Here is a 55,956-nt window from a genome sequence, read left to right as displayed (position 1 = left end):
AAATAACACGGTCAGGCGGGTCCAGCCCCGCCCGACCGTTCCGCAAATTTCCTTGAAAGGTTTCACATGACAAACGCTCTCATCCTGGGCGCCAGCGGTGCCATCGCGCGCCATGTCATCGGTTTTCTCGGCGGCAACGACCGCATCCGACCGACGCTGTACCTGCGCAAAGCCGCGAAGCTGTCGGACCTCGACACGTCAGGCATGACCGTCATCGAGGGCGACAAGCCATCTTTCATGTGACGGCGGCTAAGCCTGAGCAGGCGTGCTGCAACGAAGACGACCTGGCTGCAACACCAGCAGTGGAACCAGCCCCAATGCGGTCGTTCTTCTCTCGGGCCGACGGTGCAATCCCCCATCAGACCGGCTGCTCGCTGCTAGCGTATGACACCAGGCAAAGGCGCTGGCTTTCGTCACGCGACGCGACCGTCAGCGGGCAAAGCGCAATCCCATCAACATTCATGGCAGCTTTGCCCGGCAAATGCAGGTAAATCCGCGATCTGGCGCTGCAGGCAAAGGTCCGAAAATAGGGTTATTTCTGGCGGAAGAGGCGGGAGTCGAACCCACCAAAGACGCCGCGCGCCTTTCTCCGGATTTGAAATCCGGGCACCCCACCGGGGACGTTGCTCTTCCGCCGGCCACGCTATCGGCGGCGCCGGGCGGCGTCAACGCGCGCTCGCCCGGACCAGGTCCCGACAGCCTCGCGTAACGATCTTGCCAAATCGCAACTGAACGCGACGGGCGGCCGCCGCGTTATGGTCCCGCCACGCCACTTGCTGCGTGCCGCCACGGGCGGCACAGCCAGCCACCAGCCAGGGGACGCGACCCATGACCACCGACATGACAGACCAGCGATCCGCGCCCGGCGCAGATCCGGGCGACAGGGCGGCGCAGATGCGCAGCACGGTCCGCTTCACCGTCAATGGCGAGATGCGCGAGATCGAGATCGACAACCGCACCACGCTTCTGGATGCGCTGCGCGAGCATCTGCGCCTGACCGGCACCAAGAAGGGCTGCGATCACGGGCAATGCGGCGCCTGCACCGTCATAGTGAATGGCCGCCGGGTCAATTCCTGCCTGACGCTGGCGGTGATGCAGGACGGCCACGAGATCGAGACCATCGAGGGCATCGGTGCGCCCGACGCGCTCGACCCGATGCAGGCGGCTTTCGTCGAACATGACGGCTATCAATGCGGCTATTGCACGCCGGGCCAGATCTGCTCGGCCCGCGCCGTGCTGGACGAGATTGCCGCGGGCATCCCCAGCCATGTCACCGGCGATCTCTCGGCCAGAATCGAGATCACCGAGGACGAGATCCGCGAACGGATGAGCGGCAATATCTGCCGCTGCGGGGCCTACGCCAACATGATGACGGCCATTCTTCAGGTCTCGCGAGGTGCGCCATGAGAGAGTTCAGCTTTGAACGCGCCGGTGATGCCGGGCAGGCCGCGACACTCGCCGCAGGCGACACGGGTGCGAAATTCATCGCCGGCGGCACCAATCTGCTCGACCTGATGAAGCTGGAGATCGAGACGCCGTCGCGGCTGATCGACGTGACCGGCACCGGGCTCGACCGGATCGAGCAAACGGATGCGGGCGGGCTGCGGATCGGCGCGATGGTGCGCAACACCGACCTGGCCGCCGATGACCGGATCCGGCGCGATTACGGGGTGCTGACCCGCGCGCTTGTCGCCGGGGCATCCGGCCAGCTGCGCAACATGGCGACGAGCGGCGGCAATCTGCTGCAACGCACCCGCTGCCCGTATTTCTACGACACCAACATGGCCTGCAACAAGCGCAGCCCCGGCGCGGGATGTGCGGCGCTTGATTCGGGGGGCTTTACCCGGCCCTTGGGGGTGATCGGCATCTCGGATCACTGCATCGCCACCCATCCGTCGGACATGGCCGTCGCGATGCGCCTGCTCGATGCGCAGGTCGAGACGCTGGATGCGGCAGGTAACAGCCGCAGCATTCCGCTGGAGGAGTTCTACCTCCTGCCCGGCGACACGCCCGAGCGTGAGACGGTGCTGGAACCGGGCGAGATCATCACCGCCGTCACCCTGCCCGCGCCGATCGGCGGGCATCAGGCCTATCACAAGGTCCGCGACCGCGCCTCCTACGCCTTTGCGCTCGTCTCTGTCGCGCTCGTGCGGCAGGCCGATGGCAGCGGGCGGGTGGCGCTTGGCGGGGTCGCCCCCCAGCCCTGGCGGCGCGCAGCGGCGGATGCCGAACTGCCCAACGGGGCGGGGGCCGTCATGGCAAGGCTGCTCGACGGCGCGCGCCCGACCGCGCAGAACGCGTTCAAGATCACCCTGGCAGAGCGGACCCTTGCCGCGATGCTGGCCGAGGCAGAGGGGAACTGAGATGGATTTCAACGAACCCGCCGGCACCAACCCGGCCGACCGCGGCACGGTGCTGGGCAAATCAACCCCGCGCATCGACGGGCCGCTGAAAACCTCCGGCCACGCGCCCTATGCCTATGAGCGGCACGACGTGGCCGAGGATCAGCTTGCCGGCTATCCGGTGTTCTCCGCCATCGCGCGGGGCCGGATCACCAGGATCGACAGCGCCGCGGCCGAGGCCGCGCCGGGCGTGGTCGCGGTAATCCGCAGCACCGATATGGATGTGCTGGGCAAGCACGGCATGAATGTCGTGCCGCATTTCGGCGGCGACGAGATCCGGCATTACCACCAGGCCGTGGCGCTTGTCGTGGCGGAGAGCTTCGAGGCGGCGCGGGCGGCTTCCGGTCTGGTCCGGGTCGCCTATGACGCCGAGGGGCACGCCGATTACGACCTTTCCACGCATCGCGATACGGCCATGGCGCGCAAGGCCGAGCCGGATCAGGATGTCGGCGATTTCGCCGCGGCCTTTGCCGAGGCGCCGGTGACGCTGGACGAAACCTACACCACACCGTGCCAGACCCATGCGATGATGGAGCCCCATGCCAGCATCGCGCAGTGGGACGAGGAGGGCCGGCTGACCGTGTGGAGTTCGACCCAGATGGTCAACTGGCTGGTCGAGGGGCTGTGCAGCGCCTTCGATCTCGACCCCGATCAGGTCCGGGTGGACAGCCCGTTCATCGGCGGCGGCTTCGGCTCCAAGCTGTTCATGCGCGCCGACAGCGTGCTGGCAGCGCTCGGCGCGCGCGCGACCGGGCGTCCCGTCAAGGTCGCCCTGCCCCGCCCGGCCATCGCCAACAACACCACCCATCGCGCCCGCACCATCCAGCGCATCCGCATCGGGGCGGATCGCGACGGGCGCATCACCGCCATCGCCCATGACGGGCTGTCCCATACCCAGCCCGGCGGCGATGGCGAGAACAGCACCGCCCAGACCCCGTTCTTCTATGCCGGGGCGAACCGGCTGATCACGCCCCGGCTGGTGGATCTTCATCTGCCCGAGGCCCATGCGATGCGCGCGCCGGGCGAGGCGTCGGGCCTGATGGCGCTGGAAATCGCCATGGACGAGATGGCCGAGAAGCTGGGCATGGACCCGGTCGAATTCCGCATCCTCAACGACACCCAGGTCGATCCCGGCCAGCCGGACCGGCCCTTCTCCGACCGGAATTTCGTCACCTGCCTGCGCCAAGGCGCGGACCGCTTCGGCTGGGCGGACCGCAACACCACGCCGGGTGGCCGGCGAGAAGGGATGTGGCTGATCGGGCACGGCATGGCCGGGGCCTATCGCGGCGCGCTGACCATGAATTCGGGCGCGCTTGTGCGGCTGCGCCCCGACGGCACGGCGGTGGTCGAGACCGACATGACCGATATCGGCACCGGCTCCTACACGATCATCGCCCAGACCGCGGCCGAGATGCTGGGGCTTGGCGTCGATCAGGTCGAGGTCCGGCTGGGCGACAGCCGCTACCCGGTCTCCTCCGGCTCCGGCGGGCAGTTCGGCGCGCCGAGTTCCACCGCCGGGGTCTATGCCGCCTGCGTCAAGCTGCGCGAGGAGATCGCCAGGCGGCTCGGCAATGTCGATGCGGGCAGCCTGGACTTCGCCGATGGCCGAGTCACCGCCTCGGGCCGCAGCACATCGCTGGCCGAGATCGCCGCCGATGGCGAGATCACCGCCGAGGACAAGGTCGCTTTCGGGGAATTCCAGGACGATGTGCTGATGGCCACCTTCGCGGCGCATTTCGTCGAGCTGGCCGTCCATGCCGGCACCGGAGAGACGCGGGTGCGGCGGATGCTGGCGGTCTGCGATGCCGGGCGGATCCTGAACCCGCTTTCGGCCCGCAGCCAGGTGATCGGCGGCATGGTGATGGGTCTCGGTGCGGCGCTGATGGAGGAGCTGGCCATCGACACCGGGCGCGGCTTCTTCGCCAATCACGATCTCGCCGGATACGAGGTGCCGGTCCATGCCGACATCGCCAGCCAGGAGGTGGTGTTCCTCGACACGCTGGACCCGGCCTCGACCCCGCTCAAGGCCAAGGGGGTGGGCGAGCTGGGGCTCTGCGGCATCGCCGCCGCCGTCGCCAACGCCCATTACAACGCGACCGGGCTGCGCATCCGCGATTATCCGCTGACGCTGGACAAGGTGCTGGAGGAATTGCCCGCGATCTAGACGCATTGCGGGCACGGGGTTCTGGACCTCGCGCCCGCCCCTTCGGCGCCACCCCGTCACGAATGGGACCGGGCGGAGTGACCCGACGCCGACCCACCGCACCGCATTGACCTTCGCCGCCCGCAGCGCCAGCCTGCGGGTGGCAAGCCTGCCAACACCCGCCGCGCCCCCACACCGCGCCGGGCCAGCACAGGGAGTTGTCTGATGAGGATCACCCGAAACGCCGCCACCGCGTCGAAATCCGGCCCGGCCGAATATTTCACCGGCCGCGTGCGTCTCGACGCGCCGTTCTCGACCGAAGCGCCCGCGCGGCTCTCCGGCGCGACGGTGACATTCGAGCCGGGCGCGCGCACCGCCTGGCACACCCATCCGCTGGGTCAGACCCTGATCGTCACCGCCGGAGAGGGGCGCGCACAGCAGAAGGGCGGCGCCATCGAGACGATCCGCCCCGGCGACATCATCTGGTTTCCGCCCGGCGAAACGCATTGGCATGGTGCTGCGCCAGATTGCGCCATGACCCATATCGCCATTGCCGAGGCCGACGAAAATGGCGAGGTGGTGACATGGCTCGACCATGTCACCGATGCGGAATACGGCGCTGGCGACTGACACGCGCGGCGGGCGACACCGCGATCCGAGAGCCGCCCGCCGCGCCGCAATTCAGCTCAGCGCATCGGCAATCGCCTTGCCGCAGCTCTCCGTGTCGGCGGTTCCGCCCAGATCGCGGGTGCGCAGCGCAGGCTCGGCCAGCACCGTCTCGATGGCCGCGACGATATCGGCCGCCGCCTGCCCATGTCCCAGATGCTCCAGCATCATCGCGCCCGCCCAGATCTGCCCGACCGGGTTGGCGATGCCCTGCCCGGCAATATCCGGGGCCGAGCCATGCACCGGCTCGAACAGAGACGGGAACGCGCCCTCGGGGTTGATATTGCCCGATGGCGCGATGCCGATCGTGCCGGTGCAGGCCGGCCCCAGATCCGACAGGATATCCCCGAACAGGTTCGAGGCGACGACCACGTCGAACCGGTCCGGGTTCAGCACGAAATGCGCGGTCAGAATGTCGATGTGATACTTGTCCACCGCGATCTCGGGATAGGATGCCGCCATCTCCTCCACCCGCTCGTCCCAATAGGGCATGGTGATGGAAATCCCGTTCGACTTGGTGGCCGAGGTCAGCCGCTTGCGCGGCCGGGTCTGCGCCAGCTCGAACGCATAGCGCAGCACCCGGTCCACGCCGTGCCGGCTCATCACGGTTTCCTGCATCACGATCTCGCGCTCGGTGCCCTCATACATCTTGCCGCCGATGGAGGAATATTCGCCCTCGGTGTTCTCGCGCACGATCCACATGTCGATATCGCCCGGCGCCCGGCCGGAAAGCGGCGACGGCACGCCCGGCATCAGCCGCGCCGGGCGCAGGCTGATATACTGGTCGAACTGGCGGCGGAACTGCAACAGCGAGCCCCAGAGCGAGATGTGATCGGGCACCGTCTCCGGCCAGCCCACCGCGCCGAAGAAGATCGCGTCATGGCCCTCGATCTGCGCCTTCCAGTCATCGGGCATCATCTGGCCGTGTTTCGCGTAATAATCGCAGGAGGAGAAGTCGAACCCGTCGAAGCGCAGATCGAGCTGGTGACGCTTCGCCGCGGCCTCCAGCACGCGGATCCCCTCGGGCACGACCTCCTTGCCGATGCCGTCCCCGGCGATGACGGCGATCTTCATGTGGTTGCTGGCCATCTGCGCCCCCCTTCAATCGTTGCGGCCGCGAATGGCCTCGATCACCGCATCGGTGACCTGGCGCGTGCTCGCCTGCCCGCCCAGATCCGGCGTGTGCAGATCCGGGTTCGCCGTCACCGTCTCCACCGCCTGTATCAGCCGGTCCGACGCCGCCTGCTCGCCCAGATGCTCCAGCATCATCGCGGCGGTCCAGAAGGTCGCGACCGGATTGGCCACACCCTTGCCGGTGATGTCGAAGGCCGAGCCGTGGATCGGCTCGAACATGGACGGCGTGTCGCGCTCCGGGTTCAAATTCGCGGTCGGCGCCACCCCGATCGAGCCGGACAGCGCCGCGGCCAGATCCGACAGGATATCGGCATGCAGGTTCGTCGCCACGATCGTGTCGAGCGATTGCGGGTTCATCACCATCCGCACCGTCATCGCATCGACCAGCATCTTGTCCCAGGTCACGTCCGGGAATTCCTGCGCAACCTCCGCCGCGATCTCGTCCCACAGCACCATGCCGTGCCGCTGCGCGTTAGATTTCGTCACCACAGTCAGCAGCTTGCGCGGCCGCGACTGCGCCAGGCCGAAGGCGAAGCGCATGATCCGCTCGATCCCGGCGCGGGTGAAGATCGACACATCCGTCGCCACCTCCAGCGGCAGTCCGGGATGGGAGCGGCCGCCCTGCCCGGCATATTCGCCCTCGGAGTTTTCGCGCACGATCACCCAGTCCAGCTCGTCCCGGTCTACGCCGCGCAGCGGGCTCTGGATGCCGGGCAGCATCCGCGTCGGGCGGACATTGGCGTATTGATCCAGCGGCTGACAGATCGCCAGCCGCAGCCCCCACAGCGTCAGATGGTCGGGCACATCGGGGGCGCCCACCGCGCCGAACAGGATCGCATCGAAGCCGCGCAGCTGATCCGCCCCGTCCTCGGGCATGAAGGCGCCGGTTTCTTTGTAGCGCGCCGTGCTCCAGTCGAAATTCTCGACCTCGAAGGCGAAGCCGCCATCGCGCTCGGCCAGCACCTCCAGCGCCTCCAGGCAGGCATCGACGACTTCCACACCGATTCCGTCCCCGCCAATGGCGGCGATCCTGTGCAGTTTCTTGCTCATAGCTTTCTCCGTTTCAGAACAGCAGCCCCGCGGGCATCCGCAGCAGCAGCACATTGGCCATCAGCCACCAGAACCCCACGCAGATCATCACCCCGGCGGCGATCCAGATCAGCCAGGTGCGCAGCGGCGGCCGGTCGTAATCGGCGATCACCATGATCGCCACGAAAGCGGCCAGGCTGGTGACAAGAAACCCGATCTCGGGCAGCAGCATCACCCAGGCCAGCATCACCACACCCAGCGCCAGCCGCCGCCACGCGCCCTCATCGAAGCGCACGCTGCGGTCGAACCCGCCATCCGGCCGGCGCAGATTCATCGCGATCAGCAGCGCCGAGAAGGCGATCAGCGACACCGCGATGGTTTTCGGGAACACCGCGCCCAGGGGCGACATGGCATTGCCGCCCAGATAGACCACCACTCCCAGCAGGATGAACAGCCCGGCCAGCATCATGCCCGGATAATCCCGCATCTTCGTCTCGGGCGGAATATCGGTCCCGGCATCGGATTCGGGGTCAGGCGTCCGCGCAAGCTGCGCGCGCCGCTTCGCCTTCCAGTCGGCCCAGATCGGGAAGGCCACGGTCAGCAGCGCGGCACAGATGATGCCGATGCTGATCGGGCGGTTGAAGAACATCTCCGGCAACCGGCCCGACGACGACCCGATCAGCCATGTCTGCACGAAACCCTGCTCGGCAATCGCGCCCAGCACCAGCCCCAGCACGATGGGCGACGGCTGGAAGCCATAGCGGTTCAGGAACCACGCCATGATGCCCAGCCCGACCATGAGCTGCGCGTCCTCGGGGTTGGAATGGATGGCGAAGGATCCGATGATGGTCAGCAGCGCCACGGTCGGGGCCAGCACCGCCTTCGGCACCTTGATGATCGAGCCATAGGCATAGCGCCCGATCAGCAGACCCACCGGCAGCATCAGCAGCGTCGCGATCAGCAGCCCCCAGATGAACGTGTAAACGATATTGCCGTCGGTGGTGAACAGCGTCGGGCCGATCTTGATCCCCTGCACCAAGAGCGCGCCCAGAATAATCGCATCGGGCGGCGTGCCGGGAATGCCCAGCACCAGCGTCGGAATGAACCCGCCGCCCACCGTGGCGTTGTTCGCGGCCTCGGTGGCGATGATGCCGTCGGGATTGCCCTTGCCGAAGCTGTCGGGCGTGTCGGAACTGCGCCGCGCCTCGGAATAGGAGACCAGCCCGGCGATGGAACCGCCCGCGCCGGGCAGGATCCCGATCACCGTGCCGATGATCGAGGAGCGGATGACGTTGAATTTCCGCGCCAGCGACAGGCGCAGCCCCTCGGACAGGCGCAGCCCGCCGGTCTCAGACGGTTTCAGATGCGGATCTCGCGTGGCAACCAGATCGAGGATGACCGGCACGCAGTAAAGCCCGATGATGGCCGAGGTCAGGTCGATCCCGGCCAGAAAACGCTGCATCCCCATCGTGTAGCGCACATCGCCGCCGACCACGGCCACGCCGATCATCGACAAAAACAGCCCGATACACGCCCCGATCAGCCCCTTGACGGTGTTGCCCACCGACAGCGCCGCGATCAGCGTCAGCCCGAACATGGCCAGCCAGAAATACTCCGTCGGCCCGAAGGCCAAAGCCACCTTGGCCAGCGGCGGCGCCAGCAACAGCAGCGCCACCGCGCCGACGATCCCGCCCACGACCGAGGCGATGGTGGCCAGCGAAATCGCCAGCCCGCCATCGCCGCGCTTGGCCATCGGGAACCCGTCAAACGTGGTGGCGATGGCCGATGGCGTGCCGGGCGTGTTGACCAGAATGGCCGCGTAAGCGCCGCCATAGATCGCCCCGGTATAGATCGCGCCAAGCGCGATCAGCCCGGCGGCCGGGTCCATGGTGAAGGTGAAGGGGACAAGGACGGCCACCGCCATTGTCGCTGACAATCCGGGCAGCGCCCCGATCACCGTGCCCAGCACGACGCCGACAAGCGCCAGCAGCAGGTTGAACGGCGTCAGCGCGTCCATGAGATAGCCCAGGATCTCCATCTCCGCCCCCTTCGCGTTGCGTTACAGGATCGCGCTCACTCGATGATGCCGAGCGCCTGCGCACCGGCGGTGTATTCCTCCACCTTCCCGGCGACGAACTCGTCCATCTCGTCATAGCCGATATCGGCCAGCACGAAGCCGCCGGCCTCCATCTTCTCGATGAATGCGGGCTGGGCGTTGATCTCAGACACGATGTCGGAGATCCGCTGGCGCAGCTCCTCGGGCGTCGAATCGGGCACCGCCACGCCGCGATAGGCGCCGCCGACAATGTCGTAGCCCAACTCGGTGAAGGTCGGCACATCGGGGAAGGCCGGCATCCGCTCCTCGGCGGCCACGGCCAGCATCCGCAGCTCGTCGCCCTGCGCGATGCCCGAGGTGGCATAGTTGAACCCGCCCGTGGTCTGCCCGCCCAAAACCGCCGTGATCGACGGCCCGGTGCCCGAGAACGGAACATAGGTGGTCGTCACCCCGGCTTCCTGGTTGAACACGGTATTGGCCAGCTCGTTCGACGAGTTCGACCCCGACCCGGCCAGCGTCACCATGCCCGGATTTTCCTTGGCGTATTCGACAAGCTGTTCCAGCGTCTCGAACTCGCTGTCCTGGCGCACGAAGATCGCGTCGGGGGTATAGTGGAAATAATGCACCGGGGTCAGATCCTCGGTCGCGTAGCCCACCGACCCGGCCAGCGGTTGCAGCACCGTATGCGGCAGGTTGATGCCCATGACGGTATAGCCGTCGCCGGCGATGGAGTTGAGTTGCGACCAGGCCTGCGCGCCCCCCGCGCCGGGCTGATACTGGATCACCACCTGCTGGCCGGTGACGTTTTCCCATTCCGATTGCTGGAACCGGGCCGAGACATCGGATTCCCCGCCCGCGTTGAACGGGATGATATAGGTCATCGGCTTGGTCGGGAACTCCTCCACCGATTGCGCCGCCAGCGGCAGGGCGGCCATCAGACCGGCCGTGATCGTCACGAATGCAGCTTTCATGCTGTCCTCCTCCTCATTGGTTCGCCCGGCGCTCTCCCCGCGCCGGCAGGCGCCGGGCCCGCCCGGCCGCGCAGGGCGGCCGATCCGGCATCCTCCCCCCGGACCAAGCGCAGCCTGTTGGGGCTGCCGGCAAATGTCCATCGGCCCGGCGACAGATAATCGCAGGCTAGACTATTTCCGCGATCTCCGTAATTTCAGAACCGGAACATCATTATTGCGTTGCATTCATCAATGAGCGAAAGCGATCTCGACTTCTTCGTCCGCCTGGCCCGGCGCGGCAGCTTCGTGGACACCGCGCGCGACATCGGCGTCACCGCCTCCGCGGTCAGCCGCCGGCTGGCACGGCTGGAGGAACGGCTGGGCGTGCGCCTGCTCAACCGCACCACCCGCCGGGTCAGCCTGACCGGCGAGGGCGAGGCGTATTTCGACAAGGCGATCAGGCTTCTGGGCGAGATCGAGGAGCTGGAAGGCAGCCTGCGCGCCGGCCGCGAAAACCCCACCGGGCTGCTGCGGATCAACGCCACGTTCGGCTTCAGCCGCGGCTATATCGCCCCCACCGTCTCGGCATTCTGCGAAGCCCATCCCGGCGTTCAGGTGCAGCTCGTGGTCAGCGACGCGCCGCTCAACCTGATCGAGCAGGGATTCGATCTCAGCATCCGCTTCGGCAACCCGCCTTCCAGCAACATGATCCAGCGCCTGTTGCAGAGAAACCGCAGATTCATGTGCGCCGCGCCCGACTATCTGGACCGTCACGGCACCCCGCAATCGCTGGAGGAGCTGGCGCGGCATGACTGTATCGTGCTGCGCCAGGAACACGACATCTACGACATCTGGCGATTCGACGACCACCGCCAGATCGCCCCCTCGGCGCGGGTCAGCGGCCCGCTCAGCACCAATGACGGAGAGATCGCGCGCGAATGGATGCTGGGCGGGCGCGGCATCATGCTGCGCTCGGAATGGGACATCGCCCATCATGTCCGCGCGGGCCGTCTGCGCGTAGTGCTGCCGGGCCATTTCCAGACCGCGAACATCACCGCCATCTATCCCGAACGCCACCATCTCACTGCCAAGGTCCGGGTCTTCGTCGATCTCCTGGCAGACAGGCTCCGGGTGCAGAACGCGGCCCGTCCCCTCCAGCTCAGCGAGGCGGAGCTGTGCCCCTGATTGCGCCCCGCGCCCACGCAGATTAAGCATAGCCCAGAACCCGCGGCGATGGATCCGGCGCTGCCGGAAGACGGTCGCGACCTCCGCGACAGGCGCGCCGCCGTCGGAGGAGAGAGACGGAACCCCGTGAACTGACCCGCGGGCGCGCAGCCTATCGTCGCGCCAGATCCGCCGCGCCCCGCAGAAAGGACCGCACCCATGCGCATCATCGACATCCGCGAAGTGACCAAGCCCATCGCCTCGCCCATCCGCAACGCCTATATCGACTTCTCGAAAATGACCGCCAGCCTCGTCGCCGTCGTCACCGACCAGACCCGCGACGGGCGCCCGGTGATCGGCTACGGCTTCAACTCAAACGGCCGCTACGGCCAGGGCGGGCTGATCCGCGAACGCTTCCGCGACCGCATCCTTCAGGCCGATCCCGATAGCCTGCTGAACGAGGATGGCAGCAATCTCGACGCCCACAGGATCTGGGCGGCGATGATGCAGAATGAAAAACCCGGCGGGCATGGCGAACGCTCGGTCGCGGTCGGCACGATCGACATGGCGGTCTGGGACGCCATCGCGAAGATCGCGGATCAGCCGCTGTTCCGCCTGCTGGCCCAGCGGCAGGGGGTGGAGGCCGATCCCCGCGTCTTCGTCTACGCAGCGGGCGGGTATTACTATCCCGGCAAGGATGACGGGGCGCTGCGCCGCGAAATGCGCTCCTATCTCGACCGCGGCTATAACGTGGTGAAGATGAAGATCGGCGGCGCGCCACTGGAAGAGGATCAGCGCCGCATCGAGGCGGTGCTGGACGAGATCGGCACCGAGGCGCAACTGGCCGTCGATGCCAATGGCCGCTTCGATCTGGAAACCGCCATCGCCTATGCCAAGATGCTGCGCGGCTATCCGCTGTTCTGGTATGAGGAGATCGGCGATCCGCTGGATTACCAGTTGCAGGCCGCGATGGCCGAGTTCTATCCCGGCCCGATGGCGACGGGCGAAAACCTGTTCTCGCATCAGGACGCCCGCAACCTGCTGCGCTATGGCGGGATGCGCCCGAATCGCGACTGGCTGCAATTCGACTGCGCCCTGTCCTACGGGCTGGTCGAATATCTGCGCACGCTGGAGGTGCTGGACCAGCTCGGCTGGTCGCGCCGCCGCTGCATCCCGCATGGCGGCCACCAGATGTCGCTGAACATCGCCGCCGGTCTGGGTCTGGGCGGCAATGAAAGCTATCCCGACCTGTTCCAGCCCTATGGCGGCTTCCCCGACGGGGTGGAGGTGCAGGACGGCCATATCACCATGCCCGAACTGCCCGGCATCGGGTTCGAGGGGAAGTCCGACCTGATCTCGGTCATGCGCGAACTGGCGGCGTAAGCGCCGCACCCCGAACCGGATCACGCCCGCCAGCCGGGCGGAAAGGATCGGGGCACCCTGTCCCCGATCCGCCCTGCCCGTCATCGACGCGGCGCAGCGACCATCCGGTGTGGTCACCCGCCCCGGTCGTCGCCCGGATTTGCAAACTCGCGCCGCATCGCCGGGCTGCGCCGCGATTGTCGGCCGCGCCGGAGGCGGCGGCGGTGCACATTCGGTGTACGCGCTGTGTACGCGCGGTGTCCGCCCCGTGACGGGCCGTTTCGCCGCCTGTGGCAGATTTGCATCGCCCCGCCATCAGGCCACGCATAGCAATTGCTGACCCCCGCCACATCCGATAACCGACCAAAATAATCAGGTAACGCAGCCAACTATCCCCAGCTACGCAGCCCTCCATCACCACCCCATGAATGAGGTCTGACATGTTGATGACAAGACTGCTCCCCCTGGCCGGGGTCTCGACCCTGGCGCTGCTCGGCACCGGCTGGGCGCAAACCGCCGCGCCGATCGTGCTGAACACCATCACCCTGGTCGCGGACGGGGCCGAGAACATCGAATCCACCGGCGGCGCCGTGGTCACGGCGGAGGATGTGGAGATCCTGCAACCTGCCGATGTCTCGGAACTTTTCGCCCGCGAATCCGCCGTCACCGCCTCGGGCGGGGCCGGCCCGTCCAAGCGCATCCATGTCTTCGGGATCGAGCAGTCGAAGCTGGCCGTGACCGTGGACGGCGTGCCGCAGGGGCCGCAAAGCTGGCACCATACCGGCTCCAACGTGATCGACCCGGCCTTCATCCGCCGCGTCGAGGTCGAGGCCGGGGCCGCCGCCGCCGATGCCGGCTTCGCCGCCGCGGCGGGCGCGGTGCGCTATGAAACCCTCGGCGCGCGGGATCTGCTGGAGGACGGGCGCAGCACCGGCGGACGTGCGGCGCTGTCCTGGGGCAGCAATGGCCGCGGCGTCTCGGCCAGCCTGGCAGGCTATGGCGCGCAGGGCGGCTTCGACTGGTTCGCGATGATCCACGGCCAGGACGGCGACGATTACGAGGCCGGGAACGGGCTGACCATGGACGGCACCAGCCCCGCCGCGCAGGGTGCGCTCGTCAAGCTGGGCTTCGAGGCCGAGGGCGGCCGGATCGAACTGGCCTATGAGCGGTCGCAGGACGATGCCGACCGGGTCATCAAGATGAACATGGACCTGTATTCGACCGATCCCGCCCGCGCCGTGGACCGCAATACCTACCCGCTCGACATCGACAACGAGACGCTCAGCCTGACCTACACGGCGACCAATCCCACCGATCTCTGGGATCCCGAGGCCAAGCTCTATCTCGGCTCCACCGAGTATTGGCGGCCGAATTACTCGCTCGGCGATCTCGCAGGGGGCGATGGGCGGATCAACGGAGACATGGTGCTGGACCGCGATCAATTCGGCGGCGTCATCCAGAACCGCTTCACCGTCGCGCAGGGCAGCATCACCACCGGGATCGACTTCTCCGACAGCGACTATGCCATCGACAATTACGGCGATCATTCGACCGCGCAGCCGCGTATCCGCAATTTCTCGACGCTGCAAATCGGTGCCTTCGCGCAGGGCCGCTTCGAGTTCGCCAACGGCTTCGATTTGTCAACCGGGATGCGGCTCGACCGTCACCGCCTGACCGACTGGAACAGCCAGCGCTTCACCGACACCGGCGCGAGCGCCAACGCGACCCTGTCCTATCGCGTCAACGACATGTTCGAGGTCTTCGCCGGCGCCTCGCGCACCTGGCTGGGCTTCGACGTGGGCGAATACGGCCTGCTCCACGCCCGCGACGCGGCCTTCGCAACCGACCCCGATTACCAGCCCGCAACAGCCGAAAATTACAAGCTGGGCCTGAACGCCAGCGGGCTGAACTGGCGCGGCGGGATCACCTTCTTCGACACCAGGCTGGACGGTCTGGCGGAGTATGACACCCAGGCCGGGCTGTTGACGAATGCCGATGAGGGCCGCAGCAAGGGCGTGACGCTGAACGCCAGCTATGACTGGAACACCGGCCGGATCGGGGCGACCTACACCAAGGCCGATGTCACCATGGATGGCGATGTCGTCCTGCCCGGGGGCGGCAGCTTCATGCCGGTCGGCGATCTGGCGACGCTCTATGTCGATCAGGAATTGCCGCAATACAACCTCATGGTCGGGGCGACCGTGGAATGGGCCGGCACGCTGTCCGATGACGAGATGACGCAGGCGGGGTTTGCCGATCACGACAGCTACACGGTGGTGAACGCCTATGCCGAATGGACCCCGGCGCAGATGGAGGGCACCAAGCTGCGGCTCGGCGTCGATAACCTGTTCGACGAGACCTATTACGAGCGGTCCAGCTATGTGCAGCGCGTGCGCGGCTCGAGCCTGATCGAGCCGGCCTATGCGCCGGGCCGCACCGTGACGCTGGGTCTGTCGAAATCCTTCTGATCGGGCTGACAGGCGAAGACGGGCGCGCGGATTTTCCGCGCGCCTTTTTCATGAGCCGGGAGAGACAATCGATTGCAGGTGATGACGTCGCTCCGCCAAAGCATCTGTCGAGACACCGGTGAAGAACGAGAAGGGTTGTCTTAAGCGGTGAGCGTCCGACCGGGTGGGCGCGGAACGCGCCCGCCATGGGGCGGGCGGACGCGTGCCTGCCGCTGGCGCGACCGGCGGGCTGAGCGGCAGGCTGACAAGCCGAGTTATTGACAAGAGCCGCTATGCGTCAGCGCCGCCTCATTCGCCGGTCTGCACAAACGCGAACCCGTTCGGGCCAAGCGAGAGGTCGCGCCTCGCCAGTTCTGCCGCCTGATGCGGGCCGGTCAGCGCCTGCGCCTCGCCGGGCGGCAGGCGCGTCGTCACCGGCTCGGGCCCCAGGTTGAAGACGCAGATCAGACCCCCGCGCTGAAACATCAAGACCGGGTCCGGGCGGCGATAGAATTTCGCCACCTCCCGCCCGCGCAGCGCCGGCTGGGCCGCGCGGAACGCGAGAATCCGGCGATAGAAATGCAGCACCGACGAACTGCTCTCCTCCTGTGCCGAGACATTGCGCGCAAGCTGCGGCGGCTTGACCGGCAGCCAGGGCGTGGCTTCGGAGAACCCGCCCGATGTATTGCCGTTCCCGTCCCAGACCATCGGCGTGCGGCAGCCGTCGCGGCCCTTGTAATCGGGCCAGAAGCGGATGCCCGGCGGGTCGGTCAGCTCGTGGAATTCGAGCTCGGTCTCGGTCTGGCCCAGCTCCTCGCCCTGGTAGAGACAGACCGAGCCGGGGAAGGAGAGCAGCATCGCCGCGCAGAGCTTTGCGAGGGCGTCCTGATCGGCACCGTATTCCTCCCACCGCGTCAGATGCCGGATCACGTCATGGTTGGAGAAGGCCCAGCACGGCCAGCCATCGGGCGCATCGCGGAAGAACCGCTCGATCCGCGTGCGGAAATGACGCGGGCTGAACTCGGGGCCGAGCATGTCGAAGCTGTAAGCCTGATGCAGCCGCGTCTCGCCCGCGGTGTATTCGGCCATGATCTCGACGGCGCGGGTCGAATCGCCGACCTCGCCGACCATGGCGGCGCCGTATTCATCGGTGAGCGACCGCATCCTTGCCAGGAAGTCCAGATTCTCCGGCCGCGTCTTGGAGAATTTGTGAAGCTGCATCTCGTAGGGGTTCACCTGCGCCTCGCCCTTGCGGGCCGGGTTGTTGCGCAGCTTCGCGTCGTGGAAATAGAAATTCACCGTATCCAGCCGGAACCCGTCCACGCCGCGTTCCAGCCAGAACCGCATCGTCTCCAGCAGCCAGTCCTGAACCTCCGTGTTGTGAAAGTTGAAGTCCGGCTGCGATGTCAGAAAATTATGCAGGTAGTACTGCTTGCGATGCCCGTCCCATTCCCAGGCCGACCCGCCAAAGACCGACGACCAGTTGTTCGGCGGCGTCCCGTCGGGCCTGGCATCCGCCCAGACATACCAGTCGGATTTCGGGTTGTCGCGGCCCTTGCGGCTCTCGACGAAGAACGGATGCTGATCCGAGGAATGGCTGAGCACCTGGTCGATGATCACCTTCAGGCCCAATTCGTGCGCACGCGCGACAAGCGCGTCGAAATCCGCGAGCGACCCGAAAAGCGGGTCGATATCGGTATAGTCCGAAACATCGTAACCCATATCCGCCATGGGCGAGCGGAACACCGGCGACAGCCACACCGCATCAACGCCCAATCCGGCAACATGGTGAAGTCGTTGCGTGATCCCGGCCAGATCCCCGATTCCGTCGCCGTTGCTGTCCTGGAAGGATCGCGGATAAACCTGATAGGTCACCGAGCCGCGCCACCATTCATCCGTCATCATTCGCTCCTCACCTGCACATCAGACCATTGAACCCGCCGCGGACGCGGCCTAATGTTGCCGCTAACATCTGTGAGCCACGGAACGCAATGATGACAGTCGCGCCGCGAAGCACCAGCCCGAAAGATCTGGGTCGGTCGATCTCCGACCACCTGACCTATTCCATCGGCAAGGATGCGGCCCATGCCAGCGTGCAGGACTGGCGCATGGCGCTGTCGCTGGCGGTGCGCGACCGCATTGTGGAGCCGTGGTTCGCCTCGACCCGCGCGACCTATGGCGGTCGGCTGAAGCGGGTGCATTACCTGTCGATGGAGTTCCTGATCGGGCGGCTGCTAGAGGATTCGGTTGTCAATCTTGGTCTGGACAACGCCGCGCGCGAGGCGCTGCGTGGCTTCGGGGTCGATTATGACGAGGTGATCCACGACGAGCCGGAGGCCGCACTCGGCAATGGCGGGCTGGGTCGTCTGGCAGCGTGCTACATGGAATCCATGGCGACGGTGGGCTGCCCCGCCTATGGCTACGGCCTGCGCTACGAGCACGGGCTGTTCCGGCAGCGCTTCGACCACGGGCGGCAGGTCGAGACCGCCGAGAGCTGGCTGAAATCCCGCAACCCGTGGGAGTTCGAGCGCCCCGAAGCTGCCTACGAGATCGGCTTCGGCGGCTGGGTCGAGGGGGACGGGCCGAAGAAGATCTGGCATCCCGCCGAAAGCGTCATCGCCGCCGCTTATGACACCCCGATCATCGGCTGGCGGGGGCGTTGGGCCAACACGCTGCGCCTGTGGTCGGGCAAGCCGGTGCAGGAGTTCGATCTGGCCCGGTTCAATCGCGGCGAATATGTGGGTGCGGCGGCCGCCGAGTCGCTCGCCCGCACCATCACCCGCGTGCTCTACCCCGACGATTCGACCGAGGCCGGCAAGGAATTGCGGCTGAAGCAGGAATATTTCTTCACCGCCGCCTCGGTGCGAGACATCATGCGCCGCTTCGCGCAAGGCGGCGAGCCGGTCGCGCGACTGCCAGATCGCGTGGCGATCCAGATGAACGACACCCATCCCGCCATTTCCGGGGCCGAACTGGTGCGGGTGTTGATCGACGATTTCGGGCAGGATTTCGACGATGCGGCCGACATGGCGGTGCGGGTGTTGAACTACACCAATCACACGCTTCTGCCCGAGGCGCTCGAATCCTGGTCCGAGGGGTTGTTCCGCAAGGTCCTGCCCCGCCACATGGACCTGGTGGAGCGGATCGACGACCACCACAAGCGCCGCCACCCGTCGCGCCCGTGGGAATTGTCAGCGATCCATCACGGCCAGATCCAGATGGGCAATCTGGCCTTCATGCAATCCGGGCAGGTCAATGGCGTCTCGGCGCTGCATACCGACCTGATGAAGGACTCGGTCTTTCACGATCTGAACGCGCTGCATCCCGACCGGATCGTGAATGTCACCAACGGGGTCACGCCGCGCCGCTGGCTGTATTCGGCCAACCCGGCCTTGTCGGGTCTCATCACCGAGACGCTTGGCGGGACCGGCTGGGTCGATCACCTGGACCAGCTCGCCGGGCTGGAGCCGCATGTCTCGGATCCGGGCTGGCTGGACCGCTATGCGGCCGCCAAGCGGACCAGCAAGGTGGCGCTGTCGAACTGGCTGGGCAAGACGATGGGACTGACGCCTGATCCCGACGCGCTGTTCGACGTGCAGATCAAGCGCATCCACGAATATAAGCGCCAGCTTCTCAACATCCTGGAAACCATCGCCTTCTGGGATGCGATCCGGCAGAACCCGGAGGCCGCGTGGCAGCCGCGCGTCAAGATCTTCGGCGGCAAGGCCGCGCCGGGCTATGCGGTGGCCAAGGAGATCATCCATCTCATCAACGACGTGGCGCAGGTGGTGAACAGCGACCCGGCCATGAAGGGCCGGCTGATGGTGGTCTATCCGCCGAACTACAATGTCTCGATGGCGGTGCGGCTGATCCCGGCCGCCGATCTGTCCGAGCAGATTTCGACCGCCGGGAAAGAGGCGTCCGGCACCGGCAACATGAAGCTGTCGATGAACGGCGCGCTGACCATCGGCACGCTCGACGGCGCCAATGTCGAGATCCGCGAGCATGTGGGCCCTGAGAATTTCTTCCTGTTCGGGATGACGACGCAACAGGTCGAGGCCCGTCGCGCCCTGCCCGACCATGCCCGCAAGGCCATTGCCGGATCGCCCGAATTGTCCCGCGCGATCAGCCTGATCGCCACCGGCACATTCGGAGGCGATCCCGCGCGATACGGACGGCTGGTGGACATTCTGACCAACTGGGACAGCTATCTCGTCTGCTCGGACTTTGCGGATTACCTGTCGACTCAGCGCAGAATAGATGCCTCATTCGGGGACAGGGCGGAGTGGAATCGGATGGCTGCGCTGAACACGGCGCGGATGGGCTGGTTCTCCTCGGACCGCTCGGTGCGTGACTACATGGAACGAGTTTGGCAGATGGAGGGCAGTTATGAACCCGCCGCGAAAGACGCAGGACGCGCCACGGGATAACAGCGATGGCCTGCGCCGGGACGCGGAGCGGCAGCTCGGCCCGGACCGCGCGCGGGCGCTTGCCGAGGGGCGCGAGCCCGACCCGTTCGCCTGGCTGGGCCCGCATCCGCGCGGCGACGCCTGGCAGGTGCTGGCCATCGATCACGGCGCGGCGGAGATGTCGATCGCCACGCTCGACGGACGCTATCCGATGGCGCCGGTGGCGGGCGTGCCGGGGCTGTTTTCCGGCACCGTGCCCGACCCCGCTCCCTATCTGCTGCGCGGCCGGTCCGGCGGGCAGGAATGGGAATACGAGGATGCCTACCGCTTCGGCCCGGTGCTGGGCCAGATCGACGAATACCTGATCGGAGAGGGGACGCATCAGCAGCTCTGGCGCGCGCTCGGCGCGCATGTCATCACCCATCAGGGCGTCGGCGGCACGCATTTCGCGGTCTGGGCCCCGAATGCGCGGCGCGTCGCGGTGCTGGGCGATTTCAACGGCTGGGACGCGCGGCGCCACGGCATGCGGCGGCGCGGCTCCACCGGGGTGTGGGAGATCTTCATCCCGAATATCGGCGACGGCACCGCCTATAAATTCGCGTTGACCGGCGCGCATGGCGAGCCGGTCCCGCAAAAGGCCGATCCGGTCGGTTTCGGGGCCGAGCATCCGCCGGCCACGGCCTCGGTGGTGCGCGCGGTCGGGGCGCATGACTGGCGCGACGGCGACTGGATGGCGCGGCGCGCCGAGGCGCAATCGGTCAGCGCGCCCATCTCGATCTACGAGGTGCATCTGGGAAGCTGGAAGCGCGTCGTCGAGGACGGCAACCGCCCGCTCTCCTATCTGGAACTGGCGCGGGATCTGGTCGGCTACGCGGTGGAGATGGGCTTCACCCATCTGGAGCTTCTGCCGATCTCGGAATTCCCGTTCGACGGCTCCTGGGGCTATCAGCCGGTCGGGCTTTATGCGCCGACGATCCGGTTCGGCACCCCCGACGAGTTCCGCGAGTTGGTGGAGGCCGCGCATGCGGCGGGCATCGGCATCCTGCTTGACTGGGTGCCCGGACATTTCCCGGCCGATGCGCATGGCCTGGCGCGGTTCGACGGCACGGCGCTGTATGAACATGCCGATCCGCGCGAGGGGTTCCACCAGGACTGGAACACGCTGATCTATAATTACGGCCGCCGCGAGGTGGCGAATTTCCTGACTGCCAATGCGCTCTACTGGCTGGAGGAGTTTCACGCCGACGGGCTGCGCGTCGATGCGGTGGCCTCGATGCTCTATCGCGACTATTCGCGCAAGGACGGCGAATGGGTGCCGAATATCCTTGGCGGGCGCGAAAATCTTGAGGCGATCGAGTTCCTGCAAGGCGTCAATACCGTCGCCTATGGCACCGTTTCCGGGATCATGACGGTGGCCGAGGAATCGACCTCGTTCCCCGGCGTGTCGCGCCCGGTCGATGCGGGCGGGTTGGGCTTTGGCTACAAGTGGAACATGGGATGGATGAACGACACGCTGGAATATATCCGGCACGAGCCCGTTCATCGCAGCCATCATCACAACCAGCTCACCTTCGGGCTGGTCTATGCCTTCTCCGAGAATTTCATCCTGCCGATCAGCCATGACGAGGTGGTGCATGGCAAGGGCTCCATGCTCAGCAAGATGCCTGGCGATGACTGGCAGAAATTCGCCAATCTGCGGGCCTATTACGGCTTCATGTGGACCCATCCCGGCAAGAAGCTGCTGTTCATGGGCTGCGAATTCGCGCAGCGGCGGGAATGGAATCATGACGGCTCGCTGGACTGGCATCTGCTGGACGATCCGCGCCATCGCGGCATCCAGTCGCTGCTGCGCGATCTGAACCATCTCTACCGTGACCTGCCGGCGCTGCATCGCCGCGACGCGGAGGCCGAGGGGTTTGGCTGGATCGAAGGCGGCGCCGCGGCGGAATCGGTGCTGGCCTATGCCCGCTATGGCGCGCCGGGCGATGCGCCGGTGGTGGTGGTCTGCAACTTCACCCCGGTGCCGCGTCACGGCTGGCGCATCGGCATGCCGCGCGACGGGAAATGGGAGCAGAGGCTGAACAGCGATGCAGGCATCTATGGCGGATCGGGCATGGTGGCGCCCGCCATCGTCACCGCCGATGGCGACGAGTACCAGGGCTACGACCAGTCCGCGCTCGTCGATCTGCCGCCGCTGTCGGTGCTGATCTACGAGGCCGCGTAACGATTATCTCTGGGGAGGAGACCCATGACACTGTATCGACCCAATCGCCTGTCATCGCGGGCCATGGCCTATGTGCTGGCCGGGGGCCGCGGCTCGCGGCTGAAGGAGCTGACCGACCGGCGCGCGAAACCGGCGGTCTATTTCGGCGGCAAGTCGCGGATCATCGACTTCGCGCTGTCCAACGCGCTGAATTCCGGCATCCGCAAGATGGCGGTGGCCACGCAGTACAAGGCCCACAGCCTGATCCGCCACCTGAACCGGGGCTGGTCCTTCTTCCGCTCGGAGCGCAACGAATTCCTCGACATCCTGCCCGCCAGCCAGCAGATGGACGAGGAGAACTGGTATCGCGGCACCGCCGACGCGGTGACCCAGAACATCGCGATCATCGACAGCTATCAGGTCGACTACCTTCTCGTTCTGGCCGGCGATCACATCTACAAGATGGATTACGAGCTGATGCTGCAGCAGCATGTGGACAGCGGTGCGGATGTGACCGTTGGCTGCCTGACCGTGCCGCGCGACCAGGCCTCGGCCTTCGGGGTGATGGATGTCGATGCGGAGGGGCGGATCGTCTCCTTCCTCGAAAAGCCCAAGGATCCGCCGGGCATGCCGGATGACCCGAACTCCACCCTCGCCTCGATGGGGATCTATGTCTTTGACTGGAAGTTCCTGCGCGAGCTGTTGCTGAAAGACGCGGCGAACCCGAATTCCAGCCATGATTTCGGCCATGACCTGATCCCGGATCTGGTCAAGAACGCCAAGGCCGTCGCGCATCGCTTCACCGAAAGCTGCGTCCGCTCCGCCCCGGATGCGCCGGCCTATTGGCGCGATGTCGGCACGATCGACGCGTTCTGGCAGGCCAATATCGACCTGACCGATTTCTCGCCCGAGCTGGATCTTTATGACCGTGACTGGCCGATCTGGACCTATGGCGAGATCACCCCGCCCGCCAAGTTCATCCATGACGACGAGGATCGGCGGGGTCACGCGGTCAGCTCCATGGTGTCGGGCGGCTGCATCATCTCGGGATCCGAGGTGCGCAATTCGCTGCTGTTCACCGGGGTGAAGGCCAACAGCTATGCCTCGCTGAAATCGGTGGTGGCCATGCCCTATGTCGGCATCGGACGCCATGCGCGGCTGACCAATGTGGTGATCGACCGTGGCGCGCGGATCCCCGAAGGCCTGGTCGTGGGCGAGGATGCGGATGAGGATGCGCGGTGGTTCCGCCGCACGGAGAACGGCGTGACGCTGATCACCCAGGACATGCTGGACAGAAGAGACGCAGGCGCATGACGAAGAGACCGGGATCAGCGAAATCCGCGCCGCCGCGAAAGGCTGCCAAGGGCGGCAAGCCGCGCATGGCTGGGTCCGCGTCCTCACCCGAGGCGGCAGCCGGCCCGGGTCCCGCGGCAGGGCGTGGCGCCCGGACCGGCGGGCAGGTTCTGTCGGTGGCGTCCGAATGCGCGCCCCTGGTCAAGACCGGCGGGCTGGCCGATGTGGTCGGCGCGCTGCCCGGCGCGATGGCCCCGCTCGGCTGGCATCTGCGCACGCTGATCCCGGCCTATCGCGGGCTGAGCGCGCAGATGGATGGCGGGACGGAGCTGTGGTCGGACCCCGATCTCTATGGCGGACCGGCCCGCGTGCTGGGCGGCAAGATGGCCGGGCTGGACATGCTGCTGCTGGATGCGCCGCATCTGTTCGACCGGGACGGATCGCTCTACGCCGATGCCAGCGGCGCGGACTGGACCGACAATCCCGCCCGCTTCGCCGCGCTGAGCTGGGCGGCAGCAGAGATTGCGCGGCACGGGCTGGGCGATGGCTGGCGGCCCGACCTTCTGCATGCCCATGACTGGCAGGCCGGGTTCGCGCCGCTCTGGGTGCGCGGCGTGGTGCCGTCTGTCATCAGCATCCACAACATCGCCTTCCAGGGCATCGCCCCCGCCCGCCAGGTCGAGGCGCTGCGCCTGCCCCCGCAGGATTTTCACCCGGAAGGCTATGAATACTGGGGACAGATCAGCGCGCTGAAGGCCGGGCTGGTGGCGGCCGATGCGCTGAGCACGGTGTCGCCCAGCTATGCCGCCGAACTGACCACGCCGGAATTCGGCTTCGGGCTGGAGGGGGTGATCCGGGCGCGGCGCGAGGCGCTGACCGGCATTCTGAACGGGGTGGACGAGACGGTGTGGAACCCGGCCACCGATCCGCAGATCCCGGCGAATTTCACCGCCGATGACATGACGGGCAAGCAGGTCTCGGCCCGCGCGCTGCGCGAGGAGTTCGGGCTGGACGATCAGGGCGGCCCGCTCTTCATCGTGGTCAGCCGCCTGACCCGGCAGAAGGGGCTGGACCTGCTGCTCGAGGCGCTGCCTGGCCTGGTGGCGCGGGGCGGCCAGTTGGCGGTGCTGGGCAGCGGCGAGCCGGACCTGCAGGAGGGGTTCCTGCGCAGCGCCGCGCGCCATCCCGGCCGGGTCGGGGTGCGCATCGGCTATGACGAGGCGCTGTCGCACCGCATGTTCGCGGGCGGCGACGTGGTGCTGGTGCCGTCCCGCTTCGAGCCCTGCGGGCTGACCCAACTCTACGGGCTGGCATATGGCACCATCCCGCTAGTGGCGCGCACCGGCGGGCTGGCCGATACGGTGATCGACGCCAATGACGCCGCGATCCGCGCCGGCGTGGCGACGGGGGCGCAATTTGCGCCGGTCACCGCCGATGCGCTGTCCATGGCGCTGCGCCGTGTTTCCGCCCTTTACCATCAGCCCGCGATCTGGCAGCGGATGATGCGCCAGGCGATGGCCCATCCGGTCGGCTGGGACGCCTCGGCCCGCGACTACGCGGCGCTCTATGAAAAGCTGATGACACGCTGAAAGCCAGATGACTGACATGACCTACGCGATCTCGGCCGGCAGCGCCGACCGGCTCGGGGCGCATCCCGTGGGCGACGGGGTGAATTTCGCCGTGTTCTCCGCCCATGCCGAGCGCATCGAGATCTGCCTCTACGATGCGCAGGGGCAGCGCGAGATCCAGAAACTGGCCCTGCCCGACCGGCTGGGCGATATCTGGCACGGCTTCGTGCCCGGTCTGGGCGCGGGCGCGCTTTACGGTCTGCGCGCCTATGGCCCCTTCGCACCGCAGCAGGGGCACCGGTTCAACCCCGCCAAGCTGCTGATCGACCCTTATGCGCGGCGTCTCTCCGGCCCGCTGATCCAGCATGAGGCGCTGCTGGGATATGTTCCGGGGGCAGCCCAGGCCGATCTGTCGCCGGATCACCGCGATTCCGCCCCGTTCATGCCGAAATGCATGGTCTACGCCGACCCTGCCCCCCTGCCCCGCGCGCGGCGCGTCCCGCGCGACCGGGTGGTGATCTACGAGGCCCATCCCAAGGGGCTGACCGCCGCCCATCCGGGCGTGCCCGAGGCGCAGCGCGGCCGCTTCGCCGGACTGGCCAGCGATGCGGTGATCGAGCATCTGCACCGGCTGGGCATCACGACGCTGGAACTGCTGCCGGTGCAGGCCCATGCCGACGAGGCCTTCCTGACCCGCAAGGGGCTGTCGAATTACTGGGGCTACAACACGCTGGCCTTCTTCGCGCCCGAGGCGGGCTATACCGCGCAGGGCGATCCGGCGGAGTTCCGCGACATGGTCACGCGGCTGCATGCGGCGGGGATCGAGGTGGTGCTGGACGTGGTCTACAACCACACCGCCGAGGGCAACGAGCTGGGCCCGACCCTGTCCTTCCGCGGTCTGGACAATGCCAGCTACTACCGGCTGATGCCCGACAATCCGCGCTTCTACGTCAACGACACCGGCACCGGCAACACGGTGAACTGCGCCCATCCGATGGTCATCCGCATGATCCTCGATTCGCTGCGCTACTGGGTCGAGATCATGGGGGTGGACGGGTTCCGCTTCGACCTGGCCCCGGTGCTGGGCCGCGAGCCGGAGGGGTTCGCCCCCGATGGCCGGTTCCTGTCGGCGCTGCGTCAGGATCCGGTGCTGGCCAATGTGCGGCTTATTGCGGAACCGTGGGATGTCGGCCCCGGCGGATACCAGCTCGGTGCCTTTCCCCCGCCCTTCCTGGAATGGAATGACCGCTTCCGCGACACCGCCCGCGGCTTCTGGCGGCGCGATGGCGGGATCGCGGAGTTGGCCGAGCGGATCACCGGCTCCGCCCCCAGCTTCGACCGGGGCGGGCGTGCGCCGCAGGCGACGGTGAATTTCATCACCGCCCATGACGGGTTCACCCTGGCCGATCTGACCAGCTACGACCACAAGCACAACCTGCCCAATCACGAGGGCAATAATGACGGGCATAACGACAACCGCTCGGACAATCTGGGCCATGAAGGCCCGACCGATGATCCGTCCATCAACGCCGCCCGCGCGCAGCGGCGCCGCAACCTGCTGGCGACGCTGTTTCTGTCGCAGGGCACGCCGATGTTGTTGGCCGGCGACGAGATCGCCAACAGTCAGCACGGCAACAACAACGCCTATTGCCAGGACAACCCGACCGGCTGGATCGACTGGGACGATCCCGATCGGGCCCTGGCCGATTTCACCGCGCGGCTGATCGCGCTGCGCCACGCCCATCCGGTGCTGCGCCAGCGGCGCTTCCTGCACTCGGCCGAGATCCCCGGCGGCGGGCGCGATCTGGTGTGGCGGCTGCCGGGCGGGGAGGAGCCGTCGCCCGCCGACTGGCAGAACCCGGGGCTGCGCACGCTGGCGCTCGAACTGCGCCTGGCGGCCGATCTTCCGGATCGCGACGCGCATGCAGACGACACCGCCTTGATCGCCGTGAACGGCAGCGATGCGCCGGTCGAGATCTTGCTGCCCGAATTGCGCGGACGCGGCTGGTTGCGGTGCCTCGACACCGCCGATCCGCTGACGCAGGATCGGTCCGAACCGGGTGCCAGCGTGCTGGTCCATGCCGATTCCATTGCCTTGTTCATGCCAGAGGGAGACCCCGCATGAGTGTTAACACCGTCACCACCACCCCGATCGAGGGCCAGAAGCCTGGCACATCCGGCCTGCGCAAGAAGACCCGCGACTTCATGCAGGAGCATTTCCTGGAAAACTTCGTCCAGTCGATCATCGACGCCATCGGCGGGGTCGAGGGCAAGACGCTGGTGCTGGGCGGGGATGGCCGGTTCTTCAACGACCGCGCGGCGCAGGTCATCCTGCGCATCTGCGCGGCGAACGGGGCGGCCAAGGTGATCGTGGGGCAGAATGCGCTGCTGTCGACCCCGGCTGCGTCCAACCTGATCCGCAAGCGCGGCGCGGATGGCGGGTTCATCATGTCGGCCAGCCATAATCCCGGCGGCGAGGACGAGGATTTCGGCCTGAAATTCAACGGCGCCAATGGCGGCCCGGCCCCGGAATCCGTGACCGACAGGATCTTTGCCCGCACCAGGGAGATCACCGAATACCGCATCTTCGTGGCTCAGGACGCCGATCTTTCCGCGCCGGGCAGCGCCCAGATGGGCGGAATGGAGATCGAGATCGTCGATCCGGTCGCAGACTATGCCGAGCTGATGGACCAGATCTTCGATTTCGCCGCGATCCGCGATCTTCTGGGCGCGGGCTTTACCCTGCGTTTCGACGCCATGCATGCGGTGACCGGCCCCTATGCGACCGAGATCCTTGAAAACCGGCTCGGCGCCGCACCGGGCAGCGTCGTCAATGCCACCCCCCTGCCCGATTTCGGCGGCGGCCATCCCGATCCGAACCCGGTCTGGGCCGATGATCTGATGGCCGTGATGATGGGCGCGGAGGCCCCGGATTTCGGCGCCGCCTCGGACGGCGATGGCGACCGCAACATGATCGTCGGGCGCGGCATCTACGTCACGCCCTCCGACAGTCTGGCGGTGCTGGCGGCGAATGCGCATCATGCGCCGGGCTACGCGGCCGGCCTGTCGGGGGTGGCACGCTCCATGCCGACCTCGCGCGCCGCCGATCTGGTGGCGGAGAAGGCCGGGATCGACTGCTACGAGACGCCCACCGGCTGGAAGTTCTTCGGCAATCTGCTGGATGCGGGCCGGGTGACGCTGTGCGGCGAGGAATCGGCCGGCACCGGCTCGGACCATGTGCGCGAGAAGGACGGGCTGTGGGCGGTGCTGCTCTGGCTGAACATCCTGGCCGCGCGCCGGCAATCCGTCGCGGAGATCATGCGCGATCACTGGGCGGAATACGGGCGCAACTACTATTCCCGCCATGATTACGAGGCGGTGCCTGCCGATCGGGCGAATGCGCTGATCGACCGGCTGCGCGGCATTCTGGACGGTCTGCCGGGCCAGGATTTCGCCGGGATGCAGGTCGAGGCCGCCAATGATTTCGCCTATCACGACCCGATCGACGACTCCGTCTCCGAGCGTCAGGGCATCCGGATCATCTTCACCGATGGCTCGCGCATCGTCATGCGCCTGTCCGGCACCGGCACCGAGGGCGCGACGCTGCGGGTCTATCTGGAACGTTATCAGCCTGCCGATGGCAATCTGTCGCTCCCGGTGGAGGAGGCGCTCGCCCCGGTCATCGCCGCAGCCGAGGACATCGCGCAGATCCGCGACCACACCGGCCGCGACCGGCCCGACGTCACGACCTGAGGGTCAGGCGGCGCGTCTACCGACGGCGCGTCCCGCCCATCGTCAACAATCGTGTCCTGTTACGGGGGCGGAGGGCCGCGTCCGCGGCGTGCACCCATCCGGCCGACAACGTGTCAGCCCGGCGATATGAGCGACCCTGCCACCGCACCCTTCCCTGCCGCGGCGTTTCATGGCACAGGCGCGACTGTCATGCCGCGACAGGAGGGCCAGGTGACCCCGGAGATGCTGAACACGCTTGGCGCCTATATCTGGGCGCTGGATTACGGATCGGTGCTTGTCTTCGCGCTGACCGGTGCGCTCGTGGCCAGCCGGGCGCAGCTCGACATTATCGGGTTCATCTTCATGGCCTCGCTGACCGCGGTGGGCGGCGGCACGCTGCGTGATCTGGTGCTTGGGCGCGATCCGGTCTTCTGGGTGGCGCAGCCGGAACTGATCGGGATCGCGACTGCCGCCGCGGTGCTGGTGTTCTGGACCGCGCATCTGCTGGAGAGCCGGTATCGCTGGCTGCTCTGGCTGGACGCGATCGCGCTTGCGGTGGCGGTGCCGGCGGGGGTGGGCGTGGCGCTCGTGGGCGGCTACGGGCCGGTGATCGTGGTCATCGCGGGGGTCATCACCGGCACGATGGGCGGGCTGATGCGCGACGTGGTCGGCAACGAGGTGCCGCTGATCCTGAAGGGCAGCGAACTCTACCTGACCTGCGCCTTTGGCGGGGCGGTGGTGGCGCTGATGCTGGCCTGGCTGGGGCTGCCGCGGCCGGTGGCGCTGAGCGGCGGCGGGCTGAGCGTGTTCCTGCTGCGCGCGGGCACGCTGATCTGGGGATGGTCGCTGCCGGTCTACAAGCCGAGGCCGCCGCGGATGCGGGGGTGATCCGAGTCCGATCACAGGGCATCGTTCGGCCGCCGGGTGGACGCAGCGGCATTTGAGCAATGCGCTTTATCCCTCATCCCCGTTGAACGGCCGTCCGGCGCGGACCGGCGAAGAAGCGTCCGCCCGAGGGGGCGGCCGGACGCTGCCCGGCGGGGCTGCGCCCCTTGATTCCGGGCGGGGATAGAGCGGTGATGTTGGCGCGAGCAGAGATCGCGGCCCGCAGATTAGCAGCCCGCCGCCGACCCGTAACCGCTCGGGTCGTGGCGCGGCCGCCGTTACTCCGCCGCTTTCGCGTCCTGCGCGTGCGCCTCGGGGTCGTGATCGACCTCGGCCGCGATCTCCTTCGTCCAGGCCGACACCGCCGGCACGCGCAAGCGGTCGATGCGGTGCTGGTATTTCTTCGCCACATCCACCACTTCGGACAACAACCCCTCCTCCAGCGTGATCGGGTTCAGCCCCAAGGCCAGAAACTGGTCGTTCTTCACGATGAGATCGTTTTCAGCCGCCTCCTTGCGCGGGTTGGGCAGGTTCATCACCTTCGCCCCCGACAGCCGCGCCACCATCGCCGCCAGATCGCGGACCCGGTGGGTCTCGGTCATCTGGTTGAAGATCTTCACCCGCTCGCCCGCCGCGGGCGCATCGGCCAAGGCCAGCTCGATGCAGCGCACGCAATCCTGAATATGGATGAAAGCCCGCGTCTGACCGCCCGTGCCATGCACCGTCAGCGGATAGCCGATCGCCGCCTGAATGAGAAACCGGTTCAGCACCGTGCCGTAATCGCCGTCATAATCGAACCGGTTGATGAGCTGCTCATGGCGCCGTGTCTGATCGGTATGCGTCCCCCAGACGATGCCCTGATGCAGATCAGTGATGCGCAGCCCGTCATTCTGGGCGAAGAACTGGAACATGATCTGATCGAGGCTCTTGGTCATGTGATAGACCGAGCCGGGCCGCGTCGGATACAGCACCTGCTGCTGTTTCTTGCCGGTGGGGGTGTCGATCTCGATATCCAGATAGCCCTCGGGGATCGGCGCACCGACCGAGGAATAGCCGTACACCCCCATCGTGCCCAGATGGACCAGATGCGCGTCGATCCCGGTCTCGACCATCGCCGCCAGCAGGTTATGGGTGGCGTTGACGTTGTTGTCGACGGTGTAGACCTTGTGGCGGTCGGTCTTCATCGAATAGGGCGCGGCGCGCTGTTCGGCGAAATGGATGATGGCGTCGGGCCTGTGCTCGGCCAGCCATGTCTTCAGCCGCTCGAATTCCTTGGCCAGATCGAGCAGGTGGAACTGGATCTGGTTCCCCGTCTCCTGCTTCCAGATCCGGCAGCGTTCCTGGATCGAATCCATCGGGGTCAGGGACTGCACGCCCAGCTCCGTGTCGATCCATCTGCGCGACAGGTTATCGAGGATATGCACCTCGTGGCCGAGATTGGACAGATGAAGCGAGGTCGGCCAGCCGACAAATCCGTCGCCGCCAAGAACCGCAATGCGCATGAGAAGCCTTTCCTTACTGCAATCCCCGGCCATCCGGGCCGGGTCAGGCGCCGCCTGGCCCTGATGAGTAGTCGCCGCTTATCATTGCTGCAAGACAGTTCTGTGACGCTGTAATGACGGGCGGGAAACCGCCCTCCGATCAGAGACTTGCCGAACCGGCACGGCTTGGCGATAATCGGAGGGGAGATCTGATTCCGGCCAGCGGGGCTGCCATGTCCTTCCCGAACCAGTCCTTTTTCGACGATCCGCAAAGCGTTCAGCGCGCCCAGGGGATCGATCTGCGCGCCAGCACCGCCATCACCGACGCGCAGGGCCGTGTCCTGTTCCGCGCGCAGACCGGCGGCATGATCTCGCCGCAGCGCCGGGAAATTGCCGCTGGAACCAAGCTCTTCCGTTTCGGAAAGCAGGCGGCGGGCATTGCCGGTGTGGCGGCAGGGTCATGGTGGATCGAGCGGCAGGCGCTCGATCAGATCATCCGCTTCGGCGAGGTCTGGGGGCTGTCTGTCGGCATGGCCCTGCGCACGCTCTGCCTCGTGCCGCCGGAGTGGAGCGATACAAGCCTGCTGATCCGTGTCGCCACCACCCGAAATCTGCTGGCCTGGTCCGGCCTCGCCAATTCGGTCGTCATCCCTGCCGGTGATGGCGGCCCGGATGTCAGGATGCCGCATCAGAACGACCTTGCCGCAAGGCGGGTGACGCAGCTTTTCATTCCCGGCATGACGAAAGCGGGCTCGGTCCAGAACTGGCTGCGGCTGGAGCAATCCTATCCGCTCGACAAGCAGGCCAGCCGCCAGGGCTTCCTGTATCTTTAGCGCGCTCGGCCCACCCATTGTCACGTCACGTTGCGCGTGCTGACGCCGCGCCGGATGGGGTGATGTCACCCCTTCATCAACAGCACATGCACAAAGCCCGGCCCATGCGCGCCGCGGACGAAGAACCCCTCGATATCCGTGGTGCCGGAGGAGCCGGTGATCATCACCGCGTTGCGGGGCGCGGCCACGCTGTGCGTTGCGTAATCTTCCAGATGCGGCAGCACCGCGCTTTCGCGGACCACGACCAGCCAGTGACGCGGCAGCAGGGCGTGCAGCACAGGCTGGGTGGGCGATGAGTGGATCACCACCGAGCCGGTCTCTCCGATCGCCCAATCCGCGACGCTGATCGCGGCGGCCTCGTCCGGGGCGCAGTCCTTGCGGGTCTCGATCCCCGCGCCGGAGAGGTCGGCCAAAAGCGGATCGCCCGTCACCGCCACGACCGGCGGCAGTCCTTGTTCCTGAAGATACTGCGCCACCGCCTGCGGCAAGGCCGATCTGCCCGCCACATGCGACAGCGTGACGCCGAGCGCGGGCATGGCGCATTTCTCGATGAAGGCAGAGACCGGGTCCGGGCCGGTCAGCTTCGGGCGCACCGAGCCGGGCGCTGCCAGCAGCGCCGCGGCCTCGGCCCGGATCTCCGTTTCCGACCGGCGCGGCAGCGCGCCGGCCGGGCCGCTTGTCAGCCCGCGTTCGATGGCCGCGAAAATATCGTCGCGCGCGCTCATTCCCGGCCCCGGCGCTGCGCGCTGCGATACTGCGCCATGAAGCTGCGCGCGGCGGGTGTCGGCAGATCGCGCGAGCCGGTCCAGCCCCCCGCCAGCGGCATGCGGCGGATCCAGCCGCCCCGACCGAACAGGCGCATCACCGGCAGCGCCAGCCACGTGCCGATATGATAGAGCCAGGGCCGCCGCGCCGCAAAACCCCACAGCCCCAACCCGAACCGCATCGCCCCGGCCTGCTGCTGGCTGTCCCAACTGCGCACGCGCCACGCCTTGAGCATGGTTTTCAGCGGGATCTTCACCGGGCAGACCTCTTCGCAGCGGCCGTTCATGGTGCAGGCGAAGGGCAGATCCTTGCTGGGCGCCAGCCCGTCCAGCACCGGCGTCAGCACCGCACCCATCGGGCCGGGATAGGTGCCGCCATAGGCGTGCCCGCCGATCTGACGATAGACCACGCAGTGATTCATGCAGGCCCCGCAGCGCACGCAGCGCAGCATCTCGCGGAACTCGTCGCCCAGCATCCGCGTCCGGCCATTATCGACCAGCACTACATGCATGACCTCCGGCCCATCCGCATCGCCGGCCCGTTTCGGCCCGCAATGGAAGGTAGTGTATTGGGTGACCTCGCCCCCGGTGGCCGAGCGCACCAGCACCCGCAGCAGCGCCATCGCATGCGCGGTAGAGGGCACCAGCTTCTCGATCCCCGCGGTCACGATATGGACGCGCGGCGGGGTGGTGGACAATTCGGCATTGCCCTCATTGGTGACGGTGCAGGTCGCGCCGGTCTCGGCCACCAGGAAATTCGCCCCCGAGATGCCGATATCGGCCGCCAGGAATTTCTCGCGCAGCACCCTCCGGGCCGAGGCCACCATCGCCTCGGGATCCTCGGCGTTGGGCGGCGGGCTGTGGCCGTCGCGGAACAGATCGGCCACGTCCTCGCGCGTGCGGTGCATGGCGGGCCAGATGATATGGCTGGGACGTTCGCCGGCAAGCTGGATGATATGCTCGGCCAGATCGGTCTCCACCCGCTCGATCCCGGCCTCCTCGAGCGCGTGGGGCAGGCCGATCTCCTCGCCCAGCATGGATTTGGAGCGGGTGACGATCCTGGCACCCTCGTCACGGCAGATGCGCGTCACGATCCCGGCGGCTTCGGCGGCGTTGCGCGCCCAGTGGATCTGCGCCCCGGCGGCCGTGGCATTGCGCTCGAACTCGGCCAGGTAGTGGTCGAGATGCGCGATGACGTGATCCTTGATCGCGGCGGCGCGGCTGCGCGCGGCCTCAAATTCGGGAAACGCAGCCACGGCGGCGGCGCGTTTGCTCTGGCCGGTGCCGGTGGTGCGATCGATGGCGACCTTCAGATGCGCGTCGGACAGCGCGGCACTTGCGCGAGCCTTGAAATCCGGCCCGGTCTGCGGCGCGCCCATCAGCCTTCCTCCCCGATGGCGGGGCCGTCCGCCATGCCCGCCAGCACCTCGGCAGTGTGGAAACAGCGGGTCGCCGCGCCTTCGCGGTTCAGGCGCCCCGCCATGTTCATCAGGCAGCCCAGATCGCCGGCCAGGAGCAGATCCGCACCGGTGTCGCGAATATTGCGGGTCTTTTCGGACAGGATCGCGGTGGAGATCTCGGGATATTTCACGCAGAACGTCCCGCCGAAGCCGCAGCAGATATTGGCACCCTCCAGCGGGCGCATCTCCAGCCCCGCCACACCGGCCAGCAACTCGCGGGGCTGGCGCTCCACCCCCAATTCGCGCAGGCCGGAGCAACTGTCGTGATAGGTGGCCGACGCCTCCAGCCGCACCCCATCGGGCTGCCAGCCCAGCACGTCGCGCAGAAAGCCAATGATGTCATATGATCTGGAGGCAAGATCTTCCGCGCGCCGCCGCCAGCCTGCATCATCCATCAGCGACGGGTAGGAGCGGATCTGCCCGACGCAGGATCCCGACGGCGCGACGAGATAGTCGAACCCCTCGAACACCTCGATGACCTGCCGCGCGAGGGCGGCCGCACCGCGCCGGTCGCCGCTGTTGCCGCCGGGCTGACCGCAGCAAGTCTGGGCGCGCGGCACCTCGACCGTGCAGCCCGCCGATTCCAGCAATCGCAGCGTTGCGAAGCCGATCTGCGGGCGCATCGCATCGACGAGACAGGTGACGAATAATCCGACTTGGGGAGAGGCTGGCATCTGGCGTCCTCAGCTTGATCCGCACAGCCTGCCGGATTTCGCGCCCGCGTTCAACCGGCAGATATTACCCATTCTCTTCATATATATAGAGGAGACTTCTCACCTGAAGCAAAGCGGCGCAGCACCGCCGGATAGAGTGCATGTTCGCGGATCAGCACCCGCGCGGCAAGGCTGTCCGCGTCATCGCCCGGCCGCACCGGCACCCGCGCCTGCCCGAGGATCGGCCCGGCATCCAGATCGGCGGTGACTTCATGCACCGTCGCCCCGGCCTCGGCATCGCCCGCCGCGATCGCGCGGGCATGGGTGTGCAGGCCGGGATATTTCGGCAGAAGCGACGGGTGGATGTTCAGCATCCGACCGGCATAGCGGCGGACAAACTCCGGCGTCAGGATGCGCATGAACCCGGCAAGCGCCACGATGTCCGGCTCGGCCGCGTCGAGATGGCGGGCCAGTTCCGCCTCGAACGCGGCGCGGTCGCGGCCGAAGGGGCGATGATCGACGGCAAAGCTGGCGACACCCATGGCGCGGGCCTTCTCCAGCCCGCCCGCATCGGGATCATTCGCGCCGACGATCACCGGGCGCGCCGGATGGTCGCCGGTCATCGATTCGACCAGCCGGACCATGTTCGATCCGCCCCCGGAAATCAGGATGGCGACGCGGATCACGTCAGCGCGCCGCGATACTGCACCCCCTGCCCCGGCGCGACATGGCCCATCCGCGTGACCGTCTCGCCCGCATCGCGCAGCACGGCGGACAGGGCATCGGCCCGGTCCGCCGCCACCACCAGCACCATGCCGATGCCGCAATTGAAGGTCTTGAGCATCTCGGCCTCGGAAATCCCGCCCGCATTGGCCAGCCAGGCGAAGACCGGCGGAAGCGGCCACGCGGCCAGGTCGATCTCGGCCCCCAGCCCGTCGGGCAGGATGCGCGGCAGATTCTCGGTCAGCCCGCCGCCGGTGATATGGGCGAGCCCATGCACCCCGCCCGCGCGGATCGCAGCCAGGGCCGGCTGGACATACAGCCGCGTCGGCGTCAGCAGCGCCTGCCCCAGCGTGGCGTCGGAGAATGGCGCGGCATCGGCCCAGCCCAGCCCGGCCGCTTCGGCCACCCGGCGCACCAGCGAAAACCCGTTGGAATGCACCCCGTCCGAGGCGAGCCCGAGCAGCACGTCACCTGCCGCCACGCCTTGCGGCAGCTCCGCGCCCCGCTCCATCGCGCCGACGGCGAACCCTGCCAGGTCGAAATCCCCGTCGTGATACATGCCCGGCATCTCGGCCGTCTCGCCGCCGATCAGCGCGGCGCCGGAGCGCGCGCAGCCCTCCGCGATCCCCGTCACCACCCGCGCGGCCTCGTCCACGGAGAGCTTTCCGGTCGCGAAGTAATCCAGGAAGAACAGCGGCTCCGCCCCCTGGCAGACCAGGTCATTGACGCACATCGCGACGAGGTCGATGCCCAGACCGTCGAGTTCGCCGGTATCGATCCCGATGCGCAGCTTGGTGCCCACCCCATCGGTCGCGGCCACCAGCACCGGATCGGCATATCCCGCCGCCTTCAGATCGAACAGCGCCCCGAACCCGCCCAGCCCGGCCATCACGCCCGGCCGCGCCGTCGCCGCCGCCGCCGGCTTGATGCGGTCGACCAGGGCATTGCCCGCGTCGATATCGACGCCCGCATCGGCATAGGACAGACCGCGTTCGCGCTCGGACATCGGATTTCCTTTCGTCAATTCTGCCCGTGCGATACAGCAGGCGCTGCGCACGGGCAATACGGGCGATGCGGTCCGTGAGGTCCAAACCCCGCGCTTGACCGTGCCGCCGCGTCTGACTAGTCAGATGGGGATCACTGGCTGGGCCTGTAGCTCAATGGTCAGAGCAGGGCGCTCATAACGCCTTGGTTGGGGGTTCAAGTCCCTCCGGGCCTACCAATCCGACCGGCCGTGCCGGGCCTTACTCCTCATCGAAGATCCCGATCTTCTCCGGCGCGCTCAGATCACGATAGAGCTGCTGCGCCTGCGTCGCAGGTCCGCGCGTCTCGGACAGACCCAGCACCTCGATCCGCCGCCGCGTCCGGCCCTGGCGCAGTTCGATGATCTGGCCCGGCCGCACGGCGCGGGCGGGCTTGACCCGGTCGCCGTCGATGCGCACCTTGCCGCCCTCGATCATCTGCTGGGCGAGCGCGCGGGTCTTGTAGAACCGCGCTGCCCACAGGAACTTGTCCAGCCTGAGAGACTCCATCCGCCAGCGTTGACCGATCCGTGCGCGTGTTTCAACCGGATTGACTTCCCGGACCGCAGGCGCTCGAAGGAGCGCGATGACCGATCTTGCCGCCATCGACGCTTATCTGGCCGGGCTGTTGTCCTTCCTGTCGCCCTGTGTCCTGCCAGTGCTGCCCTTCTTTTTGTGCCTGCTGGCCGGGCGCGGCCTGCCGGGCTGGCAGGGGGCGGGGTTCGGCGCGGGGTTCGGCGCGGTGTTCCTGCTGTCCTGCCTGGGAGCCACGCGGATCGGGCAGATCTTTATCGCATGGCACGCGGAGCTTCGCCTGCTGGCCGGTGCCGTGCTGATCGTGGCGGCATTTCGGGTGCTGTCGTCAGGCCGCGCGGCCGGACGGTCTGGCATCATCCGGGCGGTGCTGCTGGGTCTGGCCTTCGGCTTTGGCTGGACCGCCTGCGTGGGGCCTAGCCTGTCGGCGCTGATCGCCCTGGCGCGGAGCGAGGCGCTGACCGGCACCGCGCTGCTTTCGCTTTACGCGGCCGGGATGGTCACGCCCTTCGTGGTCATGGCGAGTTTGACCGCCGCCCTGCCCCGCCCGGCCGGGCTGCTGCGCAAGGGATCGGCGCTCGGGTTGGCGATATTCGCGCTGCTCATCGCCACCGACCGGGTCAACCGGATCGCGCAATTCCTGCTGGAGCGCGCCGACTGGAGCGCGACGCTGATCTGACCCCCTTAGCCGGGGTCCCGCAGCGCGCCGGCGATTCCGCTGAGATCGTAACCCGCCTGACGCGCCGCCAGAAGGATCTCGTCGCGACCCTTGCGGCCCGATTGCGACAGCGCCCAGGCGGTCGCGCTGCGCGTGCCGCTGCGGCAATAGGCCAGCACCGGCGTCGGCAACTGCTCCATCGCCGCGCCGAATTCCGCGACGAGCGCGGCATTCATCTGACCGGGCGTGACCGGCAGCGTCACGAATGTCAGACCGGCCTCTTCCGCGGCGGCGGCGATCTGCGCGTGGTCCGGCTGGCCCGCCTCCTCGCCATCGGGGCGGTTGCAGATGATGCTGCGATAGCCCTGCGCGGCCAGCTCCGCGACATCGCCCGGCTCGATCTGCGGCGAGACCGAAATGCGGTCGTCGATCTTTCTGATATCCATCATCGGCAATCTCTCCTCATAGCTCGTTCAGCGGCACCTTGAGAAAGCGTTTGCCCGTTTCATCGGCGGGTGGCAACTCGCCTGCCCGCATATTCACCTGCAGCGACGGCAGGATCAGACGGGGCATGGCAAGGCTGGCGTCGCGTTCGGTGCGGAATTTCACGAAATCCTCGCGCGAGGTGCCGCCGCCGACATGGATGTTATGCGCCTTTTCCGCGCCCACGGTGGTCTCCCAGCGGATCTCGCGCCCATTCGGGCCGTAATCATGGCACATGAACAGTCGCATCTCCTCCGGCATGTCCAGCAGTTTCTGGATGCTGTCATACAGCTCACCCGCATCGCCGCCCGGAAAATCGGCGCGGGCCGACCCGCCATCGGGCATGAACAGCGTATCGCCCACAAAGGCCGCGTCCCCGATCACATGGGTCATGCAGGCCGGTGTGTGGCCGGGGGTGTGGATGGCGAAACACTCCATCCCGCCGATCCGGTAGCGGTCGCCATCGTCGAACAGCCGGTCGAACTGGCTGCCGTCGCGCTGAAACTCGGTGCCTTCGTTGAAGATCTTGCCGAAGGTCTCCTGCACCAGGGTGATGTTGCGCCCGATGCCCAGCCTGCCGCCCAGCTTGGACTGGATATAGGGCGCGGCAGAGAGGTGATCGGCATGGACATGGGTCTCGATCAGCCATTCGAGATCCAGCCCGTTCTCGCGGATGAAGCCGATCATCCGGTCGGCATGGTCATAGGCGATGCGGCCCGCGGCGTAGTCGATATCCATCACCGAATCGATCACCGCGCAGGCATCGCTGCCGGGATCACGGACGACATAGGAAATCGTGTTGCTGGCCTCGTCGAAAAACGGCTCGACCTCGGGGGTCACGGCCATGTTGACGCGATAGGACATGTGTTGCCTCCGATCTGGCTGCTGCCGGGGCCGTCGCATATCGGCGCAGACGCGGCCGGGACGGACTTCCCGCCTTACGCGGAAATTCTAGAACGCCGTGGCGGCGCTTCCAAGACGGATCGGAACATATTTTCGAGAGACGGCGCCGGGCGGCGCTCAGCGCACGGCCTTCACGCCCTCAAGGATCAGCGTGGTGGCGATGTCGGCGTAATCCTCGCGCGTGATCGGCCCGCCATCGCGGAACCACATATAGACCCAGTTCATCATCCCGAAGAGCGACATGGTCACCGGCATCAGAAGCGGGCGGTCCGCCTGAAGCTGCGGATTGATGCGGCCGATCACGGCAGAGAAGCGGCGCACGATGCGCCGTTCGATCTCGGCCAGGCTCTGCTGCTGCGCCTCGGACAGGGCGCGTTTCGCGTTGAGTTGCACGACATGTTCGTTATCCGCGCCGCGATAGATGTCCAGCACCGCGCCGACCAGACGGCGCAGCCGGTCCCGGTCATCCGCCTGCGGGTCATCGGCGGCGGCCACCGCGTCGTCGATTTCCAGCAGATGGGTCTCGATGATCGCAAAGATCAGCGCGTCCTTGCCGGGGTAGTAGTGATAGAGCAGCGCCTTGGACACGCCCGCCTTGTCGGCGATCTGCGCCATGGAGGCCTTGTCCATGCCGAGATCGGCAATCACCGCAGCCGCGCTGCGCAGCAGGTCCTGCTGCTTCTCGGCAAAATCGCTGGCGCGGGTCCGGGCCATTGGTCTTCCTGTCTTGCGGCGCGCGGATGGTCCGCGCCGCCGGCTGGCTTACCCTTCCGGCCCGGCCTTGTCACGCGACCGGGCGGGAAAACTTACCGCTCCTTCGGGCGGTTATCGACCACGCGCCTGGCCTTGCCCTCGGACCGGGCGACGCCGTCGGGGTCGTGGATGGTGATGGTCGAGCTGACCCCCACCACCGACTTGATGCGATGGGCCAGGTCCTTCGCCGCAGCATCCCGGCTGGCGGGATCGGCGGCATCGGGCAGGCATTCGCAATGCACCGTCATGCTGTCCATCCGGTTCGCGCCGGTCTGCAGCTCGATCTGGAAATGCGGGGCGAGCGAGGCGATCTTCAGGATCTGCTCCTCGATCTGGGTCGGGAACACGTTGACCCCGCGCAGGATGATCATGTCGTCGCTGCGCCCGGTGATCTTTTCCATCCGGCGCACGCTGCGCGCCGTGCCGGGCAGAAGCCGGGTCAGGTCGCGGGTGCGATAGCGCACCATCGGCAGCCCCTCCTTCGTCAGCGTGGTAAAGACCAGTTCACCCATCTCGCCATCGGGCAGCACCTCGCCCGTCTCGGGGTCGATGATCTCGGGCAGGAAATGATCTTCCCAGATATGCAGCCCGTCCTTGGTCTCCACGCATTCATTGGCCACGCCCGGCCCCATGATCTCGCTGAGGCCGTAAATATCCACCGCGTGCATGTCGAAGACCTGCTCGATCTCCTGGCGCATCTGGTTGGTCCAGGGCTCGGCCCCGAAGATCCCGACCTGAAGCGAGTTCTCGCGCGGGTCCATGCCCCGCCTGCGGAACTCGTCCAGGATCGACAGCATGTAGGACGGCGTGACCATGATGATGCGGGGCTTGAAATCCTCGATCAGCGTCACCTGCCGCTCGGTCATCCCGCCGGAGATCGGGACCACCGTGCAGCCCAGCCGTTCGGCCCCGTAATGCGCGCCCAGCCCGCCGGTGAACAGCCCGTAGCCGTAAGAGACATGGCAGATATCGCCGGGCCGCCCGCCCGAGGCGCGGATCGAGCGCGCGATCAGATCGGCCCAGTTGTCGATGTCGCGGCGTGTGTAGCCCACCACCGTCGGCTTGCCCGTGGTCCCGGACGAGGCATGGATGCGCACCAGCTCCTCGCGCGGGATGGCGAACATGCCGAACGGATATGTGTCGCGCAGATCCTGCTTGGTGGTGAAGGGAAATTTCGCCAGATCCGACAGCTCCCGCAGGTCGTCGGGATGCACCCCGGCCGCATCGAACCGCGCCTTGTAGAAGGGCGCGTTGTCATAGGCGTGGCGCAGCGACCATTTCAGCCGGTCGAGCTGGATCGCCGCGATATCGTCGCGCGAGGCGGTCTCGACGGGATCGAGCGTGGTAGGGTCCGGGGTCAGGTCTTCCATGGCACTTGTTCCTCACTGGCTCAATCGGGCACGTAGCTGCCCCGGACCGTCCGGGACATGCCGCGGAACAGGGCGATGCGCGTGCCGTGCTGATTTGTGACTTCGACATCATAGACGCCGCTGCGTCCCGCGCGGGAGACCTCGCGCGCATCGGCGGTCAGGTGATCGCCCAGCCTGGCCGGGGCGAGATAGGTGATCGAGGCCTGCTGGCCGACGGTGACGGCGTTGTAGCTGTTGCAGGCGAATGCGAAGGCGCTGTCTGCCAGGGTGAAGATGTAGCCGCCATGCCCGTTGTCATGGCCGTTGGTCATGGTTCGCGTCACCTCCATGCGCAGCCGCGCCGCGCCGGGCGCGATATGCTCGATGACCATGCCGAGATGCTGGCTGGCGCGGTCCGCGGCCCACATCGCATCGGCCGAAGCCTCGGCCAGTTCCTGCGGGGTCATGTCGGCGGCGCGTCTCATGCGCCGCGAAACGCTGCCGGGTGCTGTGCCGGATCGGCGGTGACGGGCTGGGCGCGCCGCCTGTCGCGCGGGGCGTTCAGGCACAGCCGCAGCACGTTGCGGTCCGGATCACTCAGACCGATTGCCTGATCGCGCATGCCGCCATCTCCTCCCCCGCCAATCGCCACATGCATCCTCCCCGATGCCAAAAAAGATGTTGCATAGACCGAACGGTCAGTCAATTATATTCGGGAGGAAGGGAGGGGCAGGACTTGGCGAATCTTTCGCGCCCGGCCGATGCTGCGACATGAACCGAAAACGCAGCGCCGACCATTGCCAGTCTGGCCGCATTCCCCCGACTCGCAAAGGACAAAATTCGCCGGGACAACCGGCGAGGTTCAGCAACTGGGAGGAACGCTGAATGACCATCCGCACCCTGATGAGCACCGCCGCCGCCCTGACCGCTCTGGCAGGCCCGGCGCTTGCCGACATCAATATCGGCGCCTCGATCTCGGAAACCGGCCCGGCCGCCTTCCTGGGCGATCCCGAAGCCAAGACCCTGCGCATGGAGGTCGAGAAGATCAATGCCGAGGGCGGCATCATTGGCGAGCCGATCAACCTCATCATGTATGACGATGGCGGCGACCCGAACAAGGCCCGCACTTTCGCCACACGGCTGGTCGAGGATGACGAGGTCGTCGCGGTGATCGGCGGCACCACCACCGGCACCACAATGGCGATGGTCCCGGTCTACGAGGATGCCGAGATCCCCTTCATCAGCCTGGCCGGCGCGGTCGAGATCATCGAGCCGGTCAAGGAGTTCGTCTTCAAGACCCCGCATACCGACCGCATGGCCTGCGAGAAGATCTTCGAGGACATGGCCGCGCGCGGCTTCAGCCGGATCGGCATGATCTCCGGCTCGGACGGGTTCGGCAAATCCATGCAGGCGCAATGCAAGGACGTGGCCGAGGCGTCGGGGGTGGAGATCGTGGCCGACGAGGTCTACGGGCCGCAGGACGCCGACATGACGCCGCAGCTGACCAATATCAAGGGGTCCGGGGCCGAGGCGATCCTGAACTCCGGCATGGGCCAGGGTCCGGCGGTGGTGACGCGCAACCACACGCAACTGGCCATCGACGCGCCCCTTTACCAGTCGCACGGCGTCGCGTCCAAGCAGTTCATCGAACTGGCCGGCAGCGAAGCCGCGGAGGGGGTCCGCCTGCCCGCCGCCGCGCTGCTGGTGGCCGATCAGCTTGCCGAGGACGATCCGCAAAAGCCGGTCGTGGTCGGCTATCGCGACGGCTACGAGAGCGAGACCGGCGAGGATGTGTCCACCTTCGGCGGGCACGCCTATGATGCGCTCTATATCCTGAAAGCCGCCATCGAAAGCGCGGGCAGCACAGAGCCTGCGGCGATCCGCGATGCGATCGAGGCGACATCCGGGTTTGTGGGCACGGCGGGCGAGGTCAATTTCTCCGGCGACGACCATCTCGGCCTGACGCTGGATGCGTTCGAGATGCTGGAAATCAAGGACGGCAACTGGACCATCGTCGAATAATCGGCGTGACCGGGCGGGGCGCGGTCACGCGCCCGCCCGAGCTGCGGAGGCGTCATGCCGGAACTGCTGCAATTCCTGTTCTCGGGGCTGACGGTGGGCGCGGTCTACGCGCTTGTCGCGCTCGGCTTCACCATCATCTACAACGCCTCGGACGTGGTGAATTTCGCCCAGGGCGAATTCGTCATGCTGGGCGGAATGATCACGGTCTTTGCCCATGCGGCCGGGCTGCCGCTTCTGCTCGCGGCGGGGATTGCCATTGCGGCGACGGCGGTGATCGGGGTGGCGCTGAACAAGCTGGCGATCGAACCCGCGCGCGGCGCGCCGGTCGTGTCGCTGATCATCATCACCATCGGGGCCTCGATCTTCCTGCGCGGCGTCGCCTCGCTGGTCTTCGACAAGCAGATCCACCGCTTCCCCGCCTTTTCGGGCGACGCGCCGTTCCGCATCGGCGGCGCCACCATCCTGCCGCAATCGCTCTGGGTGATCGCGGGCGGGGTGGCGGTGTTCATCGCGCTGTGGCTGTTCTTCACCCGCACGCTGACCGGCAAGGCGGTGCTGGCCACCTCGAACAACCGGCTGGCCGCACAGCTCGTGGGCATCAACACCAACTGGGTGATGACGCTGTCCTTCGCGCTGTCCGCCGCGATCGGCGCGCTTGCAGGCGTGCTGGCGACGCCCATCACCAACACCTCATATGATGTGGGGATCGCCCTTGCGCTGAAAGGGTTTGCCGCTGCCATGCTGGGCGGGATGGGCAATCCCAAGGGTGCGCTTGTCGGCGGCATCCTGCTGGGCATTCTCGAGGCGCTGACCGCCGGGTATCTCTCCTCGCAATACAAGGACGCCGCCGCCTTTATCGTCATTCTGCTGGTGCTGTTTATCATGCCGCAGGGCCTGTTCGGTGCCCGGCAGACGGAGCGGGTCTGATGCGGCTGTCCCCGCGGGCCACGACGCTTCTGGTTCTGGCGGTGCTGATCGCGCTGTCGCCGCTGATGTTCCCGTCGAATTTTTACTACCGGGTCGGCTCACTGATCTTCATGAACGGGCTGGCGGTGACCGGCATGGTGATCCTGATCGGCTATGCCGGGCAGATCAGCCTGGGCCATGCCGGATTTTCCGGCATCGGCGCCTATAGCTGCGCGATCATGCCGGTTCAATGGGGGATCCATCCGCTGCTCGCGCCGCTTCTTGGCGCGGCGATCTCGGCCCTGCTGGCCTGGCTGGTCGGCCGCCCGATCCTGCGGCTCAAGGGCTATTACCTGGCCGTGGCGACGCTGGGGTTCGGCATTCTCGTCTATATGGTGCTGATGAATGAGGCAGCACTGACCGGCGGGCCGGACGGGATCACCGTGGCCGATAGCGGCCTGCCCGACCTGGCCGAGGCGGCCGGGCTGGATCTGTCCAATTCGCAATTCTGGTACTGGATGTCGGGGCTGGTGCTGCTGGCGGGGGCGTGGCTGGCACTGAACCTGTATGACAGCCCCACCGGCCGGGCGCTCCGCGCGCTGCACGGATCCGAGGTCGCGGCCCGCACCGTAGGGGTGGACGTGGCGCGCTACAAGCTGCAGGCCTTCGTCATCTCGGCGGTCTATGCCTCGGTCGCGGGCTCGCTGCTGGCATTGCAGAACAAGTTCATCACCCCGGATGTGGCGGGCTACATGCACTCCATCGAACTGGTAACGATGACGGTCTTGGGCGGCGCGCATTCGGTGCTGGGTGCCGTGTTCGGCGCGGCCATACTGACCATGCTGCCGCAGGTGCTGACGGTGTTTGCCGAATACGAGCATCTGCTGCTCGGCCTCATCATGATGCTGGTGATGATCTTCCTGCGCGACGGGCTGCTGCCCTCGCTGATGCGGCTGATCCGGGGGAAGAGCGAATGAGCGATCTTCTGCGGGTCGAGAATCTGGGCATATCCTTCGGCGGTCTCAGGGCGGTCAACCAGGTCGGATTCAGCGTCAAGCCGGGCGAGATCCTGTCGGTGATCGGGCCGAACGGGGCGGGCAAGACGACGCTGTTCAACATGATCTCGGGCATCTACATGCCGGGCGACGGGCGGGTGGTGCTGAACGGCGATGACGTGACCGGAATGCGCCCCGACCTGCTGGCGCGGCGCGGCCTGTCCCGGACCTTCCAGAACCTTCAGATCTTCCAGAACATGACCGTGCTGGACAATGCCATTGCCGGATATCACCTGACCGAATCGGGCAGCCTGCTGGCCGACCTGTTCCGCCTGCCCGGCGCCCGCGCCCGCGTCCGCGCGGCCCGCGAGGGGGCGATGGCGCTTCTGGCGCGGGTCGGGCTGGACCGGGCCGCAGAGACCGAGGCCGGGAGCCTGTCCTACGGCAAGCTGAAGCGGCTGGAAATCGCCCGCGCGCTTGCGCTCGATCCCAAGGTGCTCTTGCTCGACGAGCCGGCGGCGGGCTGCAACGCGGTCGAGACCGAGGAGATCGACCAGATGATCGCGGAGGTGGCGCGAAGCGGCGTGGCGATCCTGCTGGTCGAGCATGACATGAAGATGGTGATGCGGATCTCCAGCCATATCGTGGTGCTGGATCACGGCGAGAAGATCGCCGAGGGCGATCCCGCGACGGTCAGCCGCGATCCGCAGGTGATCTCGGCCTATCTGGGCACCGAGGCGGCGGAGGCGGCGGATGCTTGAGGTCAGCGGGCTCACATCGCGCTATGGCCGGATCGAGGTGCTGCACGGCATCGACCTGGCGGTTCGGTCGGGCGAGATCGTCACCGTGGTCGGCGCCAATGGCGCGGGCAAGACGACGCTGCTGCGCTGCATCTCCGGCACCCAGCCGGTCGCGGGGGGCGAAATCCGGTTCCGTGGCGACGACATCACCGCATTGCCCGCCTATCGCAGGATCGGGCGCGGCATCACCCAGTCCCCGGAGGGGCGCCAGATCTTCACCAACCTGTCGGTGGAGGAGAATCTGCGGCTGGGGGCGTTCGTCCATGGCGATGCGCGGGTGGACCGCGATCTGGAGGACGCGTTCCAGATGTTCCCGATCCTGCGCGAGAAGCGCAATCTGAACGCCGGCGGGCTGTCGGGCGGGCAGCAGCAGATGCTGGCGATCGCGCGGGCGCTGATGGGCCGGCCGAGCTGTCTGCTGCTCGACGAGCCCTCGATGGGCCTGGCCCCGATCCTGGTCCAGCAGATCTTCGACGTGATCTCGACGCTGAAATCGCGCGATGTCACGGTGCTGCTGATCGAACAGAATGCCTTCGGGGCGCTGAAGATCGCGGATCGCGGCTATGTCATGGAGACCGGCCGGATCACCATGGACGGCGCGGCAGACGAGTTGATCGCAGATCCGCGCATCCGCGAAGCCTATCTGGGCATCTGATCCGCCCGCGCGGCCTCGGACGTATCGCCCCCTGCCCCGATATCGCCCGGCGCGACAGAAACGGTCTTGATGATCGCATGCGCCGCGACACCGGCGCGCAACTCCAGGAGCGCCGCCGACCGCTTTGTCAGCCGCGCCAGCAGCCGCCCCGCCGGGGTCTCCAGCGTCACCATCGCGCCGGGCCCCTGCCCTTCGGCCACGGTCAGCACCCGGCCCGGCAGGATGTTCAGCGCCGACAGCCCCTCGGGCCGGTGGCGCGACAGGATCACCTCATGGGCCGCGACCCGGATCCGCATCGCCCGACCCGGCGCGGCGGCGATCCGCGGCAGGAACAGCGGATGGCCGCCTGCATCCAGTTCTGTCAGCCCGTCGGCATGGTGGCGCGCGACCCGCGCGGTCAGGATCGCCCCGGCCTCGCGCGCGCCCAGGGGCAGGATCGCCGGGTCGCTGAACAGATCCGCCGCCTGCCCCTGCGCGCTCACCCGCCCGGCCTCTATCGCGATCACCGTCGTCGCCAGCCGCGCGACCTCGGCGGCGGAATGGCTGACATAGAGCATCGGCACCGACAGCTCGTCGCGCAGCCGCTCGAAATAGGGCAGGATCTCCGCCTTGCGCGCCGCATCGAGCGAGGCCAGCGGCTCATCGGCCAGGATCAGCCGCGGCGCCGACAGCACCGCGCGCCCGATCGCCACGCGCTGCCGCTCGCCCCCCGACAAGGCGGCCGGGCGCCGGTCGAGCAGATGCCCGATGCCCAGCATCTCGATCACCCGGTCCCGCGGCTCGCGCAGGGCGTGGCGCGGCGCGAACCATGCCCCGTAGGCCAGGTTGCGGCGCACGGTCAGATGCGGAAACAGCCGCGCCTCCTGAAAGATATATCCAAGCCGCCTGCGATGCGGCGGCAGGAACGCGCCTTGCGCAGAATCGAACAGCACCCGCCCGTCGGCCGTGATCCGCCCCGCATCCGGCCGCAGCAACCCCGCCACGGCATTGATGATGCTGGTCTTGCCCGAGCCGGACCGGCCGAACAGCGCGGTGATGCCCGGCGGCGCGGTGAAATCGACATCCAGCGCGAACCCGGCAAAGCGATGGGACAGCGCGACCTCAAGCATGGCTGCCCCCGACCCGTGCCGCGACCGCACGGCCCAGCCATTCCGACAGAAGCAGCGCGCTCATCGCGATCACCACCGAGACGATCACCAGCCGCATCGCGGGCTCGGTCCCGCCCGGCACCTGCAAAAAGGCATAGATCGCCATCGGCACGGTCCGGGTCTCTCCGGGAATGTTCGACACGAAGGTAATGGTCGCGCCGAACTCTCCCATCGCCTTGGCAAAACCCAGGATCGCGCCCGCCACGATCCCCGGCAGAGCCATGGGCAGGGTCACCGTCACGAACACCCAGGGCGGCGAGGCCCCCAGCGTCGCCCCCGCCTGATCCAGCCGCGCATCCACCGCCTCGATCGACAGCCGGATCGCCCGGACCATCAGCGGGAACGCCATCACGGCGGCCGCAAGCGCAGCACCTGTCCAGCGAAAGGCGAACACGATGCCCAGATCCTCCAGGAACCCGCCCACCGGACCGCGCGTGCCGAAGGCGATCAGCAGAAGATAGCCGGTCACGACCGGCGGCAGGATCAGCGGCAGATGCACGAGCCCGTTCAGAAGCTGCCGCCCCGGAAAGCGCCAGCGGGCGAGCGCATGCGCGGCAAGGATCCCCGGCGGCAGGCTGGCCAGCGTCGCCCAGAAGGACACTTTCAGCGACAGCGCGACGGCCTGCCATTCCTCCGGTCCCAGCCACCCGGTCACGGCGCTCACTCCACCAGCACGGTGAAGCCCTGCGCCTCGAACGCCGCGCGGGCCTGCTGGCCGCGCAAATAGGCCATGAAATCGGTTTCAGCGGGCAGGTCGCGCCCGGCCAGATCCGCCACCGGATAGACGATCGGGGGGTGGCTGTCCTCGGGAAACTGCCAGATCACCGAGACCTTGCCCTCTGCCACCGCGTCGGTGGCATAGGTGATCCCGAACCCCGCCTCTCCCGACGCGACAAGGGCGAGCGCCGCGCGCACATTGTCGGTCTGCACCACCTGTCCGGAAACCGCGTCCCACAGACCCAGCGTCTCGAGCGCGGCCTTGCCATAGATCCCTGCCGGCACCGCATCGACAAGCGCCATCGACAGGCGCTGCGATCCGATCCGCGCGGCCAGATCGGCATCCGCGCCGCTCTCCATCCGGGCCGCGTCGGGCCCATGCGCAATCAGCACCAGCCGGTTGGACAGCAGGTCCAGGCGGCTGCCCGGCTCGATCAGCCCCTCCGCCTGGAGCGCGTCCATCCAGCCCGGATTAGCCGAGATGAAGATATCGGCGGGCGCGCCCTGCTGGATCTGCCGGGCGAGCGCGGAAGACCCGGCGAGCGACACCGTCAGATCATGGCCGGTCTCGGCCTCGAACCCGGCCTCGATCTCGGTCATGGCGTTGGCGAGGCTGGCGGCGGCAAAGACCGTGATCTCCTCCGCCCCGGCCGCGCCGCCCGCCAGGGATACGACGCCAAGCGCCGCCAGCATCGCGGAGCTTCGGATGGTCCTGCCGGGCTGTCGGGTCATCTGCGGGTTCAAGCCATTTCGATATGTTTAACCGGGAATAACGCAAGGATCGCCGCCGAGATCAAGCGTTATTTTCCGTCGGGCATATCGCGCATCAGTCCGATCAGCGCCGCCAGATGCGGCGCCCCCGCCTGCCGCGCCCGGTCCTCGATGGCGCGGTATTCGCTCAGCACGGTCTGTCCGGTCTCGGTCAGCCGCGCCCCGCCGCCCTTGGCTCCGCCCCGCGCGGTTTCCACCACCGGCGCCAAGAACATGGCGTTCATAGCCTCGACCAACTGCCAGGCGCGCTTGTAGCTCATGCCCATGCCGCGACCCGCCGCGGCGATGGAGCCGGTCTCGGCAATCCGCGCCAGCAATTCGGCCTTGCCGGGGCCGATCACGCCCCGCGCGCCGAAGCTGATGCGGATGCGATAGGCGGGGTCTGTCTCGGGCGGCGTCATGGCGCAATACTGGACGCGTTCGCGGCCCTGTCGCAAGCGGGGTCTTCGTGCCGGATCGCCGCCGTCCAGACGGACCGGCCCGCGGCCGCAAGCGCGGTGAACAGAATTGGCCGCGCTGCCCCCACTCGGAACTGCCTGTCCGCTCTATGCGATGCTCTCGGAATTATTTCCTTATGAAATCGCCGGATGTTGCAATTTGGGGAACAATCATACCATTTGCGGGCAACACGGATTTCTTCAGGAGTGCACCATGACCGCACGATTCCCCGCCCCCTTCGCCCGCCGCAGCCTCGGCGCGCTTGCCATCGCGCTCGCCGGGTTCACCGGCTCCGCGCAGGCGCAGGAGCGCGACATGCTCAACGTCTCCTACGACATCGCGCGCGAACTTTATGCCGCGCTCAACCCGGTCTTCATCGAGAACTGGGCCGAGGAGACCGGCGAGACGCTGACCATCGAACAAAGCCATGCCGGGTCGTCCAAACAGGCCCGCGCCATCCTGCAGGGCCTGAAAGCCGATCTGGTGACGTTCAATCAGGTGCTCGACGTGCAGGTGCTGGCCGATAACGGTTTCGTGGACGAGGACTGGCAGCAGGACCTGCCGAACAACGCCTCGCCCTATTACTCCCTGCCCGCCTTCCTCGTGCGCGGCGGCAACCCGAAGGACATCCAGGGCTGGGACGACCTGATCCGCGAGGATGTCTCGATCGTGTTCCCGAACCCGAAAACCAGCGGCAATGCGCGCTACACCTATCTGGCCGCCTATGCCTATGCGCTCGACAAATTCGAGGGCGATGACGCGGCAGCGCAGGACTTCGTCGGCAAGATGCTGGGCAATGTCGCGGTGTTCGACACGGGCGGGCGCGGGGCCACCACCAGCTTTGTCGAGCGCGGCATCGGTGACGTGCTGATCACCTTCGAAGCCGAGGTCGAAAATATCCGCGCGGCCGAGGATGAAGGTGCCTATGAGCGCGTCGTCCCCTCCGTCTCGCTGCTGGCGGAATTCCCGATGGCGCTTGTCCGCAAGGTGGCCGAGGAGCGCGGCACCACCGATGTGGCCGAGGCCTATCTGAACTTTCTCTACTCGACCGAGGCGCAGGAGATCATCGCGTCCTTCAACAACCGCGTCCATGACCCGGAGGTGGTCGAGGCGACCGCCGATCAGTTCCCCGAGGTGCGCCTGATCACGGTGGAGGACGTGTTTGGAAGCTGGGCCGAGGCGCAGGAGACGCATTTCGCCGATGGCGGCACGCTTGACCAGGTGTTCCGGAACTGATTTCAGGACATCGCATATCGCCTCCCGCGCGGAACCCGTGCGGGAGGCTTCGGTTTTTCCCGGCGGGACGATACTGGACGCAACCATGACTGCACTGGCACGACCACAGCCGCGCATCCTGCCGGGGTTTTCCCTGTCCATGGGGATAACCCTGCTGTTTCTGTGCCTGATCGTTCTGCTGCCGCTGAGCGGGCTTCTGTGGCAGTTGGGACAGCTCGGCCCCGGCGACTATCTCCGGGTGATGAGTTCGGAGCGGGTGCTGGCGGCGCTGCGCGTGACGATCACCGCCGCGGCGGCCGCGACGGCGATCAACGGGGTGTTCGGCCTGATCCTGGCCTGGGTGCTGACCCGCTATCGCTTCCCCGGCCGCGGGCTGATGGATGCGCTTGTCGATCTGCCCTTCGCGCTGCCCACCGCCGTGGCCGGGATCGCGCTCGTGGCGCTCTATGACCGCTCCGGCTGGGTCGGGCAGTTGCTGGAGCCGTTGGGCATTCAGATCGCCTATACATGGTGGGGGATCGTGATCGCGATGGCCTTCACCTCCATCCCCTTCGCCGTGCGCGCCATCCAGCCCGCCATTGAGGAGCTGGACCGTGACGAGGAACAGGCCGCGCTGACTTTGGGCGCGACGGGCCGGCAGATGTTCTTCCGCGTCCTGCTGCGTCCGCTGCTGCCGTCGATCCTGACCGGGATCGGGCTGTCTTTCGTCCGCTCGCTGGGGGAATTCGGCGCGGTGATCTTCATCGCCGGCAACATGCCCTACGAGACAGAAATCGCCTCGCTGTTGATCCTCATCCGGCTGGATGAGTTCGACTATCCCGCCGCCGCCGCCGTGGCCGGCACGCTGCTGGCGCTGTCGCTGGTGCTGCTGGTGGCGATCAACGTCATGCAGAACCGGCTGCAATCCTATCTGCGGAGCGAGGGCTAGCGATGGCGAAACCGATCCTCATCGCGCTCGCGCTCATGTTTCTGGCGGCGATGGTGCTGCTGCCGGTGGTGGCGATCTTCGATCGCGCCTTCGCCGAAGGGGCCGGTGCCTATCTGGCCGCGATCCGCGACCCGGAGACGCTGGCGGCGATCCGGCTGACCATCATCGCCGCGATGATCGTCGTTCCGGTCAATATCGTCTTCGGCGTGGCCGCCGCCTGGCTGGTCGCGCGCTACCGCTTCTGGGGACGCCGGGCGCTCTTGATCCTGATCGAGCTGCCCTTTGCCATGTCGCCCATCGTGGCGGGGCTGTGTTTCCTGCTGATCTACGGCGCGTATGGCCCGGTCGGCGCGGCGCTTGAGCCTTACGGCATCCAGCTCATGTTCAACCTGATCGGGATCGTGCTGGTCTCGCTTTTCGTCACCTGCCCCTTCGTGATGCGGGAGATCCTGCCCGTGCTGCAGGTGACCGGCGAGGCGGAGGAGAAGGCGGCGCTGACGCTTGGCGCGAATGGCTGGCAGATGTTCCGCCATGTGGTGCTGCCAAATATCTCCTGGGGGCTGGCTTACGGCACGGTGCTGACCATGGCCCGCGCGATGGGCGAATTCGGGGCGGTCAGCGTCGTGTCCGGCGCCATCCGTGGCCGCACCATGACCCTGCCCCTGCAGATCGAGCTGCTCTATAACGATTACAACGCGACCGGTGCCTTCGCCGCGGCGACGGTGCTGACGCTGCTGGCCCTGGTCACACTGGTGCTGCGCAGCGTGCTGAACCGCTTCGGCCCGAACAGAGAGGCACATGCATGAGTTTCGAGGCGCTAGACATTCACAAATCTTTCGGCGACACGCCGATCCTCAAGGGCGTGTCGCTGAGCGTCGCGCCGGGCGAGTTCGTGGCCCTGCTCGGCCCGTCGGGATCGGGCAAGACGACGCTGCTGAACATCATCGCCGGGCTCGCCCATGCCGATCGGGGCCGGCTGGTGCTGGACGGGCGCGACATCACCCGCCTGCCCGCCGGAAAGCGCCGCTTCGGCATGGTGTTCCAGAGCTATGCGCTGTTCCGCCACATGACAGTGGCGCAGAACGTGGCCTTCGGTCTGAAGGTGATGGAGGGCGCGCGCCGCCCGCCGCGCGAACGCATTGCCGCGCGGGTGGGTGAGTTGCTGGAGATGGTCGAGCTGCCGGATCTGGCCGACCGCTACCCGGCGCAGCTCTCCGGCGGGCAGCGGCAGCGCGTGGCCATGGCCCGCGCGCTCGCCATCGACCCGCAATTGCTGCTGATGGACGAGCCGTTCAGCGCGCTTGACGCGCAGGTCCGCCAATCGCTGCGCGGCGAGGTGCGGGCCTTGCAGAAACAGGCCGGGGTGGGCGCGATCATGGTCACCCATGACCGGGCCGAGGCCTGGGCGCTTGCCGACCGGATCGCGGTGATGGATCACGGGCGGATCGTGCAGTTCGACACACCCGACGCGCTGCGCGACGATCCGGCGACGGAGTCCGTCCGCTCGCTGGTCGAAGGGGTGGCCTGACCGGCAGGGCCTCCGCTGCGCGGCTCAGTCCGCCGCGGCGTGTGATGCGACCGCTTCGCGGACCAAAGCGCCGGGGTGGCCGATGACCTTGCGGCTGAGATCATGCGCCTGACGGATCGACGTCTCGATCCCCTGCCCCTGCAACCGCGCCGCGAGATAGCCCGCATTGAAACTGTCCCCGGCCGCGGTCGTGTCCACCGGGCGTTCGCGCGGCAGATCACCCACCACGCCCGCGCCCTCGGCCCCGCCGAAGCGGACCGGATCGCCCCCGGCCTTGAGGATCACCTGCGCGGCGCCCAGATCGAGATAACGCGCGACGCAGCCATCCGCGTCGGCATCCACGAAGAACTCGCGCTCATCGTCGAAGCTGGGCATGACCAGATCGCAGCTCGCCGCGGCCTCGCTGACCACCGCGCGCATCATGTCCAGATCGGGCCACAGCCGCGGCCGCAGATTGGGATCGAACACGATGCGTGTGCCCGCCCTTCGCGCCGCGGCCAGGGCGGCGAGCAGGTTCGCGCGGCCCTGCTCCGGCAGGATCGCCAGCGTGATCCCCGACAGATAGGCCACACCCACACCGTCCAGGGCGCGCGCCAGCAGCGCCGGATCATCGGCCAGCCACCGCGCCGCAGAAAAGTCGCGCCAATAGGAGAAGCTGCGCTCGCCCTCGCTCAGCGAGATTGCATAAAGCCCGACCTCGCGCCACGCATCGCGGGCGATATGGGCGGTGTCGATCCCCTCGGCCGCGATGAATTCCAGCAGCCGGTCGGAGAACCCACCCAGCCCGACGCGGGTGAGATACGCAACCTCCCAGTCCGGTGCCAGCAGGCGGCGCAGATACCAGGCGGTGTTGAGCGTGTCGCCCGCAAACCCCAGCCGCCACAGATCGCCTGCCCCACCGGCCCCGGCAGGCGGCGCCTGCGACAGCTCCACCATCGCCTCGCCGATGGAGAGGATCTTCTGTCCCGTCATGCCGCCAGCTCCTGCCGCATCACTGCGCGCAACCCGTTTCGGCGGATCGCACCCAGCCGGTCGATGACGCCATCCGCAAAGCCTTCGTCACCGGCCAGCCCGGCCGGCATCAACCCCGGCAGACCCATCACCCCGCGCAGCAGTGCGGCATCGTCGTCGCCCGCCTGCCGCGCGAGATCTTGCAGCGCCGCGCCGCGCGGATCGTTGGGGGCCTCGCCGCGCTGCGCCAGATCCGACAGCCAGGCCAGCCACACCGCGACGGCGAACTGGAACGCCCGCACATCCCCGCCCTGCCGCAGCAGGTCGGCTGCCGGGGCAAGCCAGCGCAGCGGCACCTTCTCGGTCCCGTCCGTGGCGATCTGCAGGGTCTCATGCGCGATGGCGGGATTGGCGAAACGCGCCATCAGCGCCCGCGCATAGCCGTCAGGTTCGATCCCCGCCGCCTTGGGCAGCGTGGCGGCGGCGGCCTGCATGTGGCGGCGGATCAGCGGCTCCAGATCCGGGTCGTCCACCGTGTCGCGCACATAGGTCAGATCCAGCATCTGCCCGGCATAGGCCAGCAGCGAATGGCTGCCATTGAGCATGCGCAGCTTCATCGCCTCATGCGCGCGGACATCGCCCACCAGCTCTGCCCCGCCGGCCTCCCATGCCGGGCGGCCCTGCGGGAAGTGATCCTCGATCACCCATTGGCTGAACGGCTCGGTCTCGACCGCGGCCAGATCGCGATGGCCGGTCAGCGCCGCGGCATCTTCCAGCGTCCTGTCGGTCACGGCGGGGGTGATGCGGTCGACCATGGTGGCGGGGAAGGCCACGTTCTCCGCGATCCAGCGTTCCAGATCGGGGTCGCGCCGCCGGGCCATGCCCAGCACGCCTGCGCGCAGCAGCGCCCCGTTCTCGGGCAGGTTGTCGCAGCACAGCGCGGTGAAGGGCGCGGTCCCCGCGGCCCGGCGGGTCCGCAGGGCGGCGGTGACGATCCCCAGCACCCCGGCGGGCGCATCCGGCCGGGCCAGATCAGCGGCCACGGCCGCGTGGCTCTCATCGAGATCCATCGCCGCGCGGTCGATGCCATAGGCCTTTTCCGAGACGGTCAGTGACAGGATGCGGATCGCCGGATCGCAGGCCGCGCGCAGCACCGCGGCGGGATCGCCGCCGATCGCCGCGCCATGCGCCCCGATCACCCGCGCCCGCTCCTGCCCGGACCGCTCCACCACCGTGTAGAGCCCGTTCTGCGCGTTCAGCGCCTCCGGCAGTTCGCGGCTGCGCAGATTGGCGCCGCGGATGCGCCAGTCGCCCCCCTCGGCGGCGAGCGCGTCATCGGTATAGACCGCCTGATGGGCGCGATGAAACGCCCCCAGCCCGAGATGGAGGATCCCAATCCCATGCGCCGCGCGGTCATAGCCGGGGCGCTGCACGTCGCGCGGCAGATCGGTGCAATCGGTCAGACGCCTGGTCATGCCGCACCTCCTTCTTTCAGCGCATCGCGGTAACGCAGCGCCATTTCCACCCCGCGCAGCTCTGCCAGCCCCTTCAGCCGCCCGATGGCCGGATAGCCGGGCTGTCCGCCGCGCCCGATGTCATCCAGGATGTCCTGCCCGTGATCGGGGCGCATCGGGATCTCGGCATCCGCACGGCCCGTGGCGCGGCGCCGCGCCTCCTCGGCCAGAACCGCATCGACCAGGGCCACCATGTCGGTCTGCCCGCCGAGATGCTCATCCTCGAAGAACGAGCCGCGGATCGCGTCGCCGTCGCGCCGCACATTGCGCAGATGCAGGAAATGCACC

51 protein-coding genes and 2 tRNA genes (1 of these 53 running past the window's edge) are annotated in these 55,956 nt (G+C 67.2%); 27 read left to right on the top strand and 26 right to left on the bottom strand.

Annotated features, from left to right (window positions below):
• Window positions 1-66: 66 nt before the first annotated feature.
• Window positions 67-243: a Rossmann-fold NAD(P)-binding domain-containing protein gene (locus BLT73_RS17225; RefSeq protein WP_176804904.1), complete on the top strand. Its 177-nt coding sequence runs from the start codon at window positions 67-69 to the stop codon at window positions 241-243.
• Window positions 244-539: 296 nt separating this feature from the next.
• Here BLT73_RS17225 and BLT73_RS04430 read toward each other — a convergent pair.
• A tRNA-Sec gene (locus BLT73_RS04430) sits at window positions 540-633 on the bottom strand.
• Between the two features lie 261 nt (window positions 634-894).
• Here BLT73_RS04430 and BLT73_RS04425 point away from each other — a divergent pair.
• From BLT73_RS04425 to BLT73_RS04410, 4 genes are all read left to right on the top strand, one after another.
• Window positions 895-1,407, top strand: a complete 513-nt coding sequence (locus BLT73_RS04425; protein WP_218132509.1) for a 2Fe-2S iron-sulfur cluster-binding protein — start codon at window positions 895-897, stop codon at window positions 1,405-1,407.
• A complete protein-coding gene (locus BLT73_RS04420; protein ID WP_090521276.1) occupies window positions 1,404-2,363 on the top strand; it encodes an FAD binding domain-containing protein in 960 nt (319 codons plus the stop codon). The genes BLT73_RS04425 and BLT73_RS04420 overlap by 4 nt, the downstream gene beginning before the upstream one ends.
• Before the next feature lies 1 nt (window position 2,364).
• Window positions 2,365-4,566: an aldehyde oxidoreductase molybdenum-binding subunit PaoC gene (gene paoC / locus BLT73_RS04415; protein WP_090521274.1), complete on the top strand. Its 2,202-nt coding sequence runs from the start codon at window positions 2,365-2,367 to the stop codon at window positions 4,564-4,566.
• A 204-nt stretch (window positions 4,567-4,770) separates the two neighbouring features.
• Window positions 4,771-5,175 (top strand): (R)-mandelonitrile lyase, encoded by a 405-nt coding sequence (locus tag BLT73_RS04410; RefSeq protein ID WP_090521272.1) that lies wholly within the window; start codon window positions 4,771-4,773, stop codon window positions 5,173-5,175.
• Between the two features lie 51 nt (window positions 5,176-5,226).
• Here the strand turns inward: BLT73_RS04410 and BLT73_RS04405 are convergent, their stop codons facing one another.
• The 4 genes from BLT73_RS04405 to BLT73_RS04390 are packed head-to-tail and all read right to left on the bottom strand — an operon-like array spanning window position 5,227 to window position 10,401.
• Window positions 5,227-6,300, bottom strand: coding sequence for a tartrate dehydrogenase (locus tag BLT73_RS04405; RefSeq protein ID WP_090521271.1), 1,074 nt, complete (start codon window positions 6,298-6,300; stop codon window positions 5,227-5,229).
• A 12-nt stretch (window positions 6,301-6,312) separates the two neighbouring features.
• Window positions 6,313-7,395: a tartrate dehydrogenase gene (locus BLT73_RS04400; protein WP_090521269.1), complete on the bottom strand. Its 1,083-nt coding sequence runs from the start codon at window positions 7,393-7,395 to the stop codon at window positions 6,313-6,315.
• Between the two features lie 13 nt (window positions 7,396-7,408).
• Window positions 7,409-9,412, bottom strand: a complete 2,004-nt coding sequence (locus tag BLT73_RS04395) for a tripartite tricarboxylate transporter permease (protein WP_090521267.1) — start codon at window positions 9,410-9,412, stop codon at window positions 7,409-7,411.
• Window positions 9,413-9,447: 35 nt separating this feature from the next.
• Entirely contained in the window at window positions 9,448-10,401 is a 954-nt protein-coding gene (locus BLT73_RS04390) for a tripartite tricarboxylate transporter substrate binding protein (RefSeq protein ID WP_090521266.1), read from the bottom strand.
• Window positions 10,402-10,632: 231 nt separating this feature from the next.
• Here BLT73_RS04390 and BLT73_RS04385 point away from each other — a divergent pair, with 231 nt between their 5' ends.
• The 3 genes from BLT73_RS04385 (at window position 10,633) to BLT73_RS04375 (ending at window position 15,374) form a co-directional block, all read left to right on the top strand.
• Window positions 10,633-11,565, top strand: coding sequence for a LysR family transcriptional regulator (locus BLT73_RS04385; protein ID WP_090521264.1), 933 nt, complete (start codon window positions 10,633-10,635; stop codon window positions 11,563-11,565).
• A gap of 198 nt (window positions 11,566-11,763) precedes the next feature.
• Entirely contained in the window at window positions 11,764-12,927 is a 1,164-nt protein-coding gene (locus tag BLT73_RS04380) for a mandelate racemase/muconate lactonizing enzyme family protein (RefSeq protein ID WP_090521263.1), read from the top strand.
• Between the two features lie 425 nt (window positions 12,928-13,352).
• Window positions 13,353-15,374 (top strand): TonB-dependent receptor, encoded by a 2,022-nt coding sequence (locus BLT73_RS04375; protein ID WP_245727067.1) that lies wholly within the window; start codon window positions 13,353-13,355, stop codon window positions 15,372-15,374.
• A gap of 288 nt (window positions 15,375-15,662) precedes the next feature.
• On the opposite strand, the gene BLT73_RS04370 is transcribed toward BLT73_RS04375, so the two are convergent.
• Window positions 15,663-17,255, bottom strand: coding sequence for an alpha-amylase family glycosyl hydrolase (locus tag BLT73_RS04370; protein ID WP_090521870.1), 1,593 nt, complete (start codon window positions 17,253-17,255; stop codon window positions 15,663-15,665).
• A gap of 92 nt (window positions 17,256-17,347) precedes the next feature.
• On the opposite strand from BLT73_RS04370, the gene BLT73_RS04365 reads away from it, so the two are divergent.
• The 7 genes from BLT73_RS04365 (at window position 17,348) to BLT73_RS04335 (ending at window position 29,446) form a co-directional block, all read left to right on the top strand.
• Window positions 17,348-19,783: a glycogen/starch/alpha-glucan phosphorylase gene (locus tag BLT73_RS04365; protein ID WP_090521868.1), complete on the top strand. Its 2,436-nt coding sequence runs from the start codon at window positions 17,348-17,350 to the stop codon at window positions 19,781-19,783.
• The gene (glgB, locus tag BLT73_RS04360) at window positions 19,743-21,986 is read left to right on the top strand and encodes a 1,4-alpha-glucan branching protein GlgB (RefSeq protein WP_090521259.1); all 2,244 of its coding nucleotides are present in this window, start codon (window positions 19,743-19,745) and stop codon (window positions 21,984-21,986) included. The genes BLT73_RS04365 and glgB overlap by 41 nt, the downstream gene beginning before the upstream one ends.
• Before the next feature lie 24 nt (window positions 21,987-22,010).
• Window positions 22,011-23,279, top strand: a complete 1,269-nt coding sequence (gene glgC, locus BLT73_RS04355; RefSeq protein ID WP_090521257.1) for a glucose-1-phosphate adenylyltransferase — start codon at window positions 22,011-22,013, stop codon at window positions 23,277-23,279.
• Window positions 23,280-23,434: 155 nt separating this feature from the next.
• Window positions 23,435-24,847: a glycogen synthase GlgA gene (glgA, locus tag BLT73_RS04350; RefSeq protein WP_245727065.1), complete on the top strand. Its 1,413-nt coding sequence runs from the start codon at window positions 23,435-23,437 to the stop codon at window positions 24,845-24,847.
• Window positions 24,848-24,863: 16 nt separating this feature from the next.
• On the top strand, window positions 24,864-26,951 hold the full coding sequence (gene glgX / locus BLT73_RS04345; RefSeq protein WP_245727063.1) for a glycogen debranching protein GlgX: 2,088 nt from the start codon (window positions 24,864-24,866) through the stop codon (window positions 26,949-26,951).
• Window positions 26,948-28,579 (top strand): alpha-D-glucose phosphate-specific phosphoglucomutase, encoded by a 1,632-nt coding sequence (locus BLT73_RS04340; RefSeq protein WP_090521253.1) that lies wholly within the window; start codon window positions 26,948-26,950, stop codon window positions 28,577-28,579. The genes glgX and BLT73_RS04340 overlap by 4 nt, the downstream gene beginning before the upstream one ends.
• 222 nt (window positions 28,580-28,801) lie before the next feature.
• Window positions 28,802-29,446, top strand: coding sequence for a trimeric intracellular cation channel family protein (locus BLT73_RS04335; RefSeq protein WP_090521864.1), 645 nt, complete (start codon window positions 28,802-28,804; stop codon window positions 29,444-29,446).
• Between the two features lie 275 nt (window positions 29,447-29,721).
• On the opposite strand, the gene BLT73_RS04330 is transcribed toward BLT73_RS04335, so the two are convergent.
• Window positions 29,722-30,945, bottom strand: a complete 1,224-nt coding sequence (locus BLT73_RS04330) for an NAD-dependent epimerase/dehydratase family protein (RefSeq protein ID WP_090521252.1) — start codon at window positions 30,943-30,945, stop codon at window positions 29,722-29,724.
• A gap of 212 nt (window positions 30,946-31,157) precedes the next feature.
• Between BLT73_RS04330 and BLT73_RS04325 the strand changes: the two genes are divergently transcribed.
• A complete protein-coding gene (locus tag BLT73_RS04325) occupies window positions 31,158-31,757 on the top strand; it encodes a hypothetical protein (RefSeq protein ID WP_090521250.1) in 600 nt (199 codons plus the stop codon).
• 65 nt (window positions 31,758-31,822) lie between these two features.
• Here BLT73_RS04325 and BLT73_RS04320 read toward each other — a convergent pair whose 3' ends face one another.
• The 5 genes from BLT73_RS04320 to purM form a co-directional block, all read right to left on the bottom strand.
• A complete protein-coding gene (locus BLT73_RS04320) occupies window positions 31,823-32,482 on the bottom strand; it encodes a LutC/YkgG family protein (protein ID WP_090521249.1) in 660 nt (219 codons plus the stop codon).
• Window positions 32,479-33,900, bottom strand: coding sequence for a lactate utilization protein B (locus tag BLT73_RS04315; protein ID WP_090521247.1), 1,422 nt, complete (start codon window positions 33,898-33,900; stop codon window positions 32,479-32,481). The genes BLT73_RS04320 and BLT73_RS04315 overlap by 4 nt, the downstream gene beginning before the upstream one ends.
• Window positions 33,900-34,655 carry a (Fe-S)-binding protein gene (locus tag BLT73_RS04310; RefSeq protein ID WP_090521245.1) on the bottom strand — a complete coding sequence of 252 codons (756 nt, stop codon included), beginning with the start codon at window positions 34,653-34,655 and terminating at the stop codon, window positions 33,900-33,902. Before BLT73_RS04310 ends, BLT73_RS04315 begins: the two co-directional genes overlap by 1 nt.
• 77 nt (window positions 34,656-34,732) lie before the next feature.
• Window positions 34,733-35,320 (bottom strand): phosphoribosylglycinamide formyltransferase, encoded by a 588-nt coding sequence (gene purN / locus BLT73_RS04305; RefSeq protein ID WP_090521244.1) that lies wholly within the window; start codon window positions 35,318-35,320, stop codon window positions 34,733-34,735.
• On the bottom strand, window positions 35,317-36,363 hold the full coding sequence (gene purM / locus BLT73_RS04300; protein ID WP_090521242.1) for a phosphoribosylformylglycinamidine cyclo-ligase: 1,047 nt from the start codon (window positions 36,361-36,363) through the stop codon (window positions 35,317-35,319). Before purM ends, purN begins: the two co-directional genes overlap by 4 nt.
• Window positions 36,364-36,503: 140 nt before the next feature.
• Between purM and BLT73_RS04295 the strand changes: the two genes are divergently transcribed.
• Window positions 36,504-36,579 (top strand) — tRNA-Ile (locus BLT73_RS04295).
• A gap of 22 nt (window positions 36,580-36,601) precedes the next feature.
• Here BLT73_RS04295 and BLT73_RS04290 read toward each other — a convergent pair.
• Window positions 36,602-36,889 (bottom strand): RNA-binding S4 domain-containing protein, encoded by a 288-nt coding sequence (locus BLT73_RS04290; RefSeq protein WP_090521240.1) that lies wholly within the window; start codon window positions 36,887-36,889, stop codon window positions 36,602-36,604.
• A 76-nt stretch (window positions 36,890-36,965) separates the two neighbouring features.
• On the opposite strand from BLT73_RS04290, the gene BLT73_RS04285 reads away from it, so the two are divergent.
• The gene (locus BLT73_RS04285) at window positions 36,966-37,592 is read left to right on the top strand and encodes a cytochrome c biogenesis CcdA family protein (RefSeq protein WP_090521239.1); all 627 of its coding nucleotides are present in this window, start codon (window positions 36,966-36,968) and stop codon (window positions 37,590-37,592) included.
• 5 nt (window positions 37,593-37,597) lie between these two features.
• Here the strand turns inward: BLT73_RS04285 and BLT73_RS04280 are convergent, their stop codons facing one another.
• From BLT73_RS04280 to BLT73_RS17220, 6 genes are all read right to left on the bottom strand, one after another.
• Window positions 37,598-38,020 (bottom strand): protein tyrosine phosphatase family protein, encoded by a 423-nt coding sequence (locus BLT73_RS04280; protein WP_218132503.1) that lies wholly within the window; start codon window positions 38,018-38,020, stop codon window positions 37,598-37,600.
• 13 nt (window positions 38,021-38,033) lie between these two features.
• The gene (locus tag BLT73_RS04275) at window positions 38,034-38,918 is read right to left on the bottom strand and encodes an MBL fold metallo-hydrolase (RefSeq protein WP_090521236.1); all 885 of its coding nucleotides are present in this window, start codon (window positions 38,916-38,918) and stop codon (window positions 38,034-38,036) included.
• A 156-nt stretch (window positions 38,919-39,074) separates the two neighbouring features.
• Entirely contained in the window at window positions 39,075-39,671 is a 597-nt protein-coding gene (locus tag BLT73_RS04270) for a TetR/AcrR family transcriptional regulator (protein WP_090521235.1), read from the bottom strand.
• 92 nt (window positions 39,672-39,763) lie between these two features.
• Window positions 39,764-41,080, bottom strand: a complete 1,317-nt coding sequence (paaK, locus tag BLT73_RS04265; RefSeq protein WP_090521234.1) for a phenylacetate--CoA ligase PaaK — start codon at window positions 41,078-41,080, stop codon at window positions 39,764-39,766.
• 20 nt (window positions 41,081-41,100) lie between these two features.
• Window positions 41,101-41,526, bottom strand: a complete 426-nt coding sequence (gene paaI, locus BLT73_RS04260; RefSeq protein ID WP_090521860.1) for a hydroxyphenylacetyl-CoA thioesterase PaaI — start codon at window positions 41,524-41,526, stop codon at window positions 41,101-41,103.
• Window positions 41,527-41,540: 14 nt separating this feature from the next.
• A complete protein-coding gene (locus BLT73_RS17220; RefSeq protein WP_176804902.1) occupies window positions 41,541-41,681 on the bottom strand; it encodes a hypothetical protein in 141 nt (46 codons plus the stop codon).
• 263 nt (window positions 41,682-41,944) lie between these two features.
• On the opposite strand from BLT73_RS17220, the gene BLT73_RS04255 reads away from it, so the two are divergent.
• From BLT73_RS04255 to BLT73_RS04235, 5 genes are read left to right on the top strand one after another with little or no spacing between them, the layout of a single operon-like run.
• Window positions 41,945-43,081, top strand: coding sequence for an ABC transporter substrate-binding protein (locus BLT73_RS04255; protein WP_090521233.1), 1,137 nt, complete (start codon window positions 41,945-41,947; stop codon window positions 43,079-43,081).
• Window positions 43,082-43,135: 54 nt separating this feature from the next.
• On the top strand, window positions 43,136-44,008 hold the full coding sequence (locus tag BLT73_RS04250) for a branched-chain amino acid ABC transporter permease (RefSeq protein WP_090521232.1): 873 nt from the start codon (window positions 43,136-43,138) through the stop codon (window positions 44,006-44,008).
• Window positions 44,008-44,964, top strand: a complete 957-nt coding sequence (locus BLT73_RS04245; protein WP_090521230.1) for a branched-chain amino acid ABC transporter permease — start codon at window positions 44,008-44,010, stop codon at window positions 44,962-44,964. The genes BLT73_RS04250 and BLT73_RS04245 overlap by 1 nt, the downstream gene beginning before the upstream one ends.
• Window positions 44,961-45,743, top strand: a complete 783-nt coding sequence (locus BLT73_RS04240) for an ABC transporter ATP-binding protein (protein ID WP_090521228.1) — start codon at window positions 44,961-44,963, stop codon at window positions 45,741-45,743. Before BLT73_RS04245 ends, BLT73_RS04240 begins: the two co-directional genes overlap by 4 nt.
• On the top strand, window positions 45,736-46,437 hold the full coding sequence (locus BLT73_RS04235) for an ABC transporter ATP-binding protein (RefSeq protein WP_090521226.1): 702 nt from the start codon (window positions 45,736-45,738) through the stop codon (window positions 46,435-46,437). The genes BLT73_RS04240 and BLT73_RS04235 overlap by 8 nt, the downstream gene beginning before the upstream one ends.
• Here BLT73_RS04235 and modC read toward each other — a convergent pair.
• The 4 genes from modC to BLT73_RS04215 all read right to left on the bottom strand — a co-directional run bounded on the left by modC (window position 46,422) and on the right by BLT73_RS04215 (window position 49,474).
• Complete coding sequence (gene modC, locus BLT73_RS04230) at window positions 46,422-47,546, bottom strand: molybdenum ABC transporter ATP-binding protein (protein WP_090521858.1); 1,125 nt, start codon at window positions 47,544-47,546, stop codon at window positions 46,422-46,424. The genes BLT73_RS04235 and modC overlap by 16 nt on opposite strands.
• Window positions 47,539-48,240 (bottom strand): molybdate ABC transporter permease subunit, encoded by a 702-nt coding sequence (modB, locus tag BLT73_RS04225; RefSeq protein ID WP_090521856.1) that lies wholly within the window; start codon window positions 48,238-48,240, stop codon window positions 47,539-47,541. The genes modC and modB overlap by 8 nt, the downstream gene beginning before the upstream one ends.
• 5 nt (window positions 48,241-48,245) lie before the next feature.
• On the bottom strand, window positions 48,246-49,034 hold the full coding sequence (gene modA / locus BLT73_RS04220) for a molybdate ABC transporter substrate-binding protein (RefSeq protein ID WP_425438800.1): 789 nt from the start codon (window positions 49,032-49,034) through the stop codon (window positions 48,246-48,248).
• Between the two features lie 68 nt (window positions 49,035-49,102).
• Complete coding sequence (locus BLT73_RS04215) at window positions 49,103-49,474, bottom strand: winged helix-turn-helix domain-containing protein (protein ID WP_090521222.1); 372 nt, start codon at window positions 49,472-49,474, stop codon at window positions 49,103-49,105.
• A gap of 250 nt (window positions 49,475-49,724) precedes the next feature.
• Here BLT73_RS04215 and cysP point away from each other — a divergent pair, with 250 nt between their 5' ends.
• The 4 genes from cysP to BLT73_RS04195 all read left to right on the top strand — a co-directional run bounded on the left by cysP (window position 49,725) and on the right by BLT73_RS04195 (window position 53,203).
• Window positions 49,725-50,747 carry a thiosulfate ABC transporter substrate-binding protein CysP gene (gene cysP / locus BLT73_RS04210; protein ID WP_090521221.1) on the top strand — a complete coding sequence of 341 codons (1,023 nt, stop codon included), beginning with the start codon at window positions 49,725-49,727 and terminating at the stop codon, window positions 50,745-50,747.
• Window positions 50,748-50,832: 85 nt separating this feature from the next.
• Window positions 50,833-51,675 (top strand): sulfate ABC transporter permease subunit CysT, encoded by an 843-nt coding sequence (gene cysT / locus BLT73_RS04205; protein ID WP_090521219.1) that lies wholly within the window; start codon window positions 50,833-50,835, stop codon window positions 51,673-51,675.
• Window positions 51,676-51,677: 2 nt separating this feature from the next.
• Complete coding sequence (gene cysW / locus BLT73_RS04200) at window positions 51,678-52,481, top strand: sulfate ABC transporter permease subunit CysW (protein WP_090521196.1); 804 nt, start codon at window positions 51,678-51,680, stop codon at window positions 52,479-52,481.
• Entirely contained in the window at window positions 52,478-53,203 is a 726-nt protein-coding gene (locus BLT73_RS04195; protein WP_090521194.1) for an ABC transporter ATP-binding protein, read from the top strand. The genes cysW and BLT73_RS04195 overlap by 4 nt, the downstream gene beginning before the upstream one ends.
• A 24-nt stretch (window positions 53,204-53,227) precedes the next feature.
• Here BLT73_RS04195 and BLT73_RS04190 read toward each other — a convergent pair whose 3' ends face one another.
• The 3 genes in view from BLT73_RS04190 to uxuA are tightly spaced (each overlapping or abutting the next) and all read right to left on the bottom strand, a layout consistent with a single transcriptional unit that may run on beyond the window.
• Entirely contained in the window at window positions 53,228-54,175 is a 948-nt protein-coding gene (locus tag BLT73_RS04190) for a sugar kinase (protein ID WP_090521192.1), read from the bottom strand.
• The gene (locus BLT73_RS04185) at window positions 54,172-55,629 is read right to left on the bottom strand and encodes a mannitol dehydrogenase family protein (protein ID WP_090521190.1); all 1,458 of its coding nucleotides are present in this window, start codon (window positions 55,627-55,629) and stop codon (window positions 54,172-54,174) included. Before BLT73_RS04185 ends, BLT73_RS04190 begins: the two co-directional genes overlap by 4 nt.
• Window positions 55,626-55,956, bottom strand: partial view of a mannonate dehydratase gene (uxuA, locus tag BLT73_RS04180; protein ID WP_090521189.1) — the final stretch only. 896 nt of this gene lie beyond the right edge of the window; the window shows 331 of its 1,227 coding nt (coding positions 897-1,227); its start codon lies off the right edge, out of view — the gene reads right to left on this strand; its stop codon occupies window positions 55,626-55,628. Before uxuA ends, BLT73_RS04185 begins: the two co-directional genes overlap by 4 nt.

Origin of the sequence: Paracoccus isoporae (assembly GCF_900101865.1) — a bacterium.
In the GTDB taxonomy this organism is placed as follows: Bacteria; Pseudomonadota; Alphaproteobacteria; order Rhodobacterales; family Rhodobacteraceae; genus Paracoccus; species Paracoccus isoporae.
The sequence above is the reverse complement of the archived record's forward strand: the minus strand, read 5'-3'. Positions and strand labels throughout refer to the sequence as shown.

What these genes read in the sequence shown, in the direction of transcription:
- BLT73_RS17225 (WP_176804904.1), top strand. Translation starts at nt 67, where the DNA reads ATGACAAACGCTCTCATCCTGGGCGCCAGCGGTGCCATCGCGCGCCAT.
- BLT73_RS04425 (WP_218132509.1), top strand. Translation starts at nt 895, where the DNA reads ATGCGCAGCACGGTCCGCTTCACCGTCAATGGCGAGATGCGCGAGATC.
- BLT73_RS04420 (WP_090521276.1), top strand. Translation starts at nt 1,404, where the DNA reads ATGAGAGAGTTCAGCTTTGAACGCGCCGGTGATGCCGGGCAGGCCGCG.
- paoC (WP_090521274.1), top strand. Translation starts at nt 2,365, where the DNA reads ATGGATTTCAACGAACCCGCCGGCACCAACCCGGCCGACCGCGGCACG.
- BLT73_RS04410 (WP_090521272.1), top strand. Translation starts at nt 4,771, where the DNA reads ATGAGGATCACCCGAAACGCCGCCACCGCGTCGAAATCCGGCCCGGCC.
- BLT73_RS04405 (WP_090521271.1), bottom strand. Translation starts at nt 6,300, where the DNA reads ATGGCCAGCAACCACATGAAGATCGCCGTCATCGCCGGGGACGGCATC.
- BLT73_RS04400 (WP_090521269.1), bottom strand. Translation starts at nt 7,395, where the DNA reads ATGAGCAAGAAACTGCACAGGATCGCCGCCATTGGCGGGGACGGAATC.
- BLT73_RS04395 (WP_090521267.1), bottom strand. Translation starts at nt 9,412, where the DNA reads ATGGAGATCCTGGGCTATCTCATGGACGCGCTGACGCCGTTCAACCTG.
- BLT73_RS04390 (WP_090521266.1), bottom strand. Translation starts at nt 10,401, where the DNA reads ATGAAAGCTGCATTCGTGACGATCACGGCCGGTCTGATGGCCGCCCTG.
- BLT73_RS04385 (WP_090521264.1), top strand. Translation starts at nt 10,633, where the DNA reads ATGAGCGAAAGCGATCTCGACTTCTTCGTCCGCCTGGCCCGGCGCGGC.
- BLT73_RS04380 (WP_090521263.1), top strand. Translation starts at nt 11,764, where the DNA reads ATGCGCATCATCGACATCCGCGAAGTGACCAAGCCCATCGCCTCGCCC.
- BLT73_RS04375 (WP_245727067.1), top strand. Translation starts at nt 13,353, where the DNA reads ATGACAAGACTGCTCCCCCTGGCCGGGGTCTCGACCCTGGCGCTGCTC.
- BLT73_RS04370 (WP_090521870.1), bottom strand. Translation starts at nt 17,255, where the DNA reads ATGACGGATGAATGGTGGCGCGGCTCGGTGACCTATCAGGTTTATCCG.
- BLT73_RS04365 (WP_090521868.1), top strand. Translation starts at nt 17,348, where the DNA reads ATGACAGTCGCGCCGCGAAGCACCAGCCCGAAAGATCTGGGTCGGTCG.
- glgB (WP_090521259.1), top strand. Translation starts at nt 19,743, where the DNA reads ATGAACCCGCCGCGAAAGACGCAGGACGCGCCACGGGATAACAGCGAT.
- glgC (WP_090521257.1), top strand. Translation starts at nt 22,011, where the DNA reads ATGACACTGTATCGACCCAATCGCCTGTCATCGCGGGCCATGGCCTAT.
- glgX (WP_245727063.1), top strand. Translation starts at nt 24,864, where the DNA reads ATGACCTACGCGATCTCGGCCGGCAGCGCCGACCGGCTCGGGGCGCAT.
- BLT73_RS04340 (WP_090521253.1), top strand. Translation starts at nt 26,948, where the DNA reads ATGAGTGTTAACACCGTCACCACCACCCCGATCGAGGGCCAGAAGCCT.
- BLT73_RS04335 (WP_090521864.1), top strand. Translation starts at nt 28,802, where the DNA reads ATGCTGAACACGCTTGGCGCCTATATCTGGGCGCTGGATTACGGATCG.
- BLT73_RS04330 (WP_090521252.1), bottom strand. Translation starts at nt 30,945, where the DNA reads ATGCGCATTGCGGTTCTTGGCGGCGACGGATTTGTCGGCTGGCCGACC.
- BLT73_RS04325 (WP_090521250.1), top strand. Translation starts at nt 31,158, where the DNA reads ATGTCCTTCCCGAACCAGTCCTTTTTCGACGATCCGCAAAGCGTTCAG.
- BLT73_RS04320 (WP_090521249.1), bottom strand. Translation starts at nt 32,482, where the DNA reads ATGAGCGCGCGCGACGATATTTTCGCGGCCATCGAACGCGGGCTGACA.
- BLT73_RS04315 (WP_090521247.1), bottom strand. Translation starts at nt 33,900, where the DNA reads ATGGGCGCGCCGCAGACCGGGCCGGATTTCAAGGCTCGCGCAAGTGCC.
- BLT73_RS04310 (WP_090521245.1), bottom strand. Translation starts at nt 34,655, where the DNA reads ATGCCAGCCTCTCCCCAAGTCGGATTATTCGTCACCTGTCTCGTCGAT.
- purM (WP_090521242.1), bottom strand. Translation starts at nt 36,363, where the DNA reads ATGTCCGAGCGCGAACGCGGTCTGTCCTATGCCGATGCGGGCGTCGAT.
- BLT73_RS04290 (WP_090521240.1), bottom strand. Translation starts at nt 36,889, where the DNA reads ATGGAGTCTCTCAGGCTGGACAAGTTCCTGTGGGCAGCGCGGTTCTAC.
- BLT73_RS04285 (WP_090521239.1), top strand. Translation starts at nt 36,966, where the DNA reads ATGACCGATCTTGCCGCCATCGACGCTTATCTGGCCGGGCTGTTGTCC.
- BLT73_RS04280 (WP_218132503.1), bottom strand. Translation starts at nt 38,020, where the DNA reads ATGATGGATATCAGAAAGATCGACGACCGCATTTCGGTCTCGCCGCAG.
- BLT73_RS04275 (WP_090521236.1), bottom strand. Translation starts at nt 38,918, where the DNA reads ATGTCCTATCGCGTCAACATGGCCGTGACCCCCGAGGTCGAGCCGTTT.
- BLT73_RS04270 (WP_090521235.1), bottom strand. Translation starts at nt 39,671, where the DNA reads ATGGCCCGGACCCGCGCCAGCGATTTTGCCGAGAAGCAGCAGGACCTG.
- paaK (WP_090521234.1), bottom strand. Translation starts at nt 41,080, where the DNA reads ATGGAAGACCTGACCCCGGACCCTACCACGCTCGATCCCGTCGAGACC.
- paaI (WP_090521860.1), bottom strand. Translation starts at nt 41,526, where the DNA reads ATGACCCCGCAGGAACTGGCCGAGGCTTCGGCCGATGCGATGTGGGCC.
- BLT73_RS17220 (WP_176804902.1), bottom strand. Translation starts at nt 41,681, where the DNA reads ATGCGCGATCAGGCAATCGGTCTGAGTGATCCGGACCGCAACGTGCTG.
- BLT73_RS04255 (WP_090521233.1), top strand. Translation starts at nt 41,945, where the DNA reads ATGACCATCCGCACCCTGATGAGCACCGCCGCCGCCCTGACCGCTCTG.
- BLT73_RS04250 (WP_090521232.1), top strand. Translation starts at nt 43,136, where the DNA reads ATGCCGGAACTGCTGCAATTCCTGTTCTCGGGGCTGACGGTGGGCGCG.
- BLT73_RS04245 (WP_090521230.1), top strand. Translation starts at nt 44,008, where the DNA reads ATGCGGCTGTCCCCGCGGGCCACGACGCTTCTGGTTCTGGCGGTGCTG.
- BLT73_RS04240 (WP_090521228.1), top strand. Translation starts at nt 44,961, where the DNA reads ATGAGCGATCTTCTGCGGGTCGAGAATCTGGGCATATCCTTCGGCGGT.
- BLT73_RS04235 (WP_090521226.1), top strand. Translation starts at nt 45,736, where the DNA reads ATGCTTGAGGTCAGCGGGCTCACATCGCGCTATGGCCGGATCGAGGTG.
- modC (WP_090521858.1), bottom strand. Translation starts at nt 47,546, where the DNA reads ATGCTTGAGGTCGCGCTGTCCCATCGCTTTGCCGGGTTCGCGCTGGAT.
- modA (WP_425438800.1), bottom strand. Translation starts at nt 49,034, where the DNA reads ATGACCCGACAGCCCGGCAGGACCATCCGAAGCTCCGCGATGCTGGCG.
- BLT73_RS04215 (WP_090521222.1), bottom strand. Translation starts at nt 49,474, where the DNA reads ATGACGCCGCCCGAGACAGACCCCGCCTATCGCATCCGCATCAGCTTC.
- cysP (WP_090521221.1), top strand. Translation starts at nt 49,725, where the DNA reads ATGACCGCACGATTCCCCGCCCCCTTCGCCCGCCGCAGCCTCGGCGCG.
- cysT (WP_090521219.1), top strand. Translation starts at nt 50,833, where the DNA reads ATGACTGCACTGGCACGACCACAGCCGCGCATCCTGCCGGGGTTTTCC.
- cysW (WP_090521196.1), top strand. Translation starts at nt 51,678, where the DNA reads ATGGCGAAACCGATCCTCATCGCGCTCGCGCTCATGTTTCTGGCGGCG.
- BLT73_RS04195 (WP_090521194.1), top strand. Translation starts at nt 52,478, where the DNA reads ATGAGTTTCGAGGCGCTAGACATTCACAAATCTTTCGGCGACACGCCG.
- BLT73_RS04190 (WP_090521192.1), bottom strand. Translation starts at nt 54,175, where the DNA reads ATGACGGGACAGAAGATCCTCTCCATCGGCGAGGCGATGGTGGAGCTG.
- BLT73_RS04185 (WP_090521190.1), bottom strand. Translation starts at nt 55,629, where the DNA reads ATGACCAGGCGTCTGACCGATTGCACCGATCTGCCGCGCGACGTGCAG.